57 protein-coding genes (1 of these 57 cut by a window edge) are annotated in these 55,363 nt (G+C 63.4%); 26 read left to right on the top strand and 31 right to left on the bottom strand.

Going from position 1 to position 55,363, the window contains the following annotated elements; genetic code table 11:
• From nusB to FJ956_RS19570, 10 genes are all read right to left on the bottom strand, one after another.
• Positions 1–112 carry the 5' portion of a transcription antitermination factor NusB gene (gene nusB, locus FJ956_RS19620; protein ID WP_140681979.1) on the bottom strand. It extends 383 nt beyond the left edge of the window, so the window shows 112 of its 495 coding nt (coding positions 1–112); its start codon is at positions 110–112; its stop codon lies off the left edge, out of view.
• Complete coding sequence (ribH, locus tag FJ956_RS19615; RefSeq protein WP_140681977.1) at positions 109–603, bottom strand: 6,7-dimethyl-8-ribityllumazine synthase; 495 nt, start codon at positions 601–603, stop codon at positions 109–111. Before ribH ends, nusB begins: the two co-directional genes overlap by 4 nt.
• Positions 604–858: 255 nt before the next feature.
• A complete protein-coding gene (locus tag FJ956_RS19605) occupies positions 859–1,371 on the bottom strand; it encodes a GNAT family N-acetyltransferase (RefSeq protein WP_140681975.1) in 513 nt (170 codons plus the stop codon).
• A 2-nt stretch (positions 1,372–1,373) separates the two neighbouring features.
• Positions 1,374–1,673 carry a DUF1778 domain-containing protein gene (locus FJ956_RS19600; RefSeq protein ID WP_140681973.1) on the bottom strand — a complete coding sequence of 100 codons (300 nt, stop codon included), beginning with the start codon at positions 1,671–1,673 and terminating at the stop codon, positions 1,374–1,376.
• Positions 1,674–1,729: 56 nt separating this feature from the next.
• Complete coding sequence (locus FJ956_RS19595; RefSeq protein WP_140681971.1) at positions 1,730–2,347, bottom strand: riboflavin synthase; 618 nt, start codon at positions 2,345–2,347, stop codon at positions 1,730–1,732.
• 62 nt (positions 2,348–2,409) lie between these two features.
• Positions 2,410–3,537 carry a bifunctional diaminohydroxyphosphoribosylaminopyrimidine deaminase/5-amino-6-(5-phosphoribosylamino)uracil reductase RibD gene (ribD, locus tag FJ956_RS19590; RefSeq protein WP_181170328.1) on the bottom strand — a complete coding sequence of 376 codons (1,128 nt, stop codon included), beginning with the start codon at positions 3,535–3,537 and terminating at the stop codon, positions 2,410–2,412.
• 2 nt (positions 3,538–3,539) lie between these two features.
• Positions 3,540–4,019, bottom strand: a complete 480-nt coding sequence (gene nrdR / locus FJ956_RS19585; protein ID WP_140541281.1) for a transcriptional regulator NrdR — start codon at positions 4,017–4,019, stop codon at positions 3,540–3,542.
• 214 nt (positions 4,020–4,233) lie between these two features.
• The gene (locus FJ956_RS19580) at positions 4,234–4,827 is read right to left on the bottom strand and encodes a hypothetical protein (protein ID WP_246672179.1); all 594 of its coding nucleotides are present in this window, start codon (positions 4,825–4,827) and stop codon (positions 4,234–4,236) included.
• A gap of 119 nt (positions 4,828–4,946) precedes the next feature.
• The gene (glyA, locus tag FJ956_RS19575; RefSeq protein WP_140681969.1) at positions 4,947–6,260 is read right to left on the bottom strand and encodes a serine hydroxymethyltransferase; all 1,314 of its coding nucleotides are present in this window, start codon (positions 6,258–6,260) and stop codon (positions 4,947–4,949) included.
• A 126-nt stretch (positions 6,261–6,386) separates the two neighbouring features.
• Positions 6,387–8,027, bottom strand: coding sequence for a Na+/H+ antiporter (locus FJ956_RS19570; RefSeq protein ID WP_140681967.1), 1,641 nt, complete (start codon positions 8,025–8,027; stop codon positions 6,387–6,389).
• 332 nt (positions 8,028–8,359) lie between these two features.
• Between FJ956_RS19570 and FJ956_RS31120 the strand changes: the two genes are divergently transcribed.
• Positions 8,360–8,452: a hypothetical protein gene (locus FJ956_RS31120; protein ID WP_140681965.1), complete on the top strand. Its 93-nt coding sequence runs from the start codon at positions 8,360–8,362 to the stop codon at positions 8,450–8,452.
• Positions 8,453–8,500: 48 nt separating this feature from the next.
• Here FJ956_RS31120 and FJ956_RS19560 read toward each other — a convergent pair whose 3' ends face one another.
• On the bottom strand, positions 8,501–9,754 hold the full coding sequence (locus FJ956_RS19560; RefSeq protein WP_140681963.1) for a L,D-transpeptidase family protein: 1,254 nt from the start codon (positions 9,752–9,754) through the stop codon (positions 8,501–8,503).
• An 823-nt stretch (positions 9,755–10,577) separates the two neighbouring features.
• Between FJ956_RS19560 and FJ956_RS19555 the strand changes: the two genes are divergently transcribed.
• Complete coding sequence (locus tag FJ956_RS19555) at positions 10,578–11,009, top strand: hypothetical protein (RefSeq protein WP_140681961.1); 432 nt, start codon at positions 10,578–10,580, stop codon at positions 11,007–11,009.
• A 150-nt stretch (positions 11,010–11,159) separates the two neighbouring features.
• On the opposite strand, the gene FJ956_RS19550 is transcribed toward FJ956_RS19555, so the two are convergent.
• The 4 genes from FJ956_RS19550 to FJ956_RS19535 all read right to left on the bottom strand — a co-directional run bounded on the left by FJ956_RS19550 (position 11,160) and on the right by FJ956_RS19535 (position 14,036).
• The gene (locus FJ956_RS19550) at positions 11,160–11,675 is read right to left on the bottom strand and encodes a MarR family winged helix-turn-helix transcriptional regulator (RefSeq protein WP_040983294.1); all 516 of its coding nucleotides are present in this window, start codon (positions 11,673–11,675) and stop codon (positions 11,160–11,162) included.
• 238 nt (positions 11,676–11,913) lie between these two features.
• The gene (locus tag FJ956_RS19545; RefSeq protein ID WP_140681959.1) at positions 11,914–12,336 is read right to left on the bottom strand and encodes a DUF6163 family protein; all 423 of its coding nucleotides are present in this window, start codon (positions 12,334–12,336) and stop codon (positions 11,914–11,916) included.
• Positions 12,333–13,376: an enoyl-CoA hydratase/isomerase family protein gene (locus tag FJ956_RS19540; RefSeq protein ID WP_140681957.1), complete on the bottom strand. Its 1,044-nt coding sequence runs from the start codon at positions 13,374–13,376 to the stop codon at positions 12,333–12,335. The genes FJ956_RS19545 and FJ956_RS19540 overlap by 4 nt, the downstream gene beginning before the upstream one ends.
• 111 nt (positions 13,377–13,487) lie before the next feature.
• Positions 13,488–14,036, bottom strand: a complete 549-nt coding sequence (locus tag FJ956_RS19535) for an isoprenylcysteine carboxylmethyltransferase family protein (RefSeq protein WP_140681955.1) — start codon at positions 14,034–14,036, stop codon at positions 13,488–13,490.
• Between the two features lie 151 nt (positions 14,037–14,187).
• Between FJ956_RS19535 and FJ956_RS19530 the strand changes: the two genes are divergently transcribed.
• The 4 genes from FJ956_RS19530 to FJ956_RS19515 all read left to right on the top strand — a co-directional run bounded on the left by FJ956_RS19530 (position 14,188) and on the right by FJ956_RS19515 (position 17,540).
• Positions 14,188–15,009, top strand: coding sequence for a DUF2066 domain-containing protein (locus FJ956_RS19530; RefSeq protein WP_140681953.1), 822 nt, complete (start codon positions 14,188–14,190; stop codon positions 15,007–15,009).
• Between the two features lie 135 nt (positions 15,010–15,144).
• A complete protein-coding gene (hemB, locus tag FJ956_RS19525) occupies positions 15,145–16,176 on the top strand; it encodes a porphobilinogen synthase (protein WP_140681950.1) in 1,032 nt (343 codons plus the stop codon).
• A 93-nt stretch (positions 16,177–16,269) separates the two neighbouring features.
• Positions 16,270–16,506, top strand: coding sequence for a hypothetical protein (locus FJ956_RS19520; protein ID WP_348641105.1), 237 nt, complete (start codon positions 16,270–16,272; stop codon positions 16,504–16,506).
• A 386-nt stretch (positions 16,507–16,892) separates the two neighbouring features.
• On the top strand, positions 16,893–17,540 hold the full coding sequence (locus tag FJ956_RS19515) for a dihydrofolate reductase family protein (protein WP_140681948.1): 648 nt from the start codon (positions 16,893–16,895) through the stop codon (positions 17,538–17,540).
• Positions 17,541–17,585: 45 nt separating this feature from the next.
• Here the strand turns inward: FJ956_RS19515 and FJ956_RS19510 are convergent, their stop codons facing one another.
• Positions 17,586–17,912 (bottom strand): DUF1330 domain-containing protein, encoded by a 327-nt coding sequence (locus FJ956_RS19510; protein ID WP_140681946.1) that lies wholly within the window; start codon positions 17,910–17,912, stop codon positions 17,586–17,588.
• Between the two features lie 181 nt (positions 17,913–18,093).
• On the opposite strand from FJ956_RS19510, the gene FJ956_RS19505 reads away from it, so the two are divergent.
• The gene (locus FJ956_RS19505) at positions 18,094–18,789 is read left to right on the top strand and encodes a helix-turn-helix domain-containing protein (RefSeq protein ID WP_140681989.1); all 696 of its coding nucleotides are present in this window, start codon (positions 18,094–18,096) and stop codon (positions 18,787–18,789) included.
• Between the two features lie 6 nt (positions 18,790–18,795).
• Here FJ956_RS19505 and ppk2 read toward each other — a convergent pair whose 3' ends face one another.
• Complete coding sequence (gene ppk2 / locus FJ956_RS19500) at positions 18,796–19,716, bottom strand: polyphosphate kinase 2 (protein ID WP_140681944.1); 921 nt, start codon at positions 19,714–19,716, stop codon at positions 18,796–18,798.
• 255 nt (positions 19,717–19,971) lie between these two features.
• Here ppk2 and FJ956_RS19495 point away from each other — a divergent pair, with 255 nt between their 5' ends.
• Positions 19,972–21,015, top strand: a complete 1,044-nt coding sequence (locus tag FJ956_RS19495) for an aldo/keto reductase (RefSeq protein ID WP_140681942.1) — start codon at positions 19,972–19,974, stop codon at positions 21,013–21,015.
• Positions 21,016–21,134: 119 nt separating this feature from the next.
• Here the strand turns inward: FJ956_RS19495 and FJ956_RS19490 are convergent, their stop codons facing one another.
• Both FJ956_RS19490 and FJ956_RS19485 read right to left on the bottom strand, forming a co-directional pair.
• Positions 21,135–22,106 (bottom strand): glycosyl transferase family 90, encoded by a 972-nt coding sequence (locus tag FJ956_RS19490; RefSeq protein ID WP_140681940.1) that lies wholly within the window; start codon positions 22,104–22,106, stop codon positions 21,135–21,137.
• Between the two features lie 116 nt (positions 22,107–22,222).
• On the bottom strand, positions 22,223–22,888 hold the full coding sequence (locus FJ956_RS19485; RefSeq protein WP_140681938.1) for a GntR family transcriptional regulator: 666 nt from the start codon (positions 22,886–22,888) through the stop codon (positions 22,223–22,225).
• A 130-nt stretch (positions 22,889–23,018) separates the two neighbouring features.
• Here FJ956_RS19485 and FJ956_RS19480 point away from each other — a divergent pair, with 130 nt between their 5' ends.
• The gene (locus FJ956_RS19480; protein WP_140681936.1) at positions 23,019–24,266 is read left to right on the top strand and encodes an MFS transporter; all 1,248 of its coding nucleotides are present in this window, start codon (positions 23,019–23,021) and stop codon (positions 24,264–24,266) included.
• 37 nt (positions 24,267–24,303) lie between these two features.
• Positions 24,304–24,678: a DUF423 domain-containing protein gene (locus FJ956_RS19475; RefSeq protein ID WP_140681934.1), complete on the top strand. Its 375-nt coding sequence runs from the start codon at positions 24,304–24,306 to the stop codon at positions 24,676–24,678.
• A 17-nt stretch (positions 24,679–24,695) separates the two neighbouring features.
• Here the strand turns inward: FJ956_RS19475 and FJ956_RS30545 are convergent, their stop codons facing one another.
• Complete coding sequence (locus FJ956_RS30545) at positions 24,696–24,833, bottom strand: hypothetical protein (protein ID WP_181170327.1); 138 nt, start codon at positions 24,831–24,833, stop codon at positions 24,696–24,698.
• Positions 24,834–24,896: 63 nt separating this feature from the next.
• Positions 24,897–25,040 (bottom strand): hypothetical protein, encoded by a 144-nt coding sequence (locus FJ956_RS30540; RefSeq protein WP_181170326.1) that lies wholly within the window; start codon positions 25,038–25,040, stop codon positions 24,897–24,899.
• Positions 25,041–25,217: 177 nt separating this feature from the next.
• On the opposite strand from FJ956_RS30540, the gene FJ956_RS19470 reads away from it, so the two are divergent.
• Positions 25,218–26,297: a LacI family DNA-binding transcriptional regulator gene (locus tag FJ956_RS19470; RefSeq protein ID WP_140681932.1), complete on the top strand. Its 1,080-nt coding sequence runs from the start codon at positions 25,218–25,220 to the stop codon at positions 26,295–26,297.
• Between the two features lie 56 nt (positions 26,298–26,353).
• On the opposite strand, the gene opgC is transcribed toward FJ956_RS19470, so the two are convergent.
• A complete protein-coding gene (gene opgC, locus FJ956_RS19465; protein WP_140681930.1) occupies positions 26,354–27,571 on the bottom strand; it encodes an OpgC domain-containing protein in 1,218 nt (405 codons plus the stop codon).
• Between opgC and FJ956_RS19460 the strand changes: the two genes are divergently transcribed.
• Positions 27,564–28,436, top strand: a complete 873-nt coding sequence (locus tag FJ956_RS19460; protein ID WP_348641104.1) for an alpha/beta hydrolase — start codon at positions 27,564–27,566, stop codon at positions 28,434–28,436. The two genes, opgC and FJ956_RS19460, sit on opposite strands and share 8 nt — an antisense overlap.
• Here the strand turns inward: FJ956_RS19460 and FJ956_RS19455 are convergent.
• Positions 28,354–29,052, bottom strand: a complete 699-nt coding sequence (locus tag FJ956_RS19455; protein ID WP_140681928.1) for a TetR/AcrR family transcriptional regulator C-terminal domain-containing protein — start codon at positions 29,050–29,052, stop codon at positions 28,354–28,356. The genes FJ956_RS19460 and FJ956_RS19455 overlap by 83 nt on opposite strands.
• Positions 29,053–29,129: 77 nt before the next feature.
• Between FJ956_RS19455 and tet the strand changes: the two genes are divergently transcribed.
• The 6 genes from tet to FJ956_RS19425 all read left to right on the top strand — a co-directional run bounded on the left by tet (position 29,130) and on the right by FJ956_RS19425 (position 35,798).
• Positions 29,130–30,335: a Tet(A)/Tet(B)/Tet(C) family tetracycline efflux MFS transporter gene (gene tet / locus FJ956_RS19450; protein ID WP_140681926.1), complete on the top strand. Its 1,206-nt coding sequence runs from the start codon at positions 29,130–29,132 to the stop codon at positions 30,333–30,335.
• A 102-nt stretch (positions 30,336–30,437) separates the two neighbouring features.
• Positions 30,438–31,517 carry a toxic anion resistance protein gene (locus FJ956_RS19445; RefSeq protein WP_140681924.1) on the top strand — a complete coding sequence of 360 codons (1,080 nt, stop codon included), beginning with the start codon at positions 30,438–30,440 and terminating at the stop codon, positions 31,515–31,517.
• 119 nt (positions 31,518–31,636) lie between these two features.
• Positions 31,637–33,208 carry a substrate-binding domain-containing protein gene (locus FJ956_RS19440; RefSeq protein WP_140681922.1) on the top strand — a complete coding sequence of 524 codons (1,572 nt, stop codon included), beginning with the start codon at positions 31,637–31,639 and terminating at the stop codon, positions 33,206–33,208.
• 8 nt (positions 33,209–33,216) lie between these two features.
• The gene (locus FJ956_RS19435; RefSeq protein ID WP_140681920.1) at positions 33,217–33,834 is read left to right on the top strand and encodes a 5-bromo-4-chloroindolyl phosphate hydrolysis family protein; all 618 of its coding nucleotides are present in this window, start codon (positions 33,217–33,219) and stop codon (positions 33,832–33,834) included.
• A complete protein-coding gene (locus FJ956_RS19430) occupies positions 33,834–34,940 on the top strand; it encodes a hypothetical protein (RefSeq protein ID WP_140681918.1) in 1,107 nt (368 codons plus the stop codon). The genes FJ956_RS19435 and FJ956_RS19430 overlap by 1 nt, the downstream gene beginning before the upstream one ends.
• A 168-nt stretch (positions 34,941–35,108) precedes the next feature.
• Positions 35,109–35,798 carry a hypothetical protein gene (locus tag FJ956_RS19425; protein WP_140681916.1) on the top strand — a complete coding sequence of 230 codons (690 nt, stop codon included), beginning with the start codon at positions 35,109–35,111 and terminating at the stop codon, positions 35,796–35,798.
• A gap of 60 nt (positions 35,799–35,858) precedes the next feature.
• Here FJ956_RS19425 and sthA read toward each other — a convergent pair whose 3' ends face one another.
• On the bottom strand, positions 35,859–37,247 hold the full coding sequence (sthA, locus tag FJ956_RS19420) for a Si-specific NAD(P)(+) transhydrogenase (RefSeq protein WP_140681914.1): 1,389 nt from the start codon (positions 37,245–37,247) through the stop codon (positions 35,859–35,861).
• A gap of 131 nt (positions 37,248–37,378) precedes the next feature.
• Here sthA and FJ956_RS19415 point away from each other — a divergent pair, with 131 nt between their 5' ends.
• From FJ956_RS19415 to FJ956_RS19400, 4 genes are all read left to right on the top strand, one after another.
• Positions 37,379–37,660 (top strand): isoprenylcysteine carboxylmethyltransferase family protein, encoded by a 282-nt coding sequence (locus FJ956_RS19415; RefSeq protein ID WP_140681912.1) that lies wholly within the window; start codon positions 37,379–37,381, stop codon positions 37,658–37,660.
• 107 nt (positions 37,661–37,767) lie between these two features.
• Positions 37,768–38,238 (top strand): RDD family protein, encoded by a 471-nt coding sequence (locus FJ956_RS19410; protein ID WP_073989170.1) that lies wholly within the window; start codon positions 37,768–37,770, stop codon positions 38,236–38,238.
• 149 nt (positions 38,239–38,387) lie between these two features.
• The gene (locus FJ956_RS19405; RefSeq protein WP_140681910.1) at positions 38,388–39,152 is read left to right on the top strand and encodes an arginyltransferase; all 765 of its coding nucleotides are present in this window, start codon (positions 38,388–38,390) and stop codon (positions 39,150–39,152) included.
• A 124-nt stretch (positions 39,153–39,276) separates the two neighbouring features.
• Entirely contained in the window at positions 39,277–40,173 is an 897-nt protein-coding gene (locus tag FJ956_RS19400; protein WP_140681908.1) for a DMT family transporter, read from the top strand.
• Here FJ956_RS19400 and FJ956_RS19395 read toward each other — a convergent pair.
• Positions 40,161–41,360: an AI-2E family transporter gene (locus FJ956_RS19395; RefSeq protein ID WP_140681906.1), complete on the bottom strand. Its 1,200-nt coding sequence runs from the start codon at positions 41,358–41,360 to the stop codon at positions 40,161–40,163. The genes FJ956_RS19400 and FJ956_RS19395 overlap by 13 nt on opposite strands.
• Positions 41,361–41,611: 251 nt before the next feature.
• Positions 41,612–43,867 carry a DNA topoisomerase IV subunit A gene (parC, locus tag FJ956_RS19390; protein WP_140681904.1) on the bottom strand — a complete coding sequence of 752 codons (2,256 nt, stop codon included), beginning with the start codon at positions 43,865–43,867 and terminating at the stop codon, positions 41,612–41,614.
• A 414-nt stretch (positions 43,868–44,281) separates the two neighbouring features.
• Here parC and FJ956_RS19385 point away from each other — a divergent pair, with 414 nt between their 5' ends.
• Positions 44,282–45,472, top strand: coding sequence for a hypothetical protein (locus FJ956_RS19385; protein WP_140681902.1), 1,191 nt, complete (start codon positions 44,282–44,284; stop codon positions 45,470–45,472).
• Between the two features lie 97 nt (positions 45,473–45,569).
• Here the strand turns inward: FJ956_RS19385 and aspS are convergent, their stop codons facing one another.
• Positions 45,570–47,366 carry an aspartate--tRNA ligase gene (aspS, locus tag FJ956_RS19380; RefSeq protein WP_140681900.1) on the bottom strand — a complete coding sequence of 599 codons (1,797 nt, stop codon included), beginning with the start codon at positions 47,364–47,366 and terminating at the stop codon, positions 45,570–45,572.
• Positions 47,367–47,480: 114 nt separating this feature from the next.
• Complete coding sequence (locus FJ956_RS19375; RefSeq protein ID WP_140681898.1) at positions 47,481–48,239, bottom strand: DeoR/GlpR family DNA-binding transcription regulator; 759 nt, start codon at positions 48,237–48,239, stop codon at positions 47,481–47,483.
• A 118-nt stretch (positions 48,240–48,357) separates the two neighbouring features.
• Here FJ956_RS19375 and FJ956_RS19370 point away from each other — a divergent pair, with 118 nt between their 5' ends.
• Both FJ956_RS19370 and rnd read left to right on the top strand, forming a co-directional pair.
• Positions 48,358–49,566 carry an MFS transporter gene (locus FJ956_RS19370; protein WP_140681896.1) on the top strand — a complete coding sequence of 403 codons (1,209 nt, stop codon included), beginning with the start codon at positions 48,358–48,360 and terminating at the stop codon, positions 49,564–49,566.
• A gap of 129 nt (positions 49,567–49,695) precedes the next feature.
• Positions 49,696–50,847: a ribonuclease D gene (gene rnd, locus FJ956_RS19365; protein WP_140681894.1), complete on the top strand. Its 1,152-nt coding sequence runs from the start codon at positions 49,696–49,698 to the stop codon at positions 50,845–50,847.
• Between the two features lie 157 nt (positions 50,848–51,004).
• On the opposite strand, the gene FJ956_RS19360 is transcribed toward rnd, so the two are convergent.
• Genes FJ956_RS19360 through guaB form a run of 3 tightly spaced genes read right to left on the bottom strand, consistent with a single transcriptional unit; the run spans position 51,005 to position 53,542 of the window.
• Positions 51,005–51,424, bottom strand: a complete 420-nt coding sequence (locus FJ956_RS19360) for an MAPEG family protein (RefSeq protein ID WP_140681892.1) — start codon at positions 51,422–51,424, stop codon at positions 51,005–51,007.
• A 20-nt stretch (positions 51,425–51,444) separates the two neighbouring features.
• Entirely contained in the window at positions 51,445–51,993 is a 549-nt protein-coding gene (locus tag FJ956_RS19355) for a hypothetical protein (protein ID WP_246672178.1), read from the bottom strand.
• Positions 51,994–52,039: 46 nt separating this feature from the next.
• A complete protein-coding gene (gene guaB, locus FJ956_RS19350) occupies positions 52,040–53,542 on the bottom strand; it encodes an IMP dehydrogenase (RefSeq protein ID WP_140681890.1) in 1,503 nt (500 codons plus the stop codon).
• 299 nt (positions 53,543–53,841) lie between these two features.
• Here guaB and FJ956_RS19345 point away from each other — a divergent pair, with 299 nt between their 5' ends.
• Positions 53,842–55,263: an MFS transporter gene (locus FJ956_RS19345; protein WP_140681888.1), complete on the top strand. Its 1,422-nt coding sequence runs from the start codon at positions 53,842–53,844 to the stop codon at positions 55,261–55,263.
• Positions 55,264–55,363: the final 100 nt, after the last annotated feature.

Below are 55,363 nucleotides of genomic sequence, written 5' to 3'. Positions count from 1 at the left end.
AGACGCCGCTGCCGGACACGTCCATCTGATAGAGCGCCTGGACGGCGGCAAGACGGGCGGCGCCGCGCTTGTTGGCGTGGCGCACCGCTCCGGTCGAGGCGGGATCGCTCACGATTGGGCTCCGAGTTTCTCTTTGAGCGCGATCATGGTCAGCGCCGCACGCGCGGCGAAGCCGCCCTTGTCGCCTTCGGTCTTGCGCGCGCGCGCCCATGCCTGCGCGTCGTTCTCGGTGGTCAGAATGCCGTTGCCGATCGCGATCGCCTCCTGCACCGAAAGGTCCATCAGCGCGCGGCTCGATTCATTGGCGACGATGTCGAAATGATAGGTGTCGCCGCGGACGACGGTTCCTAGCGCGACAAAACCGTCGTAATGCGTGCCGCCTTCGGCCGCGCCATCGAGCGCGAAGGTGATGACAGCAGGTATTTCGAGCGAGCCAGGAACCGTGACGACGTCATAGGTGGCGCCAGCCTCGTCGAGCGCGCCGGTCGCACCTTCGAGCAGCGCGTCGGCGAGATCGTCGTGAAAGCGCGCTTCGACAATGAGCAGATGCGCCTTCGCCTTCGGGCGAATGAACGCTTTGCCGTGTTGGGATGTGCCTGCCATAAAAGTCTCCGGGGGGTTGCCGGTGACTTAGGCCGAAGCCAGGTTTATCGCAAGCGGAAGATTGGCGGGGGTGCCGCCTGGTCTATCGCATCTTTATCCGAGGCGGTGGAAGCGGACAGCCGGTACCCAGGCTTTCAGCCCAGACAAGAACGGCTTCATGATCCACCACACGGCCGGCATCCACATCGGCCATTGCTTCGCGGGTCAGCCGTTCTTTGAGCCTGGAATTCTCATTCTCCGTTGGAGTTCCCTTTCTCATCTGAACAGTTCCGCGATATCGGCCATCGGCCTAAATAGTTTCATCGGCTGATCCGGAAATGGCAAAAAACTTTCCCGCTCATAGAACCGGCACGCGTTGTCATCCTTTGCGTTGACGATTACCGCAAACGCAGCAATCTCACTGCGGAGAGATCGAAGCAGGGCATCTGCCAGGAGGTATCGGCCATAGCCCCTGCCCTGATGCCGTCGATCGACTGCCAGACGGCCGAGCCGCGTCGCCGGAATCAGCGGATAACGCGGCAGCTTGCGGACCGTCTCAATAGGCCATTCGCCGACACTCACCGCAGTCGATGAGAGGGTGTAGTAGCCTGCAATAGCACCGTCCGGCATGACCAGCACGAACGGTGCTGCAATGTTCTTGCGAGCGTCTTGTCCGGCCTGCATTCGAAGATATCGATCAAGTGGCTCTACGTCGCATTCGAACGAGTTTCTGTCGTGCTGCGAACCGAGCACCTCAACTCGCAAAGAGGCCTCGATCGAGCCCGTCACCCTCAGATGCAAGTGGCTTGGCGATACCGACGCACCGTATCGCGCAGGCGATCGTTCACTGGTTCCGGATTAAGTAGAGCATCTACGAATGCCCTGCTATCGCGGACAGATAGTTCAAGGCGCTGGTGCTCTTCGATGGCCCGGCGGGCAGCCTCTTGGACGCTGCTCAGCACGAAGTCAGTCACGGTGCGGCCTTGCAGCGCCGCAGCACGCTCAATCAGGCTCTTCTGATCCGCAGTGATGCGAGCTTCCAGGCGTTCACCACGGGCGCGATTGCGAGGTGGATGGGCATGTACCGTCATCGTCGTATCTCCTGAAGACAATGTACGGCCAGTGGCCGGCAACTTCAAAGCTTGTTTCAAAGCCCCTCTTTCGCCGCCTCCGCCAGGCGCGCGGCGTAGCGGGCCATGGTGTCGATCTCGATGTTGACGCGGTCGCCGGCCTGGCGTTCGCCCCAGGTGGTGACGCTCAGCGAGTGATGGATCAGAAGCACGTCGAAGCGGGTGCCTTCGACCTTGTTGACCGTCAGCGAGGTGCCGTCGAGCGCGACCGAACCTTTGGGCGCGATGAATTTTGCAAGATGGCGCGGCGCCTCCAGCGTGAAGCGAACGGCATCGCCCTCGTCCTTGCGCTCGACGATTTCGGCGGTGCCGTCGACATGGCCGGAGACGATGTGGCCGCCGAGCTCGTCGCCGATCTTCAGCGCGCGTTCGAGATTGATCCTGGTGCCGGATTTCCAGCTGGATGCCGTAGTGAGCCTCAGCGCCTCCTCCCAGGCCTCGACCTCGAACCAGCGCGCGTTGGAGCCATGTTCCGGGAGCGCTGTGACCGTGAGGCAGACGCCGCCGCAGGAAATCGAGGCGCCGATGGTGATGGTCTCGGGGTCGTAAACGGTGTCGATGCGCAGGCCGATGCCTTCGGCGAGCGGCTTCACGCTGGCAACGGTGCCCACATCGGTGACAATTCCCGTAAACATCAGAGAGTGTCTTTCGTTTTGACCGTGATCTGATCCAAAAAACCGGTTCCCACTTTCTGGGATCATGGTCTTACCCATTCGGCGTAACTGTCCTCGCCGAAGCGCATGTCACGCATTTTGCGGAAACCTACCGGGATATGGTCGGCGTCGATGGGCGATGCAATACCGTCTTCGCCAATAGCGTCCGGGCCCTGGAACAGGACAATGCGGTCGACCAGGTCTTCCTCCAGGAAGGCCTTGGCCACCCTGGCGCCGCCTTCGACCAAAACGCTTGCCATGCCAAGCGCGGCAAGGTCTTCCAGCAATTCCGGCAAGGCGACGACGCCATCATGGGTTTCGGTGCCGATGAAGCGCACGCCTGCGCGTTCGAGCGCCGCCCGCCGGTGCGGGTCGGCCTCCAAGCACGCGGCGACATAGAGCGGCACGCGATCGACGCCGGAAATGAGCTTGGAAGTCTCCGGCAGCCGGATCTGCCGATCGAGGATGATGCGCGCCGGCGAACGGTTCTCCAATCCCGGCAGGCGCACGGTCAGCGCCGGGTCGTCCTCCAGCGCGGTGCCGATGCCGACCAGGATGGCGTCGGACTCGGCGCGCATCAGATAGACATCGCGCCGTGCGATCTCGCCAGTGATGGCGACCTGGCCCGCGCCTTTGCGGCCGATCTTGCCGTCGCTCGAAAGCGCAAGCTTCAGAGTTACTTCCGGGCGCTTCTTCAGAGAGCGAGTCAGATAGCCGGCCATCTGCTCGGCGGCCTCGGCGGCCAGCACTTTCTCCACCACCTCGACACCGGCGGCGCGCAGGATGGCGTAGCCCTTGCCGGAGACGCGCGGGTCGGGATCGCTCGCCGCGCCGACGACGCGCGCGATGCCGGCATTGACCAGCGCGTTGGCGCAAGGCGGCGTGCGGCCGTGATGGGCGCAGGGCTCCAAGGTGACGTAAGCGGTGGCGCCACGCGCGAGCTCGCCGGCCTCGGCCAGCGCTTCGGTCTCGGCATGCGGCCGGCCGCCCACGGCCGTCACGCCGGTGCCGACGATCATCGGTCCAGCGCCGTCGTCGCGCACGATGATGGTGCCGACGGAGGGATTGGTGGAGGTGCGGCCGGCATTGCGGCGCGACAACCTGATGGCCGCGGCCATGAAACGGCGATCAAGCGCCGCCTGCGCGGCCTCGTCCAGTCGCGGTCCCGCCATGATCAGCCGGCGTCCTCTTCAGTTTTTTCCTCGTCACCCTTCAGTTCGCCCAGCAGCTCGTGAAAATCCTTGGCCTCACGGAAATTGCGATAGACCGAGGCGAAGCGGACATAGGCGACGTCATCCAGCGATTTCAGCGCCTCCATGACCAGCCGGCCGACCTCACCCGAGGCCACCTCGGTTTCGCCGGAGCTTTCGAGCTGACGCACGATGCCGGTGACGGCGCGGTCGATGCGCTCGGGGTCGACATTGCGCTTGCGCACGGCGATCTCGACGGAGCGCAGCAGCTTGTCACGGTCGAAAGGCACCTTGCGGCCGGACTTCTTGACGACGACGAGGTCGCGCAGTTGGACGCGCTCGAAAGTCGTGAAACGGCCGCCGCAATCGGGGCACACCCGCCGCCTGCGGATCGCCGCGCCATCCTCGGCGGGACGCGAATCCTTCACCTGCGTATCTTCGGACTGGCAATAGGGACAGCGCATGGGAAGCCTTGGGTTCGCGATTCAGGCGTGATCCCGAAAAGTTGCAGACTTTTCGGAGAAGATCATGCTTCAAAAACAAAATCTTAGAGTGAGAGGGCGATTCAAGGAAGCGTCTTCTCACTCTGTGGGCGAAAGGCTTAGAGCCTTTTATACCTCAGAGATAGCGAGGCATAAGCAAGATTGCCAGCGCCCCTGCCCGGCCGGTCGACAAGCGTCAGGGCGCGACATCCTTGGTCGAGAAACCGCAGGACGTTCCGAGATTGCGATAGGCCTTGGTGAAGCCGTCCATCGGAATGCTGGTGACCTTCTGTTTGCCGAAGGTCACATCGAGCGAGGTGACCTTGCGCATGGCGCGCAGCAAGGCGAGGCTGGTCTTGGCCTGGTTATCGACCATCCAGCTGGGACGACCACCCGCGGCGGCGTTGGAGGTCACGGTCGCGGCGACCTTCACGCCAGGATCGCCGAAGGTCGCGGCGATCTTGTCGCCGGTCGGCAGGTTCCCGTTGTCGATGATGAACATGATGGCCGGATACGCGTCAGGCGGCAGCGCATCGCCGGTCGAGATCGACAGCGTCAGGGAACCGGCATTGCCGTCGCCGTCGACGAATGCAGTCGAGGCGGCGCAGGTCTTGTGCGCATCCTGCCCGGTATCGAGCGTGTCGATGATGGTGGTCCACTTGCCGAAGGTATTGGTGGCCGGCATATCGGAGCCGGGCTGCGCCTGCTCCTGCGCAACCGCGCCGGACAGGACGACAACGGCCAGCGAGCCAGACAGGGCCAGGGTGGCAAGACGGAAAGTGCGCATCATCAGGTCTCCGGTAGGCCGCGCCGCCCAATCAAGGAGCGGCGCGAAGCGCAGGGATAAAAGATGACGTAGGTCGCGCGGTCAACCGACGGATGACAACCGAGGGGGCAACCGACCGTCGATCAGCCGAGATAAGGGTAGAGCGGGAAGCGGTCGGTCAGCGCCGTGACCTTGGCCTTGACGGCGGCCTCGACGGCCGCGTTGCCTTCGTCGGAATTCGCCACCTTCAGCCCGTCCAGCACCTCGGCGATCAGCTTGCCGATCTCGCGGAATTCGGCCTGGCCGAAGCCGCGCGTGGTGCCGGCCGGCGTGCCGAGGCGTACGCCCGACGTCACGAACGGCTTTTCCGGATCGAACGGGATGCCGTTCTTGTTGCAGGTGATGTTGGCGCGGCCCAGCGCTGCTTCCGCGCGCTTGCCGGTAGCGTTCTTCGGCCGAAGGTCGACCAGCATCAGGTGGTTGTCGGTACCGCCCGAGACGATATCGAGGCCAGTCTCCTGCAGGCTGGACGCCAGCGCCTTGGCATTGGCGACGATGCTTTCGGCATAGGCCTTGAAGCTCGGCTTCAGCGCCTCGCCGAGCGCCACCGCCTTGGCGGCGATGACATGCATCAGCGGGCCGCCCTGCAAGCCCGGAAACACCGCCGAATTCATCTTCTTGGCGATATCCTCGTCGTTGCACAGGATCATGCCGCCGCGCGGACCGCGCAGCGATTTGTGGGTCGTCGTGGTCACGACATGGGCATGAGGCAACGGCGACGGATGCACGCCGCCGGCGACGAGGCCGGCGATATGCGCCATGTCGACCATGAGGTAAGCGCCGATCGAATCGGCGATCTCGCGGAAACGCTTCCAGTCCCAGATGCGCGAATAGGCGGTGCCGCCGGCCAGGATCAGCTTAGGCTTGGTCTCGTGCGCGGTCTTCTCGATCGCGTCCATGTCGAGCAGGTGATCGTCCTTGCGCACGCCGTAGGAGATGACCTTGAACCACTTGCCGCTCATGTTGACCGGCGAGCCGTGGGTGAGATGGCCGCCCGAATTCAGGTCGAGGCCCATGAAGGTGTCGCCGGGCTGCAGCAGCGCCAGGAACACGGCCTGGTTCATCTGGCTGCCCGAGTTCGGCTGGACGTTGGCGAAGTTACAGCCAAAGAGCTTCTTCGCGCGCTCGATGGCCAGTTCCTCGGCCACGTCGACGAATTGGCAGCCGCCATAGTAGCGCTTGCCCGGATAACCCTCGGCATATTTGTTGGTCATGATCGAGCCCTGCGCTTCGAGCACGGCGCGCGACACGATGTTTTCCGACGCGATCAGCTCGATCTCGTGGCGCTGGCGGCCAAGCTCGTTGCGGATGGCGCCGAAGATTTCCGGATCGGCATCGGCAAGCGTGGTCTCGAAGAAGGATTCGAATTTGCTGGAGGCTGCCGCGGCATTTGACATGGCTTGCTTTCCCTTGGGGCCGGAGGTCTGCGAGGTCGCCGCGCATTAACACAGTTGTTTCCGGGCCGCCACGTTTGCGGCGCGAAATTTGCTGGCCGGTTTGCGCCAAGACAAACCCGTCCAGTTCTAATCCCGCGGGTCGCGGCCCTTGAGGATCGCTTCCGAGAAGGTGATCTCGGTGAACAGCTTGCGCGCCGTATGGTCGTTGATGTCGCCACGGCGAAGCATCGCCTGCAGTTCGGCCCGCTCGGCCTCGATGCCGGCAAGCCTGAATTCGAACTCGATCCGCCCGGATTCACGAGCCTCGGCGCGCGCTTCGTCGGCGCCGTCGGAGAGCGAGATGCGCCGCCGGTAGATGGATGCGACGCTCTCGGCGATGGCAAGCTTCATGTCCGCCGCCTCTCCTTCATTGCCGTCGCTGGCCAGGCTTTCGATCCTAGCGATGGCCGCACTGGCGGCGCCGACGCGGGCGCGGCGCTCTTCGGCCACACCTGGATGCTCGCCAGGCTCGACGAGACCGCGCGAAACCCTTGGCAGAGTGAGGCTCGCGATCGCCAGCGAGCATATGATCACGCCGGCGGCGAGGAAGATCACGAGGTCGCGGGCCGGAAACGGCGAGCCGTCCTGCAAGGTGAGCGGCAGGGACAGGATGCCGGCCAGGGTGACGGCGCCGCGCACGCCGGCGATCGAGCCGGCGAGCCTGACGCGAAAGCCAAAGGGTTCGGCTTTGCGCTTGCCTAGCCGCGCGGCAAGCACGGCGCCCATGTCGCCGATCCAGATCCAGACATAGCGCAGGCCGATCAGGCAGAGCGTGAGCAAGAGGACGGTCAGTGCCGGCTCGAACAGCCAGTGCCGGGTCGTCAGCTCCGGCGGCACGTTGCGGATGATGTCGGGCAGCTGCAGGCCAAGCAGGATGAACAGCGAGCCGTTGAACATGAAGATCAGCATCGACCAGAGCGAGATCGTCTGGATGCGCGCCGAGACCGCCATGTGGCGGACGATGCCGGAGTATCCTGTCAGAAGGCCGGCGGTGACCGCCGCCAGAATGCCCGACGCGTTCAAATGCTCCGCGATCAGATAGGCGACGAAGGGCAACAGCACCATGACCAGCACCTGCGCTTCGGCCGGTGTGCTGGTGATGCGACTGAGCACCTGCAACGACTTCGCCGCGATGAACAGCGCCGCGATGCCGGCGAGAATGCCGATCGCCACAGCCAAGAGGAAGCTCAGGGATGCCGCGGCGAACGAAAAGCTGCCGGTCAGCGCCGCCGCGACCGTGAAGCGGAACATCACCAGGCCCGAGGCGTCGTTGAGCAGGGATTCGCCTTCCAATATGTGCATCAGCCGCGCCGGGACGACATTGCGGTCGACGATCGAGGACACGGCGACCGCGTCGGTCGGCGACAGCACGGCGGCCAGAGCAAAGGCGACGACCAGCGGGATGCTCGGCACCAGCCAATGCAAGGCGTAACCGAAACCGACGATGGTGAAGAAGACGAGCCCGATGGCGAGGTCGAGGATCGGGCTGCGCAGCGCGATCAGCTCGCGCTTCGGCGCCGAGAACGCGTCACCGAACAGCAACGGCGGAATGAACACCAGGAGAAAAAGCTCGGGGTCGATCTCGACATGCAGGCCGCGTGCCGGCCAGGCCAGGGCGGCGCCGATCGCGATCTGCAGCACCGGCAGCGGCACACGCACCAGCCGCACCAGCGCACCGGAAACGGTTACGAAGGCGAGCACGACGAGAATGAAGACGGCGACGTCCATGGCGCGATTCCGGCTAGACCGTGATGGCGTTTCGTTGAATCGCCATCACGGCCTAGCTCTTTGTTGGAGCATGATCTTTCTCCGAAAACCGGTTCCCACTTTTCGGGATCATGCTCTAGTCGCCCGACCATGGGCAATTGAATGCGCTGCGTCCAGCCGGGCGCCCCCCAACCGGTCTTCGAGGCGTAGGCGTTATCGACAGGCGGCTTACCGCCGGGTGCCGATCTGGCCCAAGATCGACTGGTTCTCAATGTGCGCGTCGTCGGCCAGCATCATGGCCTTCGAGATGATGAGCGAAAGGATGTCATCGCCTTCATAGAGTCGAAGCCACGGTGCGTTTCCATGTCGACAATGCCAGGCGCAAGCTCGGCGCCGTGAACCGCGCGCAGGCCGTGGCGCGGCTGGTGAACCAGCGGCTGTTATAAAAAAAAGCCGCTGCGAGAGCGGCCTTTTTTCTTTTAAGGATCAGATACTTACTGCGCGGAGCTGATCTGAAGCTCGGCAGCGCCGTCAAGGGCGTAGATATCGTCGCGGAACTGCACGACGCCCGGAGCCGTCGACCATGCCGAGAGATAGAGGAAGTGGACCGGCACCGGATTGACCACATTGATCGGCGTGTTCTCGCCGGTCTTGATCGCCGCCTCGAAATGCTGGCGGTCCCAGCCGGGCGTGTCGCGCAGGATCCAGGTGACGAGGTCGCGCACGTTCTGGACGCGCACGCAGCCCGAGGAATCGAAGCGCATCAGCTTGCCGAACAGGCTCTGCTGCGGCGTGTCGTGCATGTAGACGCCGTCCGGGCTCGGGAAGTTGATCTTGACCGAGGCCATCGCGTTGTTGCTGCCCGGATCCTGGCGGAAGCGGTATTTCGCGGCATCGTCCGTCGACCAGTCGATGGTCATCGGATCGACCTCGCTGCCGTCCGGGGCGAACAGGCGGATGTGGCTGTCCTTGAGGTAGTTCGGGTCCTTCCGCATCAGCGGAATGATGTCCTTGCGCACGATCGAGACCGGCGCGTTCCAGTACGGATTGACGATGATCTCATTGATCTTCGAGTTCACGATCGGCGTCTGACGGTCGATCTTGCCGACGATCGCCGTGTGGCGAAGCACGACGCGGTCGTTCTCGACCGCTTCGATCTGGGCGCCCGGAATGTCGACCAGCACATAACGGCTGCCGAGCGTGCCAGCCTTTTCCTTCAGGCGCTGCAGATTGGTCTGCAACTGGCCGAGCCGGATCTGCGCCGAGACGTTCATCGCCGTATAGGTGTATTTGCCCATGGCGCCGTCGGCCGGCAGGCCGTGACGAAGCTGGAAGCGCTTGACGGCCGAGTCGACGTAGGAATCGAAGGCCGTCGAAATACCGGCGCTCTGCGGCAGATCGCCCGAGACCATCAGGCGCTTGCGCAGCGGAACGACATCCGGATCGTCGACGCCGAGCTGCAATTTCTTGGTCGCCGGAACCTGTTCCCAGCCGCCCTGGGAGACGATGTTCTGATACTGCGCCACCGCCTGCTCGGTGAAGGCGACCGTCTGCTGGCTGAAGATCGGCAGCGTCGAGGCGACCTTGTTGGTGTCGTTGCCGCGGGCGTCGAACTGGTCGTCCCAATTGCCACGGGTCGAGGATTTCAGGATGTCCCCGATCACGTCCTGCGCGCTGGCATGGCCGGCGACCACGGCAGCGGCGAGCGCGGAGGCTCCGGTCAGGAAGAAACGGCGGCTGGTTCTCATGGCAGACATTCTTTGCTTAATCGCTCTCGCTCAACTCGCTTGCCGGGCGGCTTGGTCCGCACTCTAGGGGCGGCAAACTTAACAATTCGCCAACCATGACCCGCATCGCTCGGCCGCCAGAAACGCGCTGCCGCCACGCAGGTTCCAAGGAGCGCGGGGCACAGGCCCGCAGCATCACCCACCATCCGCATTGACCGCGATTATGGCGGCAACGTGGCCTTGGCCCGCGATTTGCTTGCGGAGGCAAGGTGAAAGAAATCATAGCGGTGCCTTTTTGCATCGGTGGTCGCAGTCGTGTCCCTGCCGGGCGTTACGCCCTGCTCCTACCCCACCGCTTTGGACACAGAGGTTCGAATTGCTCGATCATATAGTCGCAACCGGGCGCGCCCGAGCCATTGAGCATCACATTAATCGTTGACGTCGTAGATCTGGTAATCGACGGGGCTTTACGTTGGGGCTGAGCCCGCCGCGCGAGACTGGCGTAGCACCCAGCCTCGTCAAACACGGCAGGTGCGGCACTTCCAACCACGAAACCTGCCAAGAGAGTTGGTGCGATTACCCTGCGCATTAGTAACCCCTCAAGTGGAAAGTCGCGATTGTGGCGTAGCGCACCCAATTGCGTTTGCAATCCGGCGCCTACACTTTAACGATGCGTGGCGATGCGCATGGGTTCACTGAATTCAGAAGCAAACACACAGCACGATCATCAGGATCAGTCGCCCATCGCCTCGAAGCGGCTCCGCCTTGACATGTAGTCGCCAGACGCTTTGATTCATTCCGCGCGCCATATTAGACCGCGCAGCGGCGCCAGAGGGGATAGATAATGAAACACCAACTCGAAGAACCGACTGCTACAATCGCTGAACGGGGTGACCGCGTCGGGTCGAAACTAATCAACGTCGAGGGCTCTATTTCTTTTTCGGCGGCAAAAGACCCTGACAAGATTATATACTACGCTCATGGGACCGTATTCATTTATCCAAAATCTTCTTTCGATTTCGTAAGAATAAGCTCGTCATTCGGCTACCAAATCGCCAACGGAACGATCGACACCATACTGACTTTCTATGGAGGAGATGGACATCAACTCTGCCCTGACATCAACTACAGCTTTGGCTTCGGCTGTGGCGAGCAAAATCTACAGATAAGCGCGCATTTCAAATTGCCGTCCGATATTTTCAACGATGCCCACCTTGTTCGCTGGAAGGCGGTTCCAGGTTACTTGGGCCGTTTTAGAATAAGACCATGCTCATAGGAGCGCGGAACCTTGGCCCCAGCGCGGTCTGAAATTTGGCGAACGAGAAGGCGCCGGGATCGGCTTCTATAGATGATGACGCGTTCGCGGTTGCTTGCTATCTCGGCCGCGCCTCTTTGGCGCGGCTTCGATGTTCCAAGCTTCGGATGCCTACATACGATACGCGATCGTATCGTTCCAGAAGCGGTCCAGCCGCTGCAGCGCACGGTTCATCTGCTTGAACTCGTCGGTGTTGATGCCGCCGACCGCTTCGATCGAACCGACATGGCGCTCGTAGAGACCGGCGACGACGTCGGCCACCTCGTTGCCCTTCGGCGTCAGCGAGACGCGGACCGAACGGCGGTCGATGCGCGAGCGCTGGTGGTTGATGAAGCCGAGGTCGACCAGCTTCTTCAGATTGTAGGACACGTTCGAGCCGAGATAGTAGCCACGCGAGCGCAGCTCGCCGGCGGTCAGCTCCGAATTGCCGATGTTGAAGAGCAGCAGCGCCTGGATGGCGTTGATGTCGGAACGGCCGTTGCGGTCGAACTCGTCCTTGATCACGTCAAGCAGGCGGCGGTGCAGACGCTCCACCAGCTGGAGCGATTCCATGTACAGCGAGCGGATGGCCTCGCGGCGATCGTCGGATACGTTTGCGGTCTTCGCCGCCGGACGCGAATTGATCATTGTCTTTGCCTCTCGTTTGTCGCCTTGGTGATTTTTTGTTTTTCACCTTGATCGCGACACTATCGAATACTCATAAAATTCGACTTAAACGCCAGGGCTAACAAGAGCTTACCGGTAAGAGGTTTCGGAAGACGCTTAACGATCGGTCACCCGAGCAAGAACAATTAACCTAAAGATTTAGCCAATGGATTTCGGGGCGTAACGAGGCCGCCAAACCGATCCGGAAAGCAGCTTCAGCCTATTGGCGAAGCTGGCGCTTCTGCAGCCATATGGTGACGCGAAAGACGATGTAGAGCAAGGCCACGCAGGCATGCGAGACGACGATCAGCAGCCGATGGCCGAAGAGATCGGGGAAGCCGGCATACATCACCGTCTCGGTCGCCGCGCAGATGAACCAGATCACCGGCCCCCAGGACGCCAGCATCCAGAGGCCGGCGGCGGCGAAGGGGAAGAAGACGGCGAGCATGGCCGCCGCCACCTGCCAGTGCACCGGCATCAGGTCGAAGCGCCACAGCTCGCCCGGATAGATGCCGATCAGGCGGATCCAATAGAGGATGCCGAACAAAAGGCAGTAGCCGGCGATCGCGCGCTGGAACCAGGCGAATATGACCTCGGTGGTCGAGGGCTGCAGCACCACGCGCCGGGAGGTGACTTCGCTCACAGGACGAGCTCCTCATCCCCGAGCGGCGCGAAATAGGCGTCGATGTCGGCGGCGCTGACCCCCTCGAGATTGGCCGGCCGCCATTCGGGCTTCGAGCCCTTGTCGATGATGGCGGCGCGGATGCCTTCATAGAAATCGTGGCCGGCAAGCATGCGGTTCAGGATGCGGAACTCCATCCTCATGCATTCATCCATCGACAGCGTCGAGCCGGCGCTGATCTGGCGCCAGGCAATGTTGAGGCTGGTCGGCGAGCGGGTTTTCAGCGTCGCCAGCGTCTTTGCGGCAAAAACATCTTCCGCCCCTGCCCGTTCCAGACTGTCGATGATGCCGGCAAGCGAGCTCTGCGAAAAATGGCGCGTGATCGCCTCCAGGTCCTGCCGCTCGGTCTCGCGTTTGGCCGGCACGAAGAAATCGCGCAATTCCGCATTGGCGTCGCCGCTTGTCGCGAGCTCGTCGAGCAGGCCGGCCTGATCCTCGGCCTTGATGGTGTGGGTGGCGAGCCCGGACCACAGCGCGTCGCCATAGCGGATGCGATTTCCCGTCAGCCCGAGATACATGCCGAAACAGCCGCCCAGATCCGGCAGCAAGTGACTGGCGCCGACATCGGGGAAGAAGCCGATGCCGACCTCCGGCATGGCGAACTGCGCGTTCTCGGTCAGCACGCGATGCGAGCCGTGGAAGGAGACGCCGACGCCGCCGCCCATGACGATCCCGTCGATCAGCGCGACATAAGGCTTCTTGAAGCGCGCGATGCGGGCGTTGAGCCGGTACTCGTCGGCGAAGAAGTCGATCGGCGGCTTGCCGGCGCGGCCGGCCTCGTAGATGTGCAGGATGTCGCCGCCGGCGGAAAACGCCCTGCCCTCGGCCTTGACGACGACAACATTGATGCCGGCGTTCTCTTCCCAGGCATCGAGCGCCTTGCCGAGCGCCTTGACCATGTCGTGCGTGACGGCGTTGAGCGCCTTCGGCCGGGTCAAGGTGACCACACCCGCCTTGCCCAGCCGCTCGAAGCGGATCTCGTCGCCTCCGCCAAAATCCATAGTGAGAGAATCCTCCCCCGCGCCTGCGGGAGGAGAAGTGCTAAGCGGCGACCGGGCCAACGTCAATTGTCGAGTGCCACGGAAAAGGCAGCGTCTTTCGCGGCAAGCAGGCTACCAGACGAATGGGATAAGCGCGTTCGTGCGGCGCGCATAATCAGGGAATTCATCGGGAAATTGCCGCGCCAGAAGCCGGTCCTCGGCGCCGACACGCCATGTGAAAATCGCCCCGAGCAGGATGAACAGAAAGACGAAAGGGCCGCCCACCACGATCGCCGAGCCCAGGCATGCCAGCAGGCCGCCCGTGTACATGGGATGGCGCAGGCTGCGGTATGGGCCGGATCTTACCAGCTTATGGTCCTGCTTGGCCGAGACGGTCTGGCTCCAGTTGCGGCCGAGAATTTGCCGCGCCCAGACCAGCAGCGCCATGCCGGCGACGGCGATCACCGCGCCGATGCCGCCCAGGGCCGCGTTGACGGGGGCGAAGTTGACGAAGCCGAACAACGGCAGGCGCGGCAGCAGGAAGGCGGCGATCATGGCAAACATCAAACCGAAGCTCTGCAGCAAATGCGGCTCGGTATCGCGTTTCACGCCGATTGCCTGAACGGTCAGATAAACAAGCAGTAGCAGCCAGGCGGCATAGATGAACCAGATCAAGGTCATGCCTTGCTCCTTCGTTTAGCCGGCAATCCGCCTGGCCACCGCACGCACCCGCTCTATCTCGTTGTTTTATCGCAATCCCGGACGGAAAACCGTTTCACACTTTTCCTGGAATTGCTTAGAAAAATGGGCATCTTGAACCGGACGGCAAGCCATGCCCGGATTTTCCCGCCTCGCGGCTGCAGCGATCGGCCTGATCGCCATCCTGCGGATGTCTTGCCCTGCCGAGGCCGCGGCTGCGAACGAGCTTTATCGATCTCAGACCATCGTCACCGGCACTGGAGACGTAAACCGGCAGATCGGTTTCAAGGATTGCCTCGACAAGGTGCTGGTCAAGGTCTCGGGCGACCAGCGCCTGACGCAGAAGACTGAGATGCTGGCCCTGCGCGACAAGGCGGCCGACTTCGTGCAATCCTTCCGCTATCGCGACCGGCTCGAAGGTATCCCGGTCCATGACGAGCAAGGCACGCATGACCGGCCGCATGATCTTACCTGCCTCTACAAGCCGGCCGTCGTCGACAAGCTCCTTGCGCAGCTCGGCAGCAGGCCCTGGCTCGGCGAGCGGCCGCCTATCGCCGTCTTCATGACCGCTGAGCAGGGTTCGCGGCATTTCGTGCTGACGGCGGATGAGGACCACGGCAAGACGATGAGGGAATCCTTCGCCAACGCCACAGGTCCACTGCTGATGCGCATTGCCTTTCCAAAGGCCAGGCAGTTCGGCGGCCTCGACGAAAAGGCGCTCGCGGCGGCCAATATGGCAAGGCTCGACAAACTCGCGAAGAAAGCGGGAGCGGCCCAGGCGCTCGCCGGCAGCATCGTGTGGAGCGACAAGGACCTCGGCTGGATCGCCGACTGGCGGCTGGCCGATCGTGGCAAGACCTATCGGTGGCAGGTCCGCGGCGTCAGCTTCGACGAGGCGTTCCGGGTTGCGATCAGGGGCGCGGCGCAGATCCTGTCGGGGAACGGGCAGCCATGAGGTCGGCGCTGCCCCTCATCCGCCCTTCGGGCACCTTCTCCCCGTAAACGGGGCGAAGGAAGGCTGGCACAATCGTGTCGCATTGGTCAGCGACGGAGGCGCGTGGTAAAAGCCGCGCAAAAGAGAGTTTCGGCGATGAACAAATTCACCCCCGCAAAGCCTGCCGGCGCGCGCAGCGTCGACGAGATCACCGGCAGCCGGCGGCTCAGGCGCATGCGCAAGGCCGACTGGTCGCGCCGGCTGGTGCAGGAGAACCAGCTTTCGGTGAACGACCTGATCTGGCCGATCTTCGTCATCGACGGCAAGAACACGCGCGAGCCGATCGCCGCGATGCCGGACGTCTATCGCCTGACCGTCGACCTCGCGGTGAAGGAAGCCGAGCGCGCCGCCAAGCTCGGTATCCCGGCCATCGCCACCTTCCCCAATGTCGAGCTTGCGCTGCGCGACCACACGGGATCGCATATCCTCGACCCCGACAACGTCATCAACCGCGCCACGCGCGCCATCAAGGACGCGGTGCCGGAGATCGGCATCATCACCGATGCCGCGCTCGACCCATTCACCAGCCACGGCCATGACGGCATCCTGCGCGACGGCATCATCGTCAACGACGAGACGGTCGAGCAGGTCGCCGCCGCGGCCGTCATCCAGGCGGCGGCGGGCGCCGACATCATTGCGCCTTCGGACATGATGGACGGCCGCATCGGCGCCATCCGCGACGCGCTCGACGCCAACGGCTTCCAGGACGTGGCGATCATGTCCTACGCGACGAAATTCGCCTCGGCCTTCTACGGGCCCTATCGCGAGGCGGTCGGCACCGCCGGCCTGCTCAAGGGCGACAAGAAGACCTACTACATCGACCACGCCAATTCGGACGAAGCGGTGCGCGAGGCCGAGCAGGACCTCGCCGAAGGCGCCGACATGCTGATGGTGAAGCCCGGCCTGCCCTATCTCGACATCATCCGCCGGCTGAAGGACGAGCTCCAGATGCCGACCTTCGCCTATCAGGTGTCGGGCGAATATTCGATGATCAAGGCAGCCGCCGCCAATGGCTGGATCGACGGAGAGAAGGCGATGCTGGAATCGCTGCTTTCGCTGAAGCGGGCGGGCTGCGACGGCGTGCTGACCTATTTCGCGCCGGTGGTGGCGCAGATGCTGAAGGGCTAGGCCTGCCTCGCGATTTTTGGAATTCTGACGGGATCCGTTAGAATGGATCCATGAGCAGGAATGAAGTGATCGAACGGTTGCAGAAGAACGCAGATGCCATCAGAGGCATGGGCGCGACTTCGCTTTATCTGTTTGGGTCGGCTGCGCGCGGCGACGCACGTTCTCTTCGTAGACTACGATCCGGCGCGGCGCTTTTCCCTGATCGACCTCGTCGGCATAAAACAATTTCTCGAAGAGAAAATGTCGGCCGAAATCGACATCACCACGCGGGACAGCCTTCATCCGATGTTGAAGGCTGATATCGAGCGATCGGCCGTGCGTATATTTTGATGGCCCCGCGTCGGATCAAGCCGATCCTCGCCGAGATCGTTGCGGTTCTGGATTGCATCGGTGCAAAATCCTGCGTCATGAATATCACAAGACTTCCGAGGTCATCGTCTGGGCTGTCGTGACAGACAATTTGCCTGCGCTACGCGTTGCCATTGAACGCATCCTTGATGCGGCCGACGCACAGTTGCCCAGCTAATCGCTTTTCTCGACGAGAAATTGCGACCGCATCCCTTACCCGCTTCGCCCCAATATTCCCGGGCAGCTACCGTTCCGACGACGATCCCGACGATGCCCGACGATCGCGCCGAAAAATACCGCTTGCATTTCACAATCAGTCAGGCTACTCAACAACTGCTTGCAAATTACAACTGGTTTAGGAGACAATCATGTCCAAGCTGCGTGTCAACGCTTTTACCTTGTCGCTCGACGGTTACGGCGCAGGTCCCAACCAGACCCTCGAACATCCGCTCGGCGTCGGCGGCGAAAATCTGCACAAATGGATGATCAAGACCCGCTCCTTCCACCAGATGATCGGCAAGGAGGGCGGGACGACGGATACCGATGACGAGTTTGCCGTGCGCAGTTTTGAGAATGTCGGCGCCTGGATCCTCGGCCGCAACATGTTCGCGCCGAGCCGCGGCGAATGGCCGGACGACAGCTGGAAAGGCTGGTGGGGCGCCAACCCGCCCTACCACGTGCCGACCTTTATTTTGACGCATCACAAGCGCGCGCCGATCGAGATGAAAGGCGGCACGACGTTCTACTTCGTCACCGACGGCATCCACTCAGCGCTCGAACAGGCGAAGGCAGCGGCCGGCGGCAAGGATGTGCGCGTCGGCGGCGGCGTTTCGACCGTCCGGCAGTATCTGCAAGAGAAGCTCATCGACGAAATGCATCTGGCGATCTCGCCGCTCCTGCTCGGCTCGGGCGAGCATCTGTTCGCCGGGCTCGACATGCTGAAGCTGGGGTACCAGTGCGCGGAACAGGTAGCCACGGCGGATGCCATGCATGTCGTCATCAAGCGCAAATCCTGAAGGGAAATGCCGGAACGCGGCCAAGCCGCGTTCCGGTTTTTTCGCTCAGCCCTTGGGCAGATAGGAAATCGTCCCGGCCAGATCGGTGTTGTCGATCAGCTGGAAACGGCTTTCGCTGCCAGCCTTACGCGCGGCGACGTAAGGTGCGTATTGCGGATCGCTGGTGAAGGCTTCCGCGGCTGTCGCGGTCGGAAACGACATCAGCGCGATCAGGCTGGTGTCCAGCGGCTTGCCCTCCAGCGTCTTCACATTGCCGCTGCGCGCCAGATAGCGGCCGCCGTGCTTGTGCACGAGATCGTGCACGGAAGCCGCGTAAGCCGGCACCCATTTGTCGTCCGTCACCTTGATGTCGGCAATCACGTAAACAGTCATCGTCGTAGTCTCCGGTCGTTATTCGGCCACCGGACCACCCGGTGACGTGACCGCTGCCTCCCACGACAAGGCCAGGCCGCTCCAGTCACCGATCTGTACTGGCCATGCCGGTACAGCTTCTGTACTGGCTGCGGTGATGGTTAGCGCCTATGGTTCGGCTTCAACGGCGGGAGGCCGACAGATGACGCAAGCCGGATACAAGCAGTTCTGCCCGCTCTCCATGGCGGCGGAACTCTTATGCACGCGCTGGACCATGGTGCTGCTGCGCGAGCTCGTGGCGGGTTCGACCCGTTTCAACGACCTGCGCCGCGGTGTTCCGAAGATGTCGCCAACGCTTCTGTCGCAGCGGCTGAAGGAGCTCGAGACCGCTGGCATCGTGGAAAGGGCGGAGATCGAAGCCGAAAAGGGCATTTTCGAATACCGGCTCACCGAAGCGGGCAAGGACCTGCGTCCTGTGGTCGAAGCTATGGGGTTCTGGGGCCAGAAATGGGTGGAAGCCAGACTATCGCTCAAGAATCTCGATCCGTCGCTGCTGATGTGGGACATGCGCCGCAACCTGAACCCCAGTCCCCTGCCCGACGGACGCACGGTGATACAGTTTTTGTATCACGACCTGCCGGCGTCGAAGCGGTCATGGTGGCTGATCGTCGAAAAACACGGCGATGTCGACCTTTGTTGGTACGATCCAGGATTCGAGGTCGATCTTTATGTCTCGACCGATCTCTGCACCATGACTTCGATCTGGATGGGACTGACGACGGTCCACAAGGAACGCGAGAAAGTGGCGCTGACGGGAGACCTCGACATCGCTGCGAAGATGCAGGTATGGCTCGGCCTCAGCCCGTTCGCCGTCATGCCGAAGCAAGCCGCCGCATAGCGCTCGTCAGTACTTCTCCGGCACGTAGAGGTCGCGCGGAAGCACCTGGCGTTCGTATTGCGGGTTGAAGACGCGCTCCGGCAGCGAAATTTCCTCGTGCGGCACTTCCTCATAAGGCAATTGCTGCAGGAGATGGTCGATGCAATTCAGCCGGGCGCGCTTCTTGTCGTTGCCCTCGACAATGAACCAAGGCGCTTCCTTGATATTTGTGCGGGCAAAAGTTTCTTCCTTGGCCTTGGTGTACTGCTCCCAACGCACGCGCGACTGCAGGTCCATCGGCGACAACTTCCACTGCTTCATCGGGTCGTGAATGCGCATCAGGAAGCGCATCTGCTGTTCCTCGTCGGTGATCGAGAACCAGTATTTTACCAGCGTGATACCGGAACGGACCAGCATGCGTTCGAATTCCGGCACGTCGTTGAAGAACTCCTCGACTTGGTCCCCATTGGCAAAGCCCATCACCCGCTCGACGCCGGAGCGGTTGTACCAGGAGCGGTCGAACAGCACGATCTCGCCGCCCGCGGGGAGATGCGGCACGTAGCGCTGGAAATACCATTGCGATTTCTCGCGCTCGGTCGGCGCCGGCAGCGCCACGACGCGGGCGATGCGCGGGTTGAGCCGCTGCGTGATGCGCTTGATGACGCCGCCCTTGCCGGCGGAATCGCGGCCTTCGAAGACCACCACCAGCTTCTTCTTGTGGTAGGCGACCCAGGACTGCAGCTTGATCAATTCCGACTGCAGCCTGAGCAGCTCGCGGAAATAGGTCATGCGCTCCATGGAGGGCGGATGCGACTTCTTGTAGATCTTGGCGATCTCGAGCGAGAGCGCCGGCTCGGAAAGCTCCAGCTCATAATCCTCGTCGAGCGTATCCTCGAGCTCGGCTTCCAGCCAGTCCTTCGCCCCGGAATTCGGTTTCAGTTCATTCATCGCGCAGCTCCGTCTGCCTGTCGGCCATCATCGCTTCGGAATCCGCTCCGGCTCCGGGCGGACACTCCGTAAGTCGACTGAGATACAGAGGCGCAATGACGGTTTTATTGCAGTCGCCCGGCAGCAGGCCTCGAAGAGATGTGATCGGTCCGTATCGATAGCGGGGCGACAAGCGGCGGGAATTGTCCTACAAATCCCCTCGCCTCTTCCCGGCGCTCGCCACGGCGCCTCTTCAAACAAATTGCGAGGACTGACATGGAATACCGCACGCTGGGCCGATCGGGCTTGAAAGTCTCGACATTGACGCTTGGCACCATGACCTTCGGCGGCGCCGGTGCGTTCGCAGCCGTCGGCAATTCCGACCTCGCCGAGGCCAGGCGCATCATCGACACCTGCATCGATGCCGGCATCAACCTCATCGATACCGCCAATGTCTATTCCAACGGATTGTCGGAAGAGATCATCGGCGAGGCGCTTGGCGGCAAGCGCAAGAACGACGTGCTGATCGCCTCGAAGGCGCGCATGCGCATCGGCGCCGGCCCCAATGACGAAGGCCTGTCGCGCCACCATCTGATCCGCGAATGCGAGAAGAGCCTGAAGCGGCTCAAGACCGACGTCATCGACATCTATTTCGTCCACCAGTGGGACGGGCTCACGCCGCTGGAGGAGACGATCGCGGCGCTCGACACCCTGGTCAACCAGGGCAAGATCCGTTACATCGGCTGCTCCAATTATTCGGGCTGGCAGGTGATGAAGGCTCTTGCCGTCAGCGACAGCCGCCATCAGGCCCGTTTCGTCACCCAGCAGATCCACTACACGCTGGAAGCGCGCGAGGCCGAATACGAATTGCTGCCGATCTCGGTCGACCAGGGCCTGGGCGTGCTGGTCTGGAGTCCGCTGGCGGGCGGCCTGCTCTCCGGCAAATACACAAGCGACAGCCCGACCGCGCGCCAGGTCGGCGGCTGGAAGGAGCCGCCGATCCGCGACGAGGACCGCTTGTGGCGCATCGTCGACGTGCTCAACGAGATCGGCAAGGCACGCGGCGTCTCAGGGGCGCAGGTCGCGCTTGCCTGGCTGCTTGGCCGCCCGGCCGTGAGCTCGCTGGTGATCGGCGCCCGCAACGAGGCGCAGCTCAAGGACAACCTCGCTGCGGCCAGCCTTTCGCTCACCGAGGAGGAGCGGCAGCGCCTCGACGTCGTCAGCCGGCCGCCGGTGCTTTATCCCTACTGGCACCAGCAGTTCACGGCCAGGGATCGTTTCGGGCCGGCCGATATGGTGTTCGACCGCTCTCACGCTTAATGCATGTCGCGCAAAAGTGTGCAGCGGTTTTGCGATAACGACATGCATGAACCAAAGGCCTAAAGCGCGTCGCCGGAATCCGCTTCAGCGCGACGCGCTTTAGGGCTGCGGCTGAACGTTCAGCCGGCGATGAAGCGCCAGACTTCCGCGTCGGGCTTTATCTGCTCGCTCAGCACGAAATATTTGTAAAGGACGAGCAGCGAGATCGCCTGCTCGTCCCGCTCATTGCCGAATTTGCGGCAATAGGCATTGGCGGCGGCGGTTATCCGCCCCGCCTCGGCGGGATGTTTTTCGAAATAGGCCACCTTGTCGACCAGGTCGGAAAAATCCTGCCGCAGCGGCACGTAGTGGACATTGGGCTCGACCTGGGCTTCCGCGAACCAGGTTTCGTAGGTCGGCTCCGGCATCAGGCAGAGCGAATTGGAGCTCATGATCCATTTCAGGTTCGTCGCGACATCATTGCCTTCGAGCGAGACGATGTAGCGATACTGTCGCTGCTGCTCGATGTTCAGGAACGGCTTGCGGTATCCGTCCGGCGCGTCGGCCCTGTGGGAACCCGCATCGCAAATCGGCAGGTTGGCGGCTTTTTCGACGAAGCGGGTGCGAAGCGGATTGTTGAGATGACCGCGCCAGACCACCATCGGGCGCTTGTCGGCGAAAGACAGGTTGTCGGGCGGCATGTAGAAGTGGCGGAACTTGTTCAGCTTCATCAGCACGCCGTTCGCATTGTCGTTGCCGATGGGCCGGTCCTTGACGATCCTCGGAACCTCCGGAATGCCGACGACATCGCCATATTCGAAATCGATCAGCAGGCCGGGATCGAAATAGCGGGCGAATTCCTTGAGATCGTAATAATACATGCTGGAAGCGGACGGCAGCTTGCCGACGACCACGGCGTCGGGACTTGGCGCGAACGGGTGTTCCAGCTTGTTGTAGTAGTTCAGTCGCTCGCGAACCGTCTTGCCCGAAAGCCTCGCCTGCTCAAGCCGGCTGACCAGGCGGTCGCGGAACAGGGACTGCGGTGCGCGGTCACGCGCGAAATTGCGCGCGTAGTAGAACAGCTTTGCGGCGGTTCGTGAGAGTGTGGCCATGCGTCCGCGAGTTCAGCAAGATGGTCAATGGTAGTCAGCCTTCATCCCCCTTGTCTCCTACAGCATTCTCCCGGCCATGTTGCAAGCCTGCTAATGCGAATGGCCCCGCGAGAACCTTACGCTGCGACGACGGCGAACCCTCTGGCGCGCAGGCCGCGCCGGTCGTCATGCAATGAGGCGACCAGCCGATCGCGGCTGCCTGCGATGTGAGCGGAAAGCAGCCGCGCCGCTGCCTCGGCATCGCCGCTCCTGACGGCGGCGAGGATGGCATGATGTTCGGCCCAGGCACGGCCGAGCGCCTTTTCATCGCGCACCTCCAGCCAGCGCGCCCGCGACAGCCTGGTCATCGCGTCGCGAACGGCCCTGAACAGAAACTCATTGCCGGAAAGCCTTGCCAGCTCGATGTGGAAATCCATTCCGACGCGATGCCACTCCTCGCGCGGCGTCTGGACATCGCAGGACTCAAGCATCGCCGCGATCACGTCGATCCCGCCGCGGTCTTCGAGCGCCGCCGTCAGGCGGACCGCCGCGACCTCGACCGCCTCGCGGTAGACGGCGATCTGCGCGAGCTCGGCAAGGTTGATCGGCGCCACCGTCCAGCCGCGGCCGTCGCGGCCGATCAGCCCTTCCGTTTCCAGGCGCAGCAGCGCCGCCCGCACCGGCGTGCGCGAAGCGCCGAACCGGCTCTCGATCCAACGCTCGGTCAAACGTTCGCCCGGGCCGATCTCCAGCCCGAGGATCATCTCGCGAAGCTGCCTTTCGACATTTTGCATCTGCGACATTGTCGTCCCGCTTTCCAAAGCAGCATTGACAGCGCCCGCATTGACAGCGGCGAGCGTCAGGTCCATGACGGATACCAGCCTGGTATCCCAAATCGGTATCCGTAACAACCCCAGCATTGGCACGCATGACATGACGCCCAACGAATCCGAACAGAGCGGCTTCAACATCCATTGGCGGCGCAACCTCGCCGTCTGCTTCGCCGGCTCGTTCAGCACGCTTGTCGCCATGACGCTGCTTCTTCCGTTCCTGCCGCTTTACGTCGAGCAGCTCGGCGCCGAGGGCCATGCGGCGATCGTGCAGTGGTCGGGCATCGCCTATGGCGCGACCTTCTTCGCGGCCGCGCTGGTCGCGCCCTTGTGGGGACGGCTGGGCGACCGCTACGGCCGCAAGCTGATGCTGGTGCGCGCTTCGTTCGGCATGGCGATCTGCATGTCGCTGACCGGGATGGTCGAGAGTGTATGGCAACTGGTGCTGCTTCGGCTGCTGATCGGTTTTGCCGGCGGCTATTCATCGGGTTCCACGATCCTGGTAGCGATGCAGACGCCGAAGGAGCGTTCAGGCTGGGCGCTGGGCGTGCTGGCGGCGGGCATCACGGCGGGCTCGCTGGTCGGACCGCTGCTCGGCGGTCTGCTGCCGCCGCTGATCGGCATCCGCGCGACCTTCCTGCTGTCCGGCGCCGTCATCTTCCTGGCCTTCCTGGCGACGACTTTCCTGATCAAGGAGAACCCGCCGGCGCCGAGGCCCGCCTTGATGGCGAAGCCGAAGAGCGGCTGGTCGCAGATCCCCGACAAGCGGCCGATCGTCGCCATGCTGACCACCGGCATGCTGCTCGCCTTCGCCACCATGTCGATCGAACCGATCATCACCGTCTATGTGCAACAGCTCGTCGAGGACCAGAGCAAGGTGACCATGGTCGCCGGCGTCGTCATGTCGGCGGCGGCGCTCGGCACCATCCTGTCCTCATCCTGGCTGGGAAAACTCGCCGATCGCGTCGGCCACTGGAACGTCGTGGTCGGCGCCCTTGCCGTCTCGGCCCTGCTGCTCATTCCGCAAGCCTTCGTGACCAATGGCTGGCAATTGATCGGCCTGCGCTTCCTGATGGGACTGGCGCTGGGCGGACTGTTGCCCTGCATCACCAGCGTCATCCGGCACAACATCCCCGACGGGATCGGCGGCAATGTGCTTGGCCTGGCGATCTCGGCGCAATATGTCGGCCAGGTCGCGGGACCGCTGTCCGGCGGTTTCGTCGGTGGGCATTTCGGCATGCGCTCGGTGTTTCTGGGCACATCGGTGCTGATGGCGCTGGGTGCTGCCTACAACTGGATTGTCCAGTCGCGGCGGGCACAGCATATGCTGCTTGAAGCCGGCGAATCCTGATCGGCGCATCGCCCAAGCGCAGCATGGAGCATCCAAGATGAGCCTTACGGGCCAAGCATCAGGCGGCGGGAGCCGCGTCCTCGTGCTGGCAGCCGGCCTCGCCGGCGCGGCAGGCGTGGCGCTGTCGGCGGCGGCCGCGCATCGCGGCGGCGCTTTCACCGGCACAGCAGCCAATTTCCTGCTGATGCATGCGCCGGTGTTCCTTGCCGTCGGCCTTGCCGGCGGCAACCGCTGCCTCAGGGTCGCCAGCCTCGTCCTGCTCGCGGGCCTGCTTCTGTTCTGCGGCGATCTGCTCGCCCGCGACTTTCTCGGCTCGCGGCTGTTCCCGATGTCGGCGCCCATCGGCGGCACGCTTCTGATCGCCGGCTGGGTGGCGATCGCCGTCTCGGCGCTGTGGCGCCCGCGACCCTGACTTGTCTTTGGCCCGACCTATCTTTGGCCCAAACGCCGCTTGCGCTGGGGCGCAGGCAACTCGCCGACGCGGCGCCGTTCAGGCTGCTCGGTTCCGGGCGTGATGCCCCAATAATTGCGGTTGATGTCCTGAAACAGATGGCCAATCGGATGCATGACCACTCCTCCTTTTCTTGCATTGAATCGATCCAATACACTGGCACGAAAAACGGCTGCGGCTCAGCCGCGCTTACGCTCCACGAAGAAGCGCGGCGCGCGCCGCCAAGGGCTCGAACGGCCACTGCGTTTTTGACTGGCAGTGACCGAGGCGATGCCCCAGTCGTTGCGGTAGATGTCCTCGAACAGATAGCTCACCGGATGCATGGCACCCTCCTCTGAAACCCGCTTCATCACGAAGCGGAGAAAAGTTGGATCGATTCAAATCATAGATCGTATCCACCGTGAGTCAAGCGGAATTTGAATCGATCCAATAAAAATGTTAGATGACCGGCGACAATTCAGCGGTCATGTTCTTCGCGTGACCGGATTCGGAGGAACGACATGGCATCACTCCTCGAAGGCCAGGCAAGACCGATCAGGCTGGCCGACATCGCCAAGGCCGCCGGCGTCTCGCATGGCACGGCCTCGAATGTTTTCAGCCGTCCCGAGATCGTGCGCGCCGAAGTGCGGGAACGGGTCAAGGCGGTCGCGGAGCAGATGGGCTATGCCGGCCCGGACCCGAAGGGCCGCCTGCTGCGCGCCGGCAAGGTCAACGCCATCGGCGTCGCCACCACCGAGCCCCTCTCCTACTTCTTCGACGATCCGTTCGCCCGCGTGATGATGGCCGGCATTTCCGAAGCCTGCGACGCCACCGGCGCGGGCATCGCGCTGGTTTCGGCCGCCAACCAGGAAAAGCTGGCCTGGAACATCCAGAGCGCGCTTGTCGACGGCTTTGTGCTGTTCTGCATCGAAGGCGGCTCGCGCCTTGTCGATCTGACGCGCGAGCGAAGATTGCCCTTCGTGGCGCTGGAGCTCGGCTTCCAGGACGAGACCGTGTCGGCCATCGGCGTCGACAATGTCGCCGGCGCAAGGCTCGCCGCACGCCATCTCGCCGAGCTTGGCCATCGCCGTTTCGCAGTCCTGTCGCTCGGCTTTGCCGACAATCGCACCGGTTTCGCCACGCCCGAAGCGGTGCGCAGCGCGGTCTACACCGGAACGCGCGATCGCCTTGCCGGCTATTTCGAGGAGCTTTCCCGCTTCGGCATCGATACGGCGAAAATCCCGGTCTATGAGACCGAGAACGAAGAAAAAAGCACCAGGGCCGGCCTCGAGGCGATCTTTGCCAAGGGGGAGCCGCCGACCGCCATCCTGGCGATGTCGGACCGCATGGCCCTGATCGCCATCGACTGGCTGAGGGCACGCGGCCTCAATGTTCCCGGCGATGTCTCCATCGTCGGCTTTGACGGCGTGCCGGACGGCGCGCTGGCCACGCCGCCGCTGACGACGATCGCCCAGCCGATCATCGAGATCGGCCGCCGCGCCGCGCGCATGATCCTCGACCATGACGGCGCGGTGCGGCGCGAGACGATGGGCGTCGAGTTCGTCGTCAGAGGCTCGACCGGTCCGGCACCGAAAGCCTGAGCGGGCCCAGGTAATCCCGCGCGGATAGACCGCCCGGCACTTTCCCTGCGCTGCGGTCAGTAGCCGCCCGCCCTCGCCGGCAGCGGCTGCACGCCGAACGTCGCACGCGCAGGCTCCCCGCGCACCGGCTTGGCGCGGGAGGGGCCGAGGCTCGCAAGCCATTCGAGGTAGAGCGCAAGCGCGAGCTGCATGGCGATGCCTGCAGCGATCAGCAGCGTGTCGTAGGCCGGGCCGCCCGGATTGATCAGCTTCAGCACCTGCGCCGCCATGGCAAGCAGCGTGCCGGCGATGAACACAGGCAGCGAGCGCTTGCCCAGGATCGCCAGCGGATTGTCGGGCCGGACGCGGAAGAGGCTCGAGACAGCCGGCAGCGCCACGATCAGATAGCTGACCGACAGGATGTGCAGCAGCCGCGGCAGCGACAGGAAGGTCTTGTCGAAGCCGCCGATCACCACCGGCAGGTCGAACCAGGTGATCTGCCCCCAGAGCGGGCTGTGGACCCAAATCGCGGCTCCGATCACATAGATGCCGGCGGCGCCAAGCAGCCACGGATTGACCGGTATCCGCCCGCCGCGCTTGACATGCAGCATGGCGGCAAGGCCGATGTTGAACAGGAATTGCCAGGACAGCGGGTTGAGGAACCAAAGGCCCGGCTCCGGATAGTTCGGCGGCGCGATCTGCCAGATGCCGGCGACGAGCCACAGGAGGCCGGACGCGATCAGCGCCGGCACGGGCCGATAGCTGACGAACAGCACGAAAGCAGGCGCCGCCAGAAGCAGCGCCGCATAGACCGGCAGGATGTTGTTATAGCCGAGTTGGTGGCCGAGCGTGACGATGCCGAGCAGCGCCTGCGGCGTGTTGCGCATCAAGGGTTCGATGTTGATCATCGCCAGCATTTCCGGCCGGTGCGCGAACAGCGCGGCGGCGCAAAACAGCGCGATCACCACCATCGTGATGACGATGTGGGAGATGTAGAGCACGCCAGCGCGCCGCCACATCTTCAAGGTCGCGAGCAACCGGCCGCCCGGCTTGAACTTCGTGCCATAGGCCAGCGCCACCGAGATGCCGGAAATCAGCACGAAGGCCTCCGCCGCGTCGGAAAAACCGAAATTCTTATAGGTCCAATTCTCGAAGACCGTGCCAGGCACATGGTCGACGAAAATGGTAAGCAGCGCGAGCGCACGCAGCACGTCGATACGTGTGTCACGATCGTTGATACGCGTGTCGCGCTCTCCGACACGCTTATCGCGGTCGTTAGGAATAGGGGTGGTCATCGACAAAAGGCCTCAAAGCTGGTTGTTCATAGCCAGCAAATGCGACCCCCGGGGCGCATCGCTTCGATTCCTCCCATCGGGAGTGTATCGGCGCAGAAACGGCCTGAATTGCGCCTGGTTCAATCAACTTTCGCGGAGCGCGAAAATATTCCGTTTTGAAGCCGGCAAATCAACGAATCTCTCATGGAATCAAATGGATGTGAGCGTGTTCGAATATAGCGACGAAAACAGCATCCTGCGCGAGGATCTGACATTTTCCTACCGTCTGCTGACGCCGGCAAACGCCAGCGGCGACTGCCTCTTCGTGCTGCACGGGTCAGGCGTGGACGAGATGACGATGCTGCCGCTGGCGATGCAGATCGCGCCGCGTTCGGTGATCGTCGCGGCGCGCGGCCGCATTCGGCAGGAGGACGGATTTCGCTGGTTCGAGCGAATCACGCCGACCAGTTTCGAGCAAGCCTCCATCCGTGCCGAGACGGCCGCCTATGCCCAATTCGTGACTGACGCCGCGAGCCTACATGGGCTAGACCTGCAACGCACGACCTTCCTTGGCTATTCGAACGGCGCCAATGTCGTCTCCAGCCTGATGCTGCTCCACCCCGGCATTGCCAGGCAGGCGGCGCTGTTGAGGGCGATGCCGGTGCTCGACAATCCTCCAACATCAGATCTTAGCGGCACACGGGTGCTGATCGTCGCCGGCGCCGCCGACCAGACCTACGGCCCGTTCGCCCCTGCCCTGGTGACGCTGTTCAGCGAGCGCGGCGCCGAGATCGACGCGCGCATCATCGCCTCGGGACATGAATTCGGCGACGCCGACGCCGCGATCGTGAGGCAATGGCTGGCGGGTCCTGCACCGGCGGCCTGACCGCGCCCGCCAAGCGGACCTCGGTGCCGGCGATCAGCAGGTCAAGACCGTTCTCAAAAAGCGCCTCATGACCACCCACCCGGTAACGGGCAAGCGCTTCGCTGAACAAAGGCAGGCCGCTTGCCGCCTCGTCCAGCGCCGCACCCCTGCCGGGGCCTGCCGGATAATCCGCCTGCTCCTCGAGGACGCAACCCACCGTATAGCGCCCGATCGAGATCAAAAGCTCGAGCGCCATGGCCGGGGCGAGACCGGCATCGCCCAGGAAATGCAGCAATCTTTCGATCCGCCCGACTTCGCCGGGCTCGGCCTCGGTGCCGGCGTGGACACGCGCGCCGTCGCGAAAAGCAATCAGCGCGCCACGGAAACTGCGCGCATTGTTGCGCACGAAATCCTGCCAGCTCTCGCCGGGCGCGGGCATCTGGTGGCTGTGGCCGCGTCTGAGGATTTCCTCATTCATCGCATCAAGCAAGGCGCGCTTGTTCTTGAAATGCCAGTAGAGCGCCGGCTGCTGGACCTTCAGCCGCTGCGCCAGCAAGCGCGTCGACAGTTGGTCGATACCGACCTCGTTCAAGAGGTCGAGCGCCGCATCGACAATCTGTTCCCTGTCCAGCTTCATGCCTTGCCTCCGTCTACTTATCGATGATAAGCAGTGCGCTTCCTTATCGATGATAAATTAATCGAAAGTGGCGGGCGGTGAAAAGAGCCTATCTCGTTCTGCTGATGGTCATGGCAATGGACGCCGTCGGCATCGGCCTGGTCATGCCGGTGCTGCCCGGCCTGCTGCGTTCGGTCGGCCATGTCGATGACATAGGCTGGATCTTCGGTGCCTTCCTCTCGGTTTATGCCGCCATGCAGGTGGTGTTCTCGCCCCTGCTTGGCGCGCTCTCGGACCGGTTTGGCCGCCGGCCGGTGCTGCTTCTGTCGCTGGCGGGAGCGATGGCCGACTACCTCTTCATGGCTTTCGCGCCCTCGCTGCCGCTGCTGTTTGCCGGGCGCATCATCGCCGGCATCACCGGCGCCAGCATGGCGGTCGCCTCGGCCTTGATGGCCGATATCACTGAAGAGGACCGCCGCACCCGCGGCTTCGGCCATCTGAGTGCTGCCTTCGGCGTCGGCTTCATTGCCGGCCCGGCTTTGGGCGGTGTGCTGGGCGACGTCTGGCTGCGCGCGCCGTTCCTGGCCGCCGCCATTCTCAACGGCCTGAACCTGGCGCTCGCCTTCTTCCTGCTGCCGGAACCGAAGCGCGCCGGCGGCCCGGTAGAGATGCCGTCGCTCAACCCGCTGGCGCCGCTGCGATGGGCTTTTGCTTTCCCCGCCCTGCTGCCGCTGCTCGGCGCCTTCGCAGTGCTTGGCCTCGTCGGCGAGGTCGGCGGCACGATCTGGGTGCTCTATGTCCAGGACAAATTCAGCTGGGACCTCTTCACCGTCGGCATCTCGCTGGCGCTGTTCGGCCTGTTCCATGCCGCAGCGCAAGGCTTCGTCGCCGGCCCGGTCGCCGAGCGCTGGGGCGAGAGGCGCGCTCTGCTCGTCGCGATCCTCGCCGACAGCGCGGCCTATATCTCGATCGCGCTAGCCTGGCGCGGCTGGATGGCCTTCGCGCTGCTGCCGCTCTTCTGCCTCGGCGGCATCGGCGCGCCGGCGCTGCAAGCGCTGCTCACCTCGCGTGTCGGCGCCGATCATCAGGGTCGGTTGCAAGGCGTCCTCACCAGCATGACCAGCCTCGTCTCGGTGGTCGGACCGCTCGCCATCGCAACGCTCTATTTCCGCACACGGAGTTTCTTTCCGGGCCTGGTGTGGATCGCCGGCGCAGCCCTTTATCTGCTCTGCCTGCCGCTACTCACAGCGGCCCGTTCGCCGGCGGCAACACGGATACCGGCACCTCGTCCAGGCACGCGCTGAAAGAGTAACGCACTTCACAGCATGGAGCGGCATGCCGCTCCATTGTCATATGTCTGTCACACACTGTCTATCGAGATACTGTTCACTCCGGGGGAGGTCTCAATGGCCAACGAGAACAGCATCACTCTGCTCGACGACACTTCGAAGTTGCCCGCCATTGCCGCCAGCCCGGGCGAGGTCGCCAGGATCGAAGGCGGCATCGATATTGGCGACCGCGCGGCGATTTCGGTCTTCGGCGACCGCGCCCAGCAAGCGGTCAGCGACTATGCCGACAAGATCCTGTCGCAGATCCGCAACCGCGATCTCGGCGACACCGGCACGTTGCTCACCGACATCATCATGAAGGCCAAGAACCTCGACCCTGCTTCGCTGAAGGAAGAAGGGTTCTTGAGCAATTTGTTCTCCTCGTTCAAGGCGCGACTCGAGCGCTTCAAGGAAAAATACGAGGACGTCGCCGGGCAGATCGACCGTATCGGCCTGGAGCTGGACCGTCACAAGGATACGCTGCGCCGCGATATTGCCGTGCTCGACGACCTGCATGAGCAGACCAAGGACTCCATCCTCAACCTCGACGCCTATGTGCAGGCTGGCAAGAAATTCGTCGACGAATACCGCGCCGACGAGCTGCCGAAGCTGAAAGCCGCGGCCGACGCCAAGGCAAGCGATTCCGCCGGAGCGCTGGAAGCGCAGACCTATCAGGACGCCGTGCAGGCGCTCGACCGGCTGGAAAAACGCGTCTTCTATCTGGTGCAGGCGCGCCAGCTCGGCATCCAGCAATTGCCGCAGATCCGCATTGTGCAGTCGGGCGACGAGACGCTGATCGAGAACCTGCAGGCGACCTCGGCGCTGACCGTGCCGGCCTGGAAGCAAAAGATGGTCATCCTGCTCGGGCTGACCAACCAGAAGTCGGCGCTGGAGCTGCAGAAGACAGTGACCGACGCCACCAACGAGATGATCCGCCAGACATCGAAGATGATGAAGGATCAGGCCATCTCCATCGAGGAGCAGGCGCAGCGCGGCATCGTCGACGTCGAGACGCTGGCGCAGGCCAACCGCGATCTGATCGACACGGTGCAAGGCGTGCTCAAGGTCCAGGAGCAAGGCCGGCAAAAGCGAGCCGACGCCGAAAAGCAGATGGACCAGATGACCGCAGACCTCAAGAAAGCGCTCACCGGAGCATGATGCCGAAAAGTGTGAAGCGGTTTTCGGACGACATCATGCTCAATCTCTTTGATTGGAGCCGGACGATTTCAGGTCGAGTGGACCTGAAATCATCCGGCTCCAAGGCTGACGGGGCCTCGATGCGAATGAAGCTTTCGTCCGTTCTGCCGTTGGCGGCCGCGCTGCTGCTGGCGGCCTGCAATTCGAGCAACGTCAAATTTTCGATCGTCTCCGGTTCCGAGAACACGGTGCTGGAGCCGATCGTGCAGGAGTTCTGCGCCAAGCAGGGCGCGACCTGCACCATCTCCTACCAGGGCTCGCTCGACATCGGTCTCGGACTGCAGAAGGCCAGCGGGCTCGATCAGGACGCGGTCTGGCCGGCATCGAGCGCCTGGGTCGACCTGTTCGATTCCGGCCGCAAGGTCCGCAACCTCACTTCGATCGCGCAGATGCCGGTTATCCTCGGCGTGCGCAAATCCAAGGCCGCCGAACTCGGCTGGATCGGCAAGGACGTGTTCATGAAGGACATTCTTGCCGCGGTGAAGGATGGTAAGCTCAAATTCCTGATGACTTCGGCCACGCAGTCCAATTCCGGCGCCAGCGCCTATCTGGCGATGCTCTCCAGCGCGCTCGGCGGCAAGGAAGTGATCCAGCCCGGCGACCTCGACAACCCCTCCGTGCACGATGCGGTCGGCGCCCTGTTGCAGGGCGTCGAGCGCTCTTCCGGGTCTTCAGGCTGGCTGGCCGATCTCTATGTCGATTCCGCGCGCAAGGGCACGCTCTATGACGCGATGTGGAATTACGAGGCGACGCTGAAGGAGACCAACGACAAGCTGAAGCAGATGGGCGACGAGCCGCTCTACGCGGTCTATCCGGCCGATGGCGTCGCGGTCGGCGATTCGCCGCTCGGCTTCATCGATCACGGGCGCGGCGCCGACGTTGAAAAGTTCTTCACCGACCTGCTCGCCTATCTGCAGTCGGACACGGTGCGCAAGCGCATCGCCGACACCGGCCGGCGACTGCCGCTCGGCGGCGCCGCGGTCCAGGCGACGGCCGAGCCCGACTGGAATTTCGATCCGGGCAAGCTGGTGACGTCGATCCGCATGCCGGAGCCCGCGGTGATCCGCAAGGCGCTTGACCTCTACCAGCAGGCGCTGCGCAAACCGTCATTGACGGCGCTCTGCTTCGACTTCTCGGGTTCGATGGAGAACGAGGGCGAAACGCAGTTGCAGCAGGCCGCGCAGTTCCTGTTCACGCCGGAAAAGTCGAGCGAGGTGCTGGCGCAATGGACGCCGTCCGACCACATCTTCGTGCTGCCTTTCGACGGCAAAGTGCGCGACATTTTCGACGCAACCGGCGATCCGGCGGGCCAGAACCAGCTGCTTGGCCACGTGGCGCAGCAGCGCGCCGGCGGCGGTACCGACATGTATGCCTGCGCCTCGCAGGCGCTGCAGAAGATCCTGGCGACGCCCGACCTGCCGAAATACCTGCCGGCCATCGTCATCATGACGGACGGCCGCACCGACGGCAGCGCCGAGCCGTTCTTGGCGGAATGGCGCCAGGCGTCGCTGCGGGTGCCGGTGTTCGGGATCACCTTCGGCGATGCCGACAAGAGCCAGCTCGACAGTCTCGCCAAGGCGACCTCTGCGCGCGTCTTCGACGGCGGCGGCGACCTTGCGGGTGCCTTCCGCGCGGCGCGCGGCTACAACTAAGGCCAACCATGCGCGGCTTGTTCGGCAATGACTGGAACTGGATCGCGGCGGGGCTGGTGTCGGCCGCGCTGCTGATTGGTCTCGGCACGCTCACCCACTTCCCCTTCCTGGTCTCGGCGGTGATCTCGGTTCTGGTCTTTGCCGGATTGATCTTCGTGCTGGCGCCGCGCCAGCTTTTCGAAGGGCTAGACCTGCGCTCGATCGGCGGCGGCCAGGTGGCGTTCGCGCGCGAATTGCTGGCGCAGGCGCAGCCCGCCGCGGACCGGCTGGCGGCGGCAGCGGGCTCGATCGCCGACCAGGATATGAAGGCCAAGGTGAAAAACCTGTCCGACATCGCCGCCGACGTCATCTCCAAGGTCGAGGCCAAACCGGCAAGCGCTGCTTCCGTCCGGCGCTTCCTGACCTATTACGTGCCGCAGGCGGCGGAAGTCGCGGAAGGCTATGCCACGCTTGCCGATCGACGCGCGCCAAGCCAACAGCGGCTTGCCACCGTCGGCGCGGTGATCGCCAAGCTGCAGGACGCCTTCGTCCACTATGCCGACAGCCAGGCGGACTCCGAACTTGGCACGCTCGACGTTGACCTTCGGCTCATCCAGGAGTCGCTGAAAGAGGATATCGGTCGCTGATGGCCCTTTCTCGCCGCGCATTCGGACTGGGACTGCTTGCCGCCGCCGCGGCCGGAACGGGCGGCTATCTGACGCTCAAGGACCGGCCGGAGTTCCGCGGTTATCTCGGCAACCGCGCGCATCTGTTCGGCTTCATCGGCGGCGAGAAGCAGGCTTTCCTGGCCGACCCCGACGTGGTCGGCGCGCTGGGCGGCTACGGACTGGAGCTCGATGCGCGTGTCGCCGGTTCGGTCGAGATGGTGCGCGAGCCGGCGCTCCTGACGCAGAAGCCGCAATTCCTGTGGCCGTCCTCGTCGATCATGGTCGATCTCGCGCGCAAGAGCGGCGTCTCGATCCGCAACGACCAGGTCGTGCTCAATTCGCCGATCGTCGTCTACACCTGGGGACCGGTGGTCGAGGGGCTGAAGAAGGGCGGCCTGGTAACCGTCGCCGCCAAGGGCGGCTACAACCAGCTCGACCTCAAGGCGCTGCTCGATGCCATCCTGGCCGGCAAGAACTGGTCGGATCTGGGCATTTCCGAGCTCTACGGCCGCGCCCGCATCGTCTCCACCGATCCCAACCGCTCCAATTCCGGCTTCATGTTCGCAGGGCTGGTGCTCAGCCTGCTGAGCGGCGACGTGGCGACGCAGGAACTGCTTGCCCGGCATGGCGAGGAGGCGAAGTCGATCTTCCGCGGCATGGGGCTGAAATCGTCCTCGTCGGGCAAGCTGTTCGACCAGTATATCGCCGGCGGCCTCGGCGCCGAGCCGATGGTGGTAGGCTACGAGAACCAGCTGGTGGAATGGGCGCTCGCCGACCCGGCGCGCTGGCAGCGCGTGCAGGCCGGCGCCGGCGCCAAGCCGGAGATCCTCTATCCGCGCCCCACCGTCTATTCGGCGCATCCGCTGATCGTCATCGATCCGGCGGTCGATCCGCTGCTCGAAGCGCTGAGCAGCCCGAAGCTGCAGCAACTTGCCTGGTCGAAGCACGGGTTCCGCGGGCCGCTCGGCACCGTGGCGGGCGATGCAGACGCCATCGCCGGCGTGCGGCCGGCCGAGATCGAGGCGGTGCTGCCGATGCCTTCGGCCGACGTGATGCTTTCGCTGCTGTCGCAGATGGAAGTCTAGGCTCACCCAGAACTTCCTCCTGCGTCTTGGTGTTTGCATGCGCGTTAATCAACTATGGTGCCCGGGCGAGTGTCTACAGGGTCTACATCTGTGAGCTTTTCAGAGTTTCAGCCACGCCATGTGCTTTGCCTCTTGGGACGAAAGGGGCGATTTCTCGAATTGTGCCGCTTGATCCAGTCGGCAATCGACAACTTCGCCCCCGGTTTTGAAATTGACACGGAGTTTTCGCAGGAGGCGGCGGATGATCGCATGGCGCGGTCGTTTGATTTGTGTTGGGACCGTGTGCACAAAGGTGCCTGGACTGAGGAGGATGAAGAGGCGGTTCTCGAACATGGGTGTGTGATTTATGTGCTTGGTCCCCACATGGATGCGGAAGGTGCCGTTGAAACGTCCGCGACCGCTCTTCGTCTAATCGTCTACGCACTGAACAATGGCGCTATCGCTGCAAAGGGCGAGAGTGCTGGCGTTGCGCACGGCGCCGCCCGGTGGAAGCAGCTTGGCCAAAATGTGGAACACGCCAAGGAAGACGCCACCTTAGCTCGTCTATGCCGCCTTGCTTTCAGCAGGCGGCCACTAAGTGACGGAGAATTCCTCTGCAGCGTCGGTTTCCATCTCATCGGACTGCCGGAGGTTTTCGTGCCAAGGAGCCGCACGGACGATGAACTGATGCTCAGCTATATAATCGACAGCGTTGCCGACGAGATGTTCGCGGAAGGAGTCGAGGAGATTTTGGCCCGTTACGGTGCGGTGTTGCTACCAGTCGACGATTATGACGAAGACGACTTCAAGTATAATCCTTACGGTGCCATTTATTTGAGGTCCGACAACAGATTGGTTCCTCAATCAATTAACTCGTGATTCGACCTGCCAACAGACGGCAGCCTCGACATATGGCGACTTGAGCGACAGGAATGGTTCTTAGCCCTGCCCCATCCTGTTCCAAGCGTCCAGCCCGGCGATCTTGTAGGCCTCTGCCAGCGTCGGGTAGTTGAAGGTGTTGTTGACGAAGAAGTCGACCGTGCCACCGAGGTTGATCACCGCCTGGCCGATATGGATGAGCTCGGTGGCGCCCTCGCCGACGATATGGGCGCCGAGCAGGCGGCGCGTCTCGACCGAGAACAGCAGCTTCAGGAAGCCGCTCGAGACGCCCATGATGTGGCCGCGCGAGGTCTCGCGGAAACGCGCCAGGCCGACCTCATAGGCGGCGCCGCTGTCGCGCACCTGTTCTTCCGACAGGCCGACCGTGGAAATTTCCGGCACGGCGTAGATGCCATAGGGAAAGCTCTCCGGCGGCGGCGGCAGGTGGACCCCGAAGGCGTGGCAGGCCGCCACCCGGCCCTGCTCCATCGAGGTCGAGGCCAGGCTCGGGAAGCCGATGACGTCGCCGGACGCGTAGATGTTCGGCACGCTGGTCTGGAAGGTGTGCGGATCGACCTTGATGCGCCCTCGGGCGTCGGCCTCGATGCCGACCGTATCGAGGCCGAGGCTGGCGACATTGCCGGTGCGGCCGGCGGCGTAGAGCACCATCTCGGAGCGGATGGTGCGGCCGTCGGCCAGCGTCACTTCGGCATGGTCGGGTTTCGAGGCGATCTCCTTCACCGTGCTGCCCAGCCGGATGGTCATGCCGCGGTCGCGCATCTGGTGGATGAAGTCGTCGACGATCTCGCGATCGATGAAGTCGAGGATGGTGTTGCGCGGCTCGACCAGCGTCACCGGCACGTCGAGGGCGGAAAAGATGGTGGCGTATTCGACGCCGATGACGCCGGCGCCGATCACCGTCAGCGTGCGCGGCAGATGATGGAGCTCCAGCATCTCGTCGCTGTCGAAGACGCGCTTCTTGTCGAAGGGCACGTCGGCCGGGCGGTGCGGCCTGGTGCCGACGGCGATTAGCGCGTTGGCGAAGCCAACCTCGCTGTAGTCGCCATTGTCGGCGGTCAGGCTGACCTTGTTCGGCGTGAGGAATTTTACCGCGGCGCGCGCGCTCCTCACCGTGTTGCGCATGAACTGGTGCTGCAGCACCTCGACCTCATGGTCGAGCGTCTTGTGCAGCCGGTCGACCAGATCCGAGATCGAAATGTCCTGCTTGACCCGGTAGCCGCGTCCGTAGAAACCGCGTTCGCGCCAGCCCGAGAGGTTGAGCACCGTCTCGCGCAGCGTCTTCGACGGGATGGTGCCGGTATGCACCGAGACGCCGCCCAGGCGCCGGCCCCTGTCGACCACCAGCACCGACTTGCCGAGCTTAGCCGATTGCACCGCGGCGCGGCGCCCCGAAGGGCCGCTGCCGATGACCAGCATGTCGTAGTCCATGTCCCGTCCCCTTTGTGCGCCGCAGCAAGCTAGACCGGGAAGAATGTCATGTTCAACTGCCCAGGTCGTGAAGTTGAGCCTCGCAGCGGGTGAATCGCGCGATACAACCAAAAGCACGCAAAACCTTAAAGATGTCGCTCGGCCGCTCCTTCGCCATCCTGCCCGCCAATCGCGGCGTCGTCACCAGCGGCGCCTACCGGTACGTCCGGCATCCGATCTATGCCGGCTACCTGGCGGGACACATCCTGTTCCTGCTGTCGAGCTTCTCGATCTACAACTTCATCGTCTATGCGATCATCACCTTGTTCCAGGTCCATCGCATCCTGCGCGAGGAACGCATCCTGGCGCTCACCGACGAATATCGCGACTATCTCGAGCGGGTCCGCTACAGGCTCTGCCCCGGCATCTTCTGATATCGCGCTGGTCCGCCGACGGGCACTTTCCTTGAATTCCGGGCCACCCTCACCATTTGAGATGGCGGCAGGCATCTTCATGCGGATGCCGCACTCGAGGAACGGATATGAACGCACGCGTATTGGACGGCGAGATCATCACGACCAGGTTCGAGGACACTCGCGCCTATCGCGGGGTGCGGACAAGGCGCATCTTCGCCTTCCTGCTTGACTATTTCTTCGTCGCGCTGCTGACCATTCCTTTCGCCATCCTGGTCGCCATTCTCGGGCTTTTGACCTTCGGCCTCGGCTGGGCGCTGTTTTCGGTGCTGGTGCCGATGGTCGCCATTCTCTACATCTGGAACACACTGGGCAGCCGCGACCAGGCGACGACAGGCATGAAGATCATGGGCATCCGCCTGGAGAAGCTCGACGGCAGCCGCATCGACGGCATGACGGCCGTGGTTCACTCGGTGCTGTTCTGGGCCGGCAACGTCATCCTGACGCCGCTGGTGCTCCTGGTCACTCTGTTCTCCGACCGCAAGCGCACGCTGCACGACCTTTTGCTCGGCACGGTGGTCACCCGCACCGATATCTGACGGCGTTCCATGGCCGTGTCGATCAGACCGCCGCGCCGCCTCTGCTTAAATATGAACAGGTCGAGGCCATCTCGGCCGCACAATCCTGTTGAATTTTTCGCCGACCGGGCCAAAGGTAGGGCGATTCGCAGGAGCGTTTCCAAGATTAGATGACGCAGCATCCGACCCAGTCGCCGCAGTTCTTCCTGACCGCGCCGTCGCCGTGCCCTTATCTGGAGGGACAGTTCGAGCGCAAGGTGTTCACGCACCTTGTCGGCGACAAGGCGCCGGAGATGAACGACCTCTTGACGCAAGGCGGCTTCCGGCGCTCGCAGAACATCGCCTACCGTCCGGCGTGCGAGTCGTGCCGTGCCTGTGTGTCGGTTCGCATCCTGGCACAGGAATTCAGCCCCAGCCGCAACATGCGCCGCGTCGTCCAGCACAATGCCGACCTCGTCGGCGCCATGCATGACGCGCAGCCTTCGACCGAGCAATACTCGCTCTTCCGCGGCTATCTCGACGCCCGCCATCGCCGTGGCGGCATGTCGGACATGACCGTGCTCGACTATGCGATGATGGTGGAAGACACGCATGTCGACACCAAGATCATCGAATACCGGCGTCGCGGCCCGGACACTTTCATCACCGGCAAAGGCCAGGGCGAACTGATAGCCGTCGCGCTCACCGACAAGATGGCCGATGGCCTGTCGATGGTCTATTCCTACTTCAATCCCGACTTCGAGGACCGCTCGCTCGGCACCTTCATGATCCTCGATCACATCGCCCGCGCCAAGGCGATGGGACTGCCCCACGTCTATCTCGGCTACTGGGTCAACGGCTCGCGCAAGATGAATTATAAGATGCGCTTCATGCCGCAGGAGCATCTCGGCCCGAAAGGTTGGGAACGCTACGACCACGAAGCGGTCAGTCGCTAAAACAGTTTTCCCGAACCCGCCCTTATAGTGTTTCAAGGGAGAAGACGCCGGTCTTGCGCGCCCTCGCGCGCGTGGTGTGCAATCGCGCCGGCCCTTGCTCTCGCTTTATTTCGAGAACGATCACATGTCTTCCCACACCGATCACCAGAAAGGCCTCCTCGTCACCGCCATCGGCGGGCTGGTGCTGAGCATAGATATTCCGCTGATCCGGCTCGCAGATGGCGAAGCTTGGACCATCCTTTTGCTGCGCACCAGCTGCACCTTGGCGGCGGCGCTGATCATGTGGGCCGTCTGGCGCTTGTACAGCAAGAATGCGCCGCAGCTCATACCCGGCTGGTCGGGGCTGGTCGTGGCCGTGATTTATGGGCTCGGCGCGATCGCCTTCATGACAGCCGTCTATCATACATCGACAGCCGATCTGGTCTTCATCCTGGCCTTCAACACCGTCTTCGCGGCGCTGCTGTCGTGGCTGTTCCTGAAGGAGCGGCCGCGACCGCTGACCCTCGCCGCGATGGCGCTGATGATCGGCGGCGTCGCCATCATCGTCGGCGATTCCGTCGGCACGGGATATTTGTTCGGCGACCTGATGGCATTGTGTTCGGCCTTCCTGATTGCCTGCGCCATCACCATCTCGCGCGCCAGCGGCAAGGACATGGGCTTTACCGCGCTGATCGGCGTGATCCTGCCTCTTGGGGTGGCGGCGTTCATGGTCTCCAGGACCGGCTTTCAAGTCGAAGCGCCGTGGTGGATCATCCTGAACGGCGGCGTCGTCATGCCGATCGCATTCTTCTGCCTCGCCAACGGACCGAAATACATCTCGGGCGCGGAAGTCGCGATGTTCTATCTCTTGGAAACGGTCCTCGCGCCGGTCTGGGTGTGGATGATCTTCGCCGAGACACCGTCACGCAACAGCCTGATCGGCGGCGGCATCATGATCGTAACGCTGGTCGCGCATTCGCTCTGGCAATTGCATGAGGGCCGCAAGCGCCGTGCGGACCTCGCGGTGCATCACCCAGCCTGAATCTTCCTTGGCTCGGCGGCCGCCTCGATCCGGGGCGGCGCGCCAGCCTCGTCGGCGACAGGCGGAAGCTCGTCCATGATCTCGACCTCGCGCAGCCATTCGCGCCAGATGGCGACGAGCAGCGCCATCAACACCGGGCCGATGAACAGTCCGAGGAAGCCCATCGTCTTGACGCCGCCGATCAGGCCGAAAAAGGTCGGCAGGAAAGGCAGCTTGATCGGGCCGCCGACGAGCTTGGGCCGCAAGGTCTTGTCGACGATGAAGAGCTCGACCGCGCCCCAGATGAACAGGGCCGCGCCGGCGAAAAGCTTGCCGCTGGCGGCGAGGTAGATCGACACCAGGGTGAAGGAGAGCGGCGCACCGCCCGGGATCAGCGCCATGATGCCGGTGAGCGCGCCGAGCGTCACCGGCGACGGCACGCCGGCGAGCCAATAGGCGATGCCGAGCACTAGGCCCTCGCCGATGGCGATGATGGTCATGCCGGTGACCGTCGAGGAAATGGTTGCCGGCACGACGCGCGAGATACGCTCCCAGCGCGTCGGCAGGATGCGTTCGCCGAGGCGATCGACCTGGGCCGCGAAAGCCTCGCCATCGCGATAGGCGAAGAACAGCGCGATCATCATGAACAGGAGCGTCAGCATCAGGCTGAAGGCGCTGCCGCCGGCGGCCAAGGCGCCGCGATAGATGCTGCCTATATTGGAGCCGCTGATCAGCTGGATCAACTCGCCGATACCGCCGGGATGGCCGAGATAGGCCGTCCACTGCTCGTTCAGCCATTCGCCGACCACCGGCATGGTGGCGATCCAACCCGGTGTCACCGCGCCGTGCCGATTGGTCTCGATCGCCCAGGTCACCCACTCGCGCAGCTCGTTGATGGCATAGGTGCCGGCAAGCGCGATCGGCACCACCAGGAAGGTGAGGATGAAAAGGATCGCCAAGGTCGCGCCGACAGTGCGGTTGCCGCCGACAGCGGCGAGCAGCCGACGGTAGAGCGGCCAGCTGGCGAAGGCGATGACGAGCGCGGCCAGCACCGGGAACAGGAAACCGTGGAAGAAATAGACGCCGGCGGCGGCGATCAGCACCAGGAGCCAACGCGCCGCCGACAGCGGCGGGATGACGGCAGCCCTCAACGGCGTCGACAGGCCGAACAGGCGCTGTCCCGGCTTCTGGATCTCAGCCCGCTTCAAGCGTGCGTTTCTCCCCTGCCCTGTGGTTCCAATGGATGCTTATGCACCATCATAGTGCAGCAATCGTGACGATAGTCCAAATAGCGACTTTTCCTTCTCCCCTTGTGGGAGAAGGTGGACGAGCGAAGCTCGGCCGGATGAGGGGTGTTCCAGGGAACGCAGACGTGTCACTCCACTGGAGCACCCCTCATCCGTCTCGGCGCTGCGCGCCGAGCCACCTTCTCCCACAAGGGGAGAAGGAAAAGGCCGCGCTACCCGAACTTACCTGTCCTGGGGAAACCCTTCGGCACCATGCGGCCGGCGGCGGCTCGGGCTCCGACCCACTCGGCGAGCTCCTCGCGCGACTTGATGAAAGTGCGATCGGCCGAATCCTGCCAGGTGAGCCCCGTCGCCAGGGTGAAGGTCTTCAGGTCCAGAACGCCGCCGTCCTTGTATTTCTGCAGGCGCACACCCTTGCCGCGCGCCATTTCCGGGATTTCGACCAGCGGGAAGACCAGCATCTTGCGGTTCTCGCCGACGATGGCGAGATGGTCGCCCGACACCGGAATGCAGCGCTTGGCCTCGTCCGGCGCCTTGACGTTCATCACCTGCTTGCCCTTGCGGGTGTTGGCGACGACCTCTTCCTCCGAAACGACGAAACCGTTGGCGTCGTAGGAGACGAGCAGCAGCTTGCGTTTGGGATCATGGACAAAGGCGGTGACGATGTCCTGATCGTTCTCCATGTCGACGATGATGCGGATCGGCTCGCCATGGCCGCGCCCGCCCGGCAGACGGTCGGCGCCGATGGTGTAGAACTTGCCGCCGGTGGTGAAGACCAGGATCTTGTCCGTGGTCTGGGCATGGAAGGCGAGCTTCAGGCTGTCGCCTTCCTTGAAGGTGAGCTGCGAATGGTCAGTCAGGTGGCCCTTCATGGCGCGCAGCCAGCCCTTTTCCGACACAACGACGGTGACCGGCTCGCGCTCGATCATGGCGTGCGCGATGTCGGTCAGGTCATGCTCGGGCGCATCGGCGAACTGGGTGCGGCGCTTGCCGAGCTCGGTCTGCGGGCCGAACGTGTCGCGGACCTTGGCGACTTCCCACTTGATCGTCGACCATTGCTTGGCGTCGGAAGCCAGCAGGGCCTCGATCTGCTTCTTCTCGGCGGTGAGACGGTCGAATTCCTTGCGGATCTCGATCTCTTCGAGCTTGCGCAAAGCGCGCAGGCGCATGTTGAGGATCGCTTCGGCCTGGTTGTCGGTGAGCGACCAGCGGGCCATCATCACCTGCTTGGGCTCATCCTCCTCGCGGATGATCCTGATGACCTCGTCGATGTTGAGATAGGCGATCAGGTAGCCGGCGAGGATTTCCAGCCGCTTCTCGATCTCGCCGAGCCGGTATTTCGAGCGGCGGATCAAAACCTCGCGGCGGTGGTCGAGCCACTCCTTCAGCACGCCCTTCAGCGACAGGACGTTCGGCACCTTGCCGCGCGACAGCACGTTCATGTTGAGCGGGAAGCGGCTTTCGAGCTCGGTGAGCTTGAACAGCGATTCCATCAGGATGCCGGGATCGACAGTGCGGCTCTTCGGCACCAGGACGACGCGGATGTCTTCCGCACTCTCGTCGCGGATGTCCTCGAGCAGCGGCAGCTTGCGTGCCATCAAAAGCTCGGCGATCTTCTCGATCAGCCTGGCCTTCTGCACGCCGTAAGGGATTTCGGTGACGACGATGCTCCAGGTGCCCCTGCCCTGGTCTTCCTGCCCCCATTTCGAGCGCACGCGAAAACCGCCGCGGCCCGTTTCATAGGCTTCGAGGATCGAGGCGCGGCTGTCGACGATGATGCCGCCGGTCGGGAAATCCGGACCCTGGACGAAATCCATCAGTTTCGCCACCGGCGCGTCCGGATGCTCGATCAGGTGAAGTGCTGCGTCGCAAAGCTCAGCGGCGTTGTGCGGTGGGATCGAGGTGGCCATGCCGACGGCAATGCCCGACGAGCCGTTGGCAAGCAGGTTCGGGAAGGCGCCCGGCAGGACGGACGGCTCCTCGTCCTCTTCATTGTAGGTCGGCCGGAAATCGACCGCGTCCTCGGTGATGCCGGCAAGCAGCTCGCTCGCCACCTCTGTCATGCGCGCTTCGGTGTAGCGCATGGCGGCGGCGTTATCGCCATCGATGTTGCCGAAATTGCCCTGCCCGTCGACCAGCGGGTATCGCATCGAGAAATCCTGCGCCAGCCGCACCAGGGCGTCGTAGATCGACTGGTCGCCATGCGGATGGAACTTGCCCATCACGTCGCCGACGATGCGGGCGCATTTGGCAAAGCCCTGATCGGGGTTGAGCCGGAGCAGCCGCATGGCGTGCATGATGCGGCGATGGACCGGCTTCAGTCCGTCGCGCACATCCGGCAGCGCCCGGTGCATGATGGTCGACAGCGCGTAAGCGAGATAGCGCCGCTCGAGCGCTTCCTTCAGATCGACCGGTTCGATTTTGTCGCCGCCGCCATTGTCATCAGGCGGCAAAAGCCTTTTTCCCATGGATTTGGACTAGCCGAGCGGGTGATTCGCGGCAAGCGCCGCGTGAACGTCGGCGCATTCGCCGCGGCTATAGACACGCCGCCGGCGGTGTGAAGGATTTCACGGAAGCGGCGCCGCGGCGGCTGCAATTTGCCGCCGATCTGCAACAGGCCGCGGCGGCATCATGACGCCGGCCAACATCAATCCGTTACATGCGGCCTCTATCTGGCATGCAACACGCAGGCGGAAGGGGCCGCGGCCTTCATGACAAATTCACCGCATCGAGCAATGGCTGCCGACCGGCGTTTGCCTTTCATCGCCATTTTCGACAAATGTGCCGGGAAATGCCTTTTTCCCGTCCCGTTCGTCACGGAATGGTGATGGAGCAGATTTCAAAACAATTTCACCATAGCCAATCAGGACAGGGAACTCGCCATGACAATCCAACGCTCAACGCTCAAGAAATTGGCCTTTTCGACCTTTCTGCTGACGCTGCCGCTCAATTCGGCCTTCGCCGCCGATCCGGCGGTGGCCGAGCGTATCAAGGCAACCCTTGCCGCCCAGGGCGTCGAGATTTCCTGGACAGGCGTCTCCGGCGACGATTCGAACGCCGTGCTGCAGGGCGTTTCCATCAAGCCGGCGGCCGAGAAGGAAGCGCTGCCGATCGGCGACGTGAAGCTGGAAGGGGTCAGCGAAGCCAATGGCGGCTATGAGATCGCCACCCTCTCGACCTCGCCTTTCGAGCACAGCAAGGATGGCGTGACGCTCAACCTCAGCCCGGTGGTCATCCACGACATGAAGGTCCCGGCCGAAGGCGGCACCGATCCGCTCGGCTCGCTGATGATGTACAAGTCGGCCGAGCTCTCCAACATGACGGTCAAGGTCGGCGACAAGACGGCGTTCGCGATGGACGGGCTTGCGGTCCAGATCACCCCGCCGGCCGACGGCAAGGCGATGGACTTCACCGCCAATACCGAAAAATTCACCGCCGACCTGTCGCTGGTCGACGATCCGAAGTCGAAGGAAGCCATCGAGGCGCTGGGTTACCAGAACATCTCGGGCAACATTGCGATGGCCGGCACCTGGCAGCCGAGCGACGGCAAGATGGAGCTGTCGAAATATGACGTCTCGGTCGAGAATGCCGGCACGCTCGGCATGACCTTCAACCTCGGCGGCTACACGGTCGACTTCATCAAGTCGATGCAGGCCATGCAGAAGCAGCTCGCCTCGCAGCCGGAAGGTGCCGACAAATCGGCGCAGGGCATGGCTATGCTCGGCCTGATGCAGCAGCTTTCCTTCAACGGCGCCTCGGTGCGCTTCGAGGACGATTCATTGACCGGCAAGGTGCTCGACTATGTCGGCAAACAGCAGGGCATGTCAGGTAAGGACATCGCCAACCAGGCCAAGGCGATCGTGCCGTTCGGCATGGCGCAGCTCAACAATCCCGAGCTGACGGCCGAGGTGTCGGCCGCCGTCAACACCTTCCTCGACGACCCGAAGAGCCTGGAAATCTCGGCCGAGCCGCCGTCGTCGGTGCCGTTCGCGCTGATCATGGCCGGCGCCATGTCCAACCCGCTCGACCTGCCGAAGACGCTTGGCGTCAAGGTCAAGGCGAACCAGGACTGATCGGACAGTCAGTTCCAAAGAAAAGCCCGGCAGCGATGCCGGGCTCTTCTTGTTGAAGGCGATTCTTGTAGCGAAAAGAATATCTTGGCTACGGCTTTTAGCCTTCCTTCTTCGCCACAGCGACGCGCAGCGACAGCTCGCGCAGCTGCTGCGGGGTGGCTTCCGAAGGCGCGTTCATCAGCAGGTCATAGGCCTGCTGATTCATCGGGAACATGGTGATCTCGCGCAGGTTCTTGGCGCCGACCAAAAGCATGACGACGCGGTCGATGCCGAATGCCGCTCCGCCATGCGGCGGCGCGCCATACTGGAAGGCACGGTAGAGGCCGCCAAAGCGATCCTCGACCGTCTGGCGATCCAGACCGACCATCTCGAAGGCCTTGACCATGGTTTCCGGCAGATGGTTGCGGATGCCGCCGGATGCGATCTCGAAGCCGTTGCAGACCGCGTCGTACTGGAAGGCCTTGATGCCGAGCGGCTCCTGGTTGGTCAGGGCGTCAATGCCGCCCTGCGGCATCGAGAACGGATTGTGGGCGAAGTCGATTTTCTTCTCGTCCTCGTTCCATTCGAAGAACGGGAAGTCGACGATCCAGCAGAGCTCGAAGCGGTCGCGGTCGACGAGGTTCAATTCTTCGCCGGCTCGGGTGCGCGCCGCACCGGCAAAGGAGACGAACTTCTTCGGGTCGCCAGCGACGAAGAAGGCGGCGTCTCCGTCGGCAAGGCCGAGCTGGAGGCGGATCGCCTCGGTGCGCTCCTCGCCGATGTTCTTGGCGAGCGGACCGGCGCCTTCGAGTTTTTCGCCTTCCTTGCGCCAGAAGATGTAACCGAGGCCAGGCTGCCCCTCGCCCTGCGCCCAGGAATTCATGCGGTCGCAGAAGGCGCGGCTGCCGCCGGTCTTGGCCGGGATGGCCCATACCTCGGCCTTCGCGTCATTGGCCAGGATGTTGGCGAAGACCTTGAAGCCGGAATCGCGGAAATGATCGGAAACCGCCTGCATCACGATCGGGTTGCGCAGGTCCGGCTTGTCGGTGCCGTATTTGCGCATGGCAACATCATAGGGGATGCGCGGCCATTCCTTGGTGACGGGCTTGCCATTGGCGAAAGCCTCGAAGACGGACGTCATCACCGGCGCCAGGGTGGAGAGCACATCGTCCTGCTCGACGAAGCTCATCTCGAGATCGAGCTGGTAGAATTCGCCCGGAAGGCGGTCGGCGCGCGGATCCTCGTCGCGGAAGCAGGGCGCGATCTGGAAATAGCGGTCGAAGCCGGAGACCATGATCAGCTGCTTATACTGCTGCGGCGCCTGCGGCAGCGCGTAGAAGGTGCCGGGATGGATGCGCGACGGCACCAGGAAGTCGCGCGCGCCTTCCGGCGACGAGGCGGTGAGGATCGGCGTCGAAAACTCGGTGAAACCGACCTCCCCCATGCGCTTGCGCATCTCGGCGATGATCTTGGTGCGCGCGATGATGTTCTTGTGCAATGTCTCGCGGCGCAGATCGAGGAAGCGGTATTTCAGGCGGATGTCTTCAGGGTAATCCGGCTCGCCGAACACCGGCAGCGGCAGCTCCTTGGCCGCCGAAAGCACTTCGATCTCGCGCGCGAAAATCTCGATCTCGCCGGTCGGCAGGTTCGGATTGGCGGTTTCCGGCAGCCGCGCCTTGACCTCGCCGTCGACGCGGATCACCCATTCGCCGCGCAAGGTCTCGGCTACCTTGAAGGCCGGCGAATCCGGATCGGCGACGATCTGGGTCAGGCCGTAATGGTCGCGCAGGTCGATGAAGAGCAGGCCGCCATGGTCGCGCACGCGATGCACCCAGCCCGACAGGCGGACGGAATTGCCGACGTCGCTCTTTCTCAACTGGGCACAGGTGTGGCTGCGGTAACGATGCGTGGTCATGGGTAAAGTCCGGAAATTGCGGGCATCGGCCCGGCTCGAAAATTGGCGCGAAAAGCGCATGAGAGGCCGGCTTTGTCAAGGCAAGCGGTCACACAGGCGCGCTGCCGCGGCCACTCAAGCAAAGTGGACCTGGGCACCCTGGCTTTGGAAAGCGGCGAGCGTGACGGGAGGAGCGGTCTTTTCCACCACGAGATGGCGGATCGCATCCGCCCCCGCCACGCGATAGGGTGCGGCGGTGGCAAGCTTGTCGTTGGTGACGGCAATGACGATACCGGCGCTGTTTTTCGCCATGGCGCGTTTCACCTCCGCTTCGGCCGAATCGAAGGCGGTGACGCCGCGCGCGGCATCCAGCCCGCAGGAGCCCAGAAAGAACAGATCGGCGCCGAGCTGCGCCACGGCGGCGAGCGTATCGGACCCAACGCAGGTGCCGAGATCGGGCACATAGCGGCCGCCGAGCACGATCAGCTCGACCAGGGGAAGGTCCGTGAGCGCCGAGGCGACGCCCAGCGAATTGGTGGCGACGGTCAGTTGGATGTCGCGCGGGAGCGCCCTGGCGATTGCCTCATTGGTCGTGCCGCCGTCGATGAACAGCGACTGCCCCGCGCTCAGCAGCCCAACCGCTGCCCTGGCGAGCCGCGTCTTCTCCTCCACCGCATGACGGCTGCGCTGGCTGAGCGTCGCGGCAGCAAAGGGCGCCGAGGTGACCGCGCCGCCATAGACGCGGCGCAGCTGCCCCGCCTTGGCGAGCTCCCTGAGATCGCGGCGCACCGTGTCTTCCGACACGCCGAAACGGCTGGCGAGCTCTCCCGCCAGCACCTTTCCGTCCGCCGCAAGCCGGTCGCGAATGAGTTGGTGGCGTTCTTCGGTGAGCATGCACGATCCTATTTGTTTATACACGTTATTGCATGTTTTGCCTGTTTATGCAAGAAACGGAGTCGCCGGCGGACCCGAGAGGTCGCCCGCGCAAAATCTCCATGTTGGATTGCCCGTGATGACCCTTGGCCTGAAACTCGCTCCGCAGCACCGCGTCTATGCCGGCTTCGCGATCTATTCCTTCGCCATGGGCAACATCTTCCCGCGCCTGCCCGACATCAAGCATGCCATGCAGATCGAGGACGGCACGCTGGGACTCGCCCTGATCGGCACGCCGATCGGCACGCTGATCGCGCTGACGCTGGCGACGCCGATCCTGGAGCGCGTCGGCTTTCGCCGCGCGCTGCTGTGGCTGGTGCCGCTGCTGGCGCTTGCCTATTCCGCCGCGGTGCACGCGCCGGGCCCGGCTGCGTTGTTCCTGATGCTGCTTCCGGTCGGACTGATGATCGGCAGCATCGAGATCATCTTGAATGTCGAGGCCGACAGGACGGAGTTCCTGCTCCAACGCCGCATCATGAACAGGGCGCATTCCTTCTGGAGCATCGGCTTCTTCGGCGCCGGCCTGTTCGGCGGCGCGCTGGCGCATCTCGGCTTGTCGCCGCAACTGCATCTGGCGCTGGTGGTGCCGATGGTGGCGGTTGCGATGGCGCTGTTCCTCCGCGGCTTCCAACCGGCGCCCGCCCGCTTCGCCACGTCTGGCGACAAAGCGCCGATGTTCGCCCGGCCGACTCTGCCGATCCTCATCCTCGTCGCGGTGACGCTTTCGGCCATGCTGATGGAAGGCGCCAGCATGGACTGGTCGGCAATCTATATGCGCACCGTGTTCGACTCAGGGCCCTTCGTTGCCGGGATCACCGTGGCGCTGTTCGCCTTCTCGCAGGCGGCGACACGCTTCTTCGCCGACAGCTTCGTCGACCGCCACTCGCCGAGCGGCGTGGCGCGCGTGTTGTTGGCAACGATGGCTGCCGGCGTGTTGATCGTCTTCTTCTCGCCCCTGCCCTTCGTCTCGATGCTGGGCTTCGCTCTCATGGGCATCGGCTGCAGCGCGATCTTTCCGCTGGCGATTTCGGCGGCCGCCCAGATGACGGGCCGCTCCGCCGCGATCAACGTTGCCGCATTGTCGCAGATCTCCTTCGTCGCCTTCCTGCTCGGCCCGCCGCTGCTCGGCTTCGTCTCGGACCACTGGGGCATCCGCTCGGCCTATGGCATCGGCATACCGTTCATCGTGCTCAGCCTGGCCACAGCCGGCGCGCTTGGCCGGCGGCCATCAGCCAAAGTCGCGGATATCGCAAGGCAAAGATTGGAGGCGCAAGCCGGCGAGGCCTGAACCGCCCCGCCGGGCCATCGCATATCGCCATCGAGCGAAACTAGCGGTGCGTGACGACGTCGTGGCGCTTGACGAAAGCGCGCGCGGCTGAAATTGAAAGAGGCCTAATATTGTGCCAAAAGCGATTTGATGCAGGTCATCACCACACAAGAAGAACTCGAGAGCGTTGTCGCGGCGTTCGAAAAGTCGGAATTCGTTACCGTCGATACCGAATTCATCCGCGAGACGACCTTCTGGCCGATCCTTTGCCTGATCCAGATCGCCGCGCCTGGGATTGAGGCGCTTATCGATCCGTTGTCGCCCGGCATCGACCTGAAACCGTTTTTCCGGCTCATGGCCAACGAAGCGGTGCTGAAGGTCTTCCACGCGGCGCGCCAGGACATCGAAATCATCGTCCACCTAGGCGATCTGGTGCCGCATCCGGTGTTCGACACCCAGGTGGCGGCGATGGTCTGCGGCTTCGGCGACAGCGTTTCCTACGACCAGCTCGTCCAGAAGGTCACCGGAGCCCGGCTGGACAAGTCCTCGCGCTTCACCGACTGGCGGCACCGGCCGCTCTCCGACAAGCAGCTCGAATACGCGCTCGCCGACGTCACCCATCTGATCGAGGTCTACCAGCATCTCAGCGCCGAGCTGAAGCGCGAGGACCGTGCCCATTGGCTGAACGAGGAGATGGATGTCCTGACCTCGCGCGAGACCTACGATCCGCATCCCGAGGATGCCTGGAAGCGGCTGAAGATGCGGTTGCGCAAGCCGCAGGAGCTGGCGATCGTGCAGGCGGTGGCCGCCTGGCGCGAGCGCGAGGCGCGCGAGCGCGACGTGCCGCGCGGGCGCGTGCTCAAGGACGACGCGATCTACGAGATCGCGCAGCAGGCGCCGCGCGACGCGGCGGGGCTCGGCAAGCTGCGCACCACGCCGAAGGGCTGGGAGCGCTCCGCGACGGCAACCGCGCTGCTTGGCGCGGTCAACACCGCCCTTGCCCTGCCCAAGGATGCGATGCCGAAACTGCCGAAAAGCGTCCAGCCGCCGGAAGGATCGAGCGCGGCGTCGGAGCTTCTCAAGGTGTTGCTCAGGATCGTCGCGGAGAAGGAAGGCGTCGCCACCAAGGTGCTTGCCTCCAGCGACGATATCGACCGCATCGCCGCCGAGGGCGACGAAGCCGACGTGGCGGCGCTGCAGGGCTGGCGGCGCGCCGTTTTCGGCGAGCAGGCGCTGAGGCTGGTGCGCGGCGAGATCGGCATCAAGTTCGACAAGCGCAGGATCGCGGTGTTCGACCTGTAGCGCCTCTTCCTTCTCCCCTTGTGGGAGAAGGTGGATCGGCGCGCAGCGCCGAGACGGATGAGGGGTGTTCCAGCGGAGTGAGAGGCTGGTGTTCCCTGGAACACCCCTCATCCGTCGCCTTCGGCGACACCTTCTCCCACAAGGGGAGAAGGGGGAGTCACACCGCCCCCAGCAAGTGCAGCGCGAACCATATCCAGGCAACGAAAAGTATGCCGGCGCCAAGGAAGAAGGCGCGGCTGCGGTGCAGCACATAGTTTCTGTCGAGATGCACCCAGGCGTGCACATAGCGCGTGATTATGAAGAGCCACATCAATGCCAGCGTCAGATAGTTCACGCCGTTGGTGACGAACAGCGCCAAGCAAAGCACGTGGAAGAGAACCGGCAGCTCGAACTGGTTGATCAGGTTGTTGGCGACTGTGACGCTCGAGGCCGGCTCGGTGGAGCGGACCTTGTACTGGCCGATCTTCGCTTTGCCGGACTTCACGGCGAGATAGCGCCGCTTGAACATCACCAGATAGACGATGTAGACTAGGAGCACATGCGCCAGCATCGGCCAGAAGATGGCGGTCTGGTGCATATGTGCGCCCTCTCCTCCCGTCAGCGCCGCCGCTGCCCGGCCAGCGCGAAGAATGCGACGACAAAAAATGGAATGGCCAGCAGCGCGAATTTGGTGACGGTCAGCGAAGAGGCGAAGGCCAGCGAATCGGGGTTGGCCAGCTGGAAATCGGAGAGCAGCCGCGCCAGGGCAAAATTCTGAGCATAGTCGGCGACCGTATAGGGCAGCACCAGCACGAGCGCGAACAGAGCTTGCAGCTGCGCCGGCATGGCGCGGAAGGTGCCGAGCCGCCTACCGAAGGCAAGGATGAGGCTGACCAGCGTCAGCGACAGCAGCGCCGGGAACAAAAGGTCGAAGGTCAAATAGTGCCAGACGATGATGATCTCGCCGCCGCGACGGCCGAGCGCGGTGAGCCACGCCATGCCTTCGTCGGGCGTGAAGCCGGCGACACGCATGTCGAGCGCGGCCAAGCCACCGCTCAAGCGCTGGAAATAGAGAAACTCCAGCGCCGTCATGACGAGGAAAAGCGCGATCGAGGCAATAGAGAGCGCCGCCGCGTGCCGCGACAGCCGCAGAACCGCCACGCTCAAGCCACGCCACAGTCCCCGCTGGCGGTCGGACCGATCGGCCTCCCGATCAAAGTCCGCCCGGGTAATTGGGGCTTTCGCGGGTGATCGTGACGTCATGGGCGTGGCTTTCACGAAGTCCGGCATTGGATATGCGCACAAAAGTGGCGCGCTCGCGGAAATCTGCAAGGTCACGTCCACCCACATAACCCATAGCGGCTTTCAGGCCGCCTGCAAGCTGGTGCAGCACGCCAGCCACAGGTCCTTTGTAGGGAACCTGCCCTTCAATGCCCTCCGGAACCAGTTTGAGGGTGTCGCGGACCTCGGCCTGGAAGTACCGATCGGCCGAGCCGCGCGCCATGGCGCCGACCGAACCCATGCCGCGATACGCCTTGAAGGAGCGGCCCTGATGCAGATAGACCTCGCCCGGGCTCTCGTCGGTGCCGGCAAGCAGCGAGCCGATCATGGCTGCGCTTGCGCCCGCGGCGAGCGCCTTGGCCAGATCGCCCGAATATTTGATGCCGCCATCGGCGATCACGCTCACGCCGGCCTTGCTGGCCGTCTCGACCGCCGACATGATCGCCGAAAGCTGCGGCACGCCGACACCGGCGACGATTCGGGTGGTGCAGATCGAGCCCGGGCCGATGCCGACCTTGACGGCGTCGGCGCCGGCATCGATCAGCGCCCGCGTGCCATCGGCGGTTGCGACATTGCCGGCAAGGATGCGCACGGAGTTGGACAGCTTCTTCGCCCGGGTAACGGCATCCAGCACACGCTGCGAATGGCCGTGTGCGGTATCGATGACGAGCAAGTCGACACCGGCGTCGATCAGGCGCTCGGCGCGCTCGAAGCCGTCGTCGCCGACGCTGGTGGCGGCTGCGGCGCGCAGGCGTCCCTGCGCGTCCTTGGTGGCATGCGGGTTGAGCTGCGACTTCTCGATGTCCTTGACGGTGATCAGGCCGACGCAATTGCCCTTCCTGTCGACCACCACCAGCTTCTCGATACGGTGCTTGTGGAGCAGGCGCTTGGCCTCGTCCTGGTCGACATTCTCCTTGACCGTGATCAGGTTCTCACGGGTCATCAGCTCGTAGACCTTCTGCGCCGGATCGGAGGCGAAGCGCACGTCGCGGTTGGTGAGGATACCAACGAGCCGGCCGACCGTGTGGCCGCCGGTGCCGCCATTCTCGACCACTGGAATGCCCGAAATCGAATAGGTGCGCATCAGCGCCAACGCGTCGGCGAGCGTTGCGTCGGGGCCGATGGTGACGGGGTTCACCACCATGCCGGACTCGAATTTCTTCACCTGCCTGACCTGCTCGGCCTGCTCGGACGGCGAGAAATTGCGGTGGATGACGCCGATGCCGCCGGCCTGTGCCATGGCGATGGCCAGCCGCGCCTCGGTGACGGTGTCCATGGCCGCCGACAGGATCGGCACGTTGAGATCGATGTCGCCGGCAATGCGGGTGCGGATGTCGGTCTCGCCCGGCATGACTTCGGAGTGGCCGGGCTGCAAGAGCACGTCGTCGAAGGTCAGCGCCAGCGCGCCGGTGGACGTTTCGATGATTTTTGCCATGGCCAGTCCTTTTGAATGCGGAAAAGGCGCTGGGCCGATTGGCCAGCGCCGACTCTCATCTTCCCTTTCAGGATTGGCGCTGGCTGGTAACACGTCCTGTCGCGGTTGAAAAGCGGGTCGTTGCGCGACGCCCGGTACAACGACATTCCGCCGAAAAATTGCCCTACCAGTGGTTGCGGTCGCGCAAAAGTGACAGCAATTTAATGCGACATCCGGGCCGAGGCATGATAACCGCCCGGTCGCACCGGTTCGCCCCCAAGCCGGGCCTAGAATCGCGAAGACAAATCAGGGCGCTTCCCTTGAACCGCATCATCCCGCTTATCCTGGCGGTCGCACTTTTCATGGAGAACATGGATTCGACCGTGATCGCGACGTCGCTGCCGGCGATCGCCGTCGACATCCACACCAGCCCGATCGCGCTGAAGCTGGCGCTGACGGCTTATCTGGTGTCGCTGGCGATCTTCATTCCGATCAGCGGCTGGATGGCGGACCGGTTCGGCGCCAAGACCGTCTTTCGCGCCGCGATCGGCGTCTTCATCGCCGGCTCGGTCGCCTGCGCGTTTTCCAATTCGCTGCCGGCTTTCGTGGTGTCGCGCTTCCTGCAAGGCATGGGCGGCGCGATGATGACGCCGGTCGGGCGCCTGGTGCTGGTGCGTGCCACGCCGAAGAACGAGCTGGTCGCGGCAATGTCCTGGCTGACCGTGCCGGCGCTGGTCGGTCCGCTGGTCGGCCCACCGATCGGCGGTTTCATCACCACCTATTTTACCTGGCACTGGATCTTTCTGATCAACGTGCCGATCGGCCTGATCGGCATGTGGCTCGCCACGCGCTATCTGCCGGAGACGGAGGCCGCCCAGACGCCGCCGCTCGATTTCCCAGGCTTCGTGCTCTCGGGGCTTGCCGCTTCCGGCGTCGTGTTCGGCCTTTCCGTCATCAGCCTGCCGGCGCTGCCGCCGATGGCGGGCTTCATCACCGTCGTCGTCGGCGTGGTCTCGGGCGTGCTCTATCTCCTCCATGCCCGGCGCGCCAGGAACCCGCTGCTCGCGCTGGAGCTGTTCCGCAACCAAGTGTTCCGATCCTCCGTGCTCGGCGGCTCGCTGTTTCGCATCGGCATCGGCGCGGTGCCGTTCCTGTTGCCGCTGATGTTCCAGATCGGCTTCGGGCTCACGCCCTTCCAGTCGGGCATGATCACTTTCGTCTCGGCGATCGGCGCCATCGGCATGAAGTTCGTCACGGCACTGCTTTTCCGCCTCGCCGGCTTCCGTCGGGTGCTGATCTGGGGCTCGCTTGTCGCGGCCGCTTCGATCGCCATCTACGGCCTGTTCACGCCGCAGACACCTTATGCGCTGATGCTGGCGATCCTCCTGGTCGGCGGCTTCATCCGCTCGATGTTCTTCACCGGCGTCAACGCGCTCTCCTACGCCGAAGTCTCGACCACCGACACCAGCAAGGCGACGCCGATCGTTGCTGTCTTTCAGCAACTGTCGATCGCGCTCGGCGTAGCGCTCGCCGGCGGCATCCTGGAAGTGTCGACCTCGATCCATGGCGGACCGCTTACGCTCAGCGACTTCCACATCGCCTTCTTCATCGTGGCGGCCGTTTCAGCGGCGGCATCGATCACCTTCATGCGGCTGGCGCCGGACGCCGGCAACGCCGTCTCGGGCCATGGCCGGCTGACCACGCCGAAGACGCTGGAAACGGTGGGGACCGCAGGGAAGTAGTCGTGGCGCGCCCTGCCGTAACATCGTCATTCTAGGGCGGAGCGACGCGAAGCGGAGCGCAGACCCTCTTATGACCGTGGTCAAGAGTGATGGATGAACT

Origin of the sequence: Mesorhizobium sp. B2-4-3, from assembly GCF_006442815.1 — a bacterium.
In the GTDB taxonomy this organism is placed as follows: Bacteria; Pseudomonadota; Alphaproteobacteria; order Rhizobiales; family Rhizobiaceae; genus Mesorhizobium.
This window is presented reverse-complemented; position numbering and strand designations above follow the sequence as displayed.

Bases quoted from the DNA above. Each gene is read 5' to 3' on its own strand.
- FJ956_RS19400 (WP_140681908.1), top strand. From the start codon at position 39,277: ATGTCTTCCCACACCGATCACCAGAAAGGCCTCCTCGTCACCGCCATC.
- FJ956_RS19370 (WP_140681896.1), top strand. From the start codon at position 48,358: ATGACCCTTGGCCTGAAACTCGCTCCGCAGCACCGCGTCTATGCCGGC.
- aspS (WP_140681900.1), bottom strand. From the start codon at position 47,366: ATGACCACGCATCGTTACCGCAGCCACACCTGTGCCCAGTTGAGAAAG.
- nrdR (WP_140541281.1), bottom strand. From the start codon at position 4,019: ATGCGCTGTCCCTATTGCCAGTCCGAAGATACGCAGGTGAAGGATTCG.
- FJ956_RS19410 (WP_073989170.1), top strand. From the start codon at position 37,768: ATGAACGCACGCGTATTGGACGGCGAGATCATCACGACCAGGTTCGAG.
- FJ956_RS19415 (WP_140681912.1), top strand. From the start codon at position 37,379: ATGTCGCTCGGCCGCTCCTTCGCCATCCTGCCCGCCAATCGCGGCGTC.
- FJ956_RS19445 (WP_140681924.1), top strand. From the start codon at position 30,438: ATGGCCAACGAGAACAGCATCACTCTGCTCGACGACACTTCGAAGTTG.
- FJ956_RS19515 (WP_140681948.1), top strand. From the start codon at position 16,893: ATGTCCAAGCTGCGTGTCAACGCTTTTACCTTGTCGCTCGACGGTTAC.
- FJ956_RS30540 (WP_181170326.1), bottom strand. From the start codon at position 25,040: ATGCATCCGGTGAGCTATCTGTTCGAGGACATCTACCGCAACGACTGG.
- ribH (WP_140681977.1), bottom strand. From the start codon at position 603: ATGGCAGGCACATCCCAACACGGCAAAGCGTTCATTCGCCCGAAGGCG.
- FJ956_RS19435 (WP_140681920.1), top strand. From the start codon at position 33,217: ATGCGCGGCTTGTTCGGCAATGACTGGAACTGGATCGCGGCGGGGCTG.
- ppk2 (WP_140681944.1), bottom strand. From the start codon at position 19,716: ATGAATGAACTGAAACCGAATTCCGGGGCGAAGGACTGGCTGGAAGCC.
- FJ956_RS19495 (WP_140681942.1), top strand. From the start codon at position 19,972: ATGGAATACCGCACGCTGGGCCGATCGGGCTTGAAAGTCTCGACATTG.
- FJ956_RS19560 (WP_140681963.1), bottom strand. From the start codon at position 9,754: ATGAGAACCAGCCGCCGTTTCTTCCTGACCGGAGCCTCCGCGCTCGCC.
- FJ956_RS19505 (WP_140681989.1), top strand. From the start codon at position 18,094: ATGACGCAAGCCGGATACAAGCAGTTCTGCCCGCTCTCCATGGCGGCG.
- FJ956_RS19375 (WP_140681898.1), bottom strand. From the start codon at position 48,239: ATGCTCACCGAAGAACGCCACCAACTCATTCGCGACCGGCTTGCGGCG.
- rnd (WP_140681894.1), top strand. From the start codon at position 49,696: ATGCAGGTCATCACCACACAAGAAGAACTCGAGAGCGTTGTCGCGGCG.
- FJ956_RS19490 (WP_140681940.1), bottom strand. From the start codon at position 22,106: ATGGCCACACTCTCACGAACCGCCGCAAAGCTGTTCTACTACGCGCGC.
- sthA (WP_140681914.1), bottom strand. From the start codon at position 37,247: ATGGACTACGACATGCTGGTCATCGGCAGCGGCCCTTCGGGGCGCCGC.
- FJ956_RS19360 (WP_140681892.1), bottom strand. From the start codon at position 51,424: ATGCACCAGACCGCCATCTTCTGGCCGATGCTGGCGCATGTGCTCCTA.
- FJ956_RS19540 (WP_140681957.1), bottom strand. From the start codon at position 13,376: ATGGATTTTGGCGGAGGCGACGAGATCCGCTTCGAGCGGCTGGGCAAG.
- guaB (WP_140681890.1), bottom strand. From the start codon at position 53,542: ATGGCAAAAATCATCGAAACGTCCACCGGCGCGCTGGCGCTGACCTTC.
- FJ956_RS19570 (WP_140681967.1), bottom strand. From the start codon at position 8,027: ATGGACGTCGCCGTCTTCATTCTCGTCGTGCTCGCCTTCGTAACCGTT.
- FJ956_RS19600 (WP_140681973.1), bottom strand. From the start codon at position 1,673: ATGACGGTACATGCCCATCCACCTCGCAATCGCGCCCGTGGTGAACGC.
- FJ956_RS19440 (WP_140681922.1), top strand. From the start codon at position 31,637: ATGCGAATGAAGCTTTCGTCCGTTCTGCCGTTGGCGGCCGCGCTGCTG.
- FJ956_RS19455 (WP_140681928.1), bottom strand. From the start codon at position 29,052: ATGAAGCTGGACAGGGAACAGATTGTCGATGCGGCGCTCGACCTCTTG.
- FJ956_RS30545 (WP_181170327.1), bottom strand. From the start codon at position 24,833: ATGCATCCGATTGGCCATCTGTTTCAGGACATCAACCGCAATTATTGG.
- glyA (WP_140681969.1), bottom strand. From the start codon at position 6,260: ATGTCAAATGCCGCGGCAGCCTCCAGCAAATTCGAATCCTTCTTCGAG.
- FJ956_RS19385 (WP_140681902.1), top strand. From the start codon at position 44,282: ATGACAATCCAACGCTCAACGCTCAAGAAATTGGCCTTTTCGACCTTT.
- hemB (WP_140681950.1), top strand. From the start codon at position 15,145: ATGAACAAATTCACCCCCGCAAAGCCTGCCGGCGCGCGCAGCGTCGAC.
- FJ956_RS19485 (WP_140681938.1), bottom strand. From the start codon at position 22,888: ATGTCGCAGATGCAAAATGTCGAAAGGCAGCTTCGCGAGATGATCCTC.
- FJ956_RS19580 (WP_246672179.1), bottom strand. From the start codon at position 4,827: ATGATGCGCACTTTCCGTCTTGCCACCCTGGCCCTGTCTGGCTCGCTG.
- FJ956_RS19405 (WP_140681910.1), top strand. From the start codon at position 38,388: ATGACGCAGCATCCGACCCAGTCGCCGCAGTTCTTCCTGACCGCGCCG.
- FJ956_RS19535 (WP_140681955.1), bottom strand. From the start codon at position 14,036: ATGACCTTGATCTGGTTCATCTATGCCGCCTGGCTGCTACTGCTTGTT.
- FJ956_RS19430 (WP_140681918.1), top strand. From the start codon at position 33,834: ATGGCCCTTTCTCGCCGCGCATTCGGACTGGGACTGCTTGCCGCCGCC.
- FJ956_RS19470 (WP_140681932.1), top strand. From the start codon at position 25,218: ATGGCATCACTCCTCGAAGGCCAGGCAAGACCGATCAGGCTGGCCGAC.
- FJ956_RS19480 (WP_140681936.1), top strand. From the start codon at position 23,019: ATGACGCCCAACGAATCCGAACAGAGCGGCTTCAACATCCATTGGCGG.
- FJ956_RS19530 (WP_140681953.1), top strand. From the start codon at position 14,188: ATGCCCGGATTTTCCCGCCTCGCGGCTGCAGCGATCGGCCTGATCGCC.
- FJ956_RS19595 (WP_140681971.1), bottom strand. From the start codon at position 2,347: ATGTTTACGGGAATTGTCACCGATGTGGGCACCGTTGCCAGCGTGAAG.
- FJ956_RS19510 (WP_140681946.1), bottom strand. From the start codon at position 17,912: ATGACTGTTTACGTGATTGCCGACATCAAGGTGACGGACGACAAATGG.
- ribD (WP_181170328.1), bottom strand. From the start codon at position 3,537: ATGGCGGGACCGCGACTGGACGAGGCCGCGCAGGCGGCGCTTGATCGC.
- parC (WP_140681904.1), bottom strand. From the start codon at position 43,867: ATGGGAAAAAGGCTTTTGCCGCCTGATGACAATGGCGGCGGCGACAAA.
- FJ956_RS19520 (WP_348641105.1), top strand. From the start codon at position 16,270: ATGCCATCAGAGGCATGGGCGCGACTTCGCTTTATCTGTTTGGGTCGG.
- FJ956_RS19555 (WP_140681961.1), top strand. From the start codon at position 10,578: ATGAAACACCAACTCGAAGAACCGACTGCTACAATCGCTGAACGGGGT.
- FJ956_RS19550 (WP_040983294.1), bottom strand. From the start codon at position 11,675: ATGATCAATTCGCGTCCGGCGGCGAAGACCGCAAACGTATCCGACGAT.
- FJ956_RS19475 (WP_140681934.1), top strand. From the start codon at position 24,304: ATGAGCCTTACGGGCCAAGCATCAGGCGGCGGGAGCCGCGTCCTCGTG.
- opgC (WP_140681930.1), bottom strand. From the start codon at position 27,571: ATGACCACCCCTATTCCTAACGACCGCGATAAGCGTGTCGGAGAGCGC.